Source organism: Pseudomonas sp. CFBP 13719 (assembly GCF_014842095.1).
GTDB lineage: Bacteria > Pseudomonadota > Gammaproteobacteria > Pseudomonadales > Pseudomonadaceae > Aquipseudomonas.
This window is the reverse complement of the sequence record NZ_JACYVB010000010.1, coordinates 57672-115342: the sequence shown is the minus strand read 5'-3', so window position 1 is coordinate 115342 and position 57671 is coordinate 57672. Positions and strand designations below refer to the sequence as shown.

Annotated in this window: 47 protein-coding genes (2 of these 47 cut by a window edge); 26 read left to right on the top strand and 21 right to left on the bottom strand. The window is 64.3% G+C overall.

All coding sequences use genetic code 11. The features are described 5' to 3' along the window. The 4 genes from ligA to IFT57_RS23825 form a co-directional block, all read right to left on the bottom strand. Positions 1-1786: the 5' portion of an NAD-dependent DNA ligase LigA gene (ligA, locus tag IFT57_RS23840; protein ID WP_192152881.1), read on the bottom strand. Its footprint begins 557 nt before the window's first position; the window shows 1786 of its 2343 coding nt (coding positions 1-1786); its start codon is at positions 1784-1786; its stop codon lies off the left edge, out of view. A gap of 127 nt (positions 1787-1913) precedes the next feature. After that, positions 1914-2837, bottom strand: a complete 924-nt coding sequence (gene zipA, locus IFT57_RS23835; protein WP_192152880.1) for a cell division protein ZipA — start codon at positions 2835-2837, stop codon at positions 1914-1916. 192 nt (positions 2838-3029) lie between these two features. After that, positions 3030-6518 carry a chromosome segregation protein SMC gene (gene smc / locus IFT57_RS23830; RefSeq protein ID WP_192152879.1) on the bottom strand — a complete coding sequence of 1163 codons (3489 nt, stop codon included), beginning with the start codon at positions 6516-6518 and terminating at the stop codon, positions 3030-3032. Between the two features lie 2 nt (positions 6519-6520). Further along, the gene (locus IFT57_RS23825) at positions 6521-7180 is read right to left on the bottom strand and encodes a GntR family transcriptional regulator (protein WP_122795688.1); all 660 of its coding nucleotides are present in this window, start codon (positions 7178-7180) and stop codon (positions 6521-6523) included. A 246-nt stretch (positions 7181-7426) separates the two neighbouring features. Here IFT57_RS23825 and xdhA point away from each other — a divergent pair, with 246 nt between their 5' ends. The 11 genes from xdhA (at position 7427) to IFT57_RS23770 (ending at position 21212) form a co-directional block, all read left to right on the top strand. Continuing rightward, entirely contained in the window at positions 7427-8881 is a 1455-nt protein-coding gene (gene xdhA / locus IFT57_RS23820) for a xanthine dehydrogenase small subunit (protein ID WP_192152878.1), read from the top strand. Beyond that, on the top strand, positions 8874-11249 hold the full coding sequence (xdhB, locus tag IFT57_RS23815; protein WP_192152877.1) for a xanthine dehydrogenase molybdopterin binding subunit: 2376 nt from the start codon (positions 8874-8876) through the stop codon (positions 11247-11249). The genes xdhA and xdhB overlap by 8 nt, the downstream gene beginning before the upstream one ends. After that, entirely contained in the window at positions 11242-12108 is an 867-nt protein-coding gene (gene xdhC / locus IFT57_RS23810) for a xanthine dehydrogenase accessory protein XdhC (protein ID WP_192152876.1), read from the top strand. The genes xdhB and xdhC overlap by 8 nt, the downstream gene beginning before the upstream one ends. Next, entirely contained in the window at positions 12105-13412 is a 1308-nt protein-coding gene (gene guaD, locus IFT57_RS23805; protein ID WP_192152875.1) for a guanine deaminase, read from the top strand. The genes xdhC and guaD overlap by 4 nt, the downstream gene beginning before the upstream one ends. An 88-nt stretch (positions 13413-13500) precedes the next feature. After that, complete coding sequence (locus IFT57_RS23800) at positions 13501-13782, top strand: peptidylprolyl isomerase (RefSeq protein WP_122795683.1); 282 nt, start codon at positions 13501-13503, stop codon at positions 13780-13782. A gap of 118 nt (positions 13783-13900) precedes the next feature. Then, positions 13901-15748: an extracellular solute-binding protein gene (locus tag IFT57_RS23795; RefSeq protein ID WP_192152874.1), complete on the top strand. Its 1848-nt coding sequence runs from the start codon at positions 13901-13903 to the stop codon at positions 15746-15748. Then, positions 15748-16809 carry a microcin C ABC transporter permease YejB gene (locus IFT57_RS23790; protein WP_122714193.1) on the top strand — a complete coding sequence of 354 codons (1062 nt, stop codon included), beginning with the start codon at positions 15748-15750 and terminating at the stop codon, positions 16807-16809. Before IFT57_RS23795 ends, IFT57_RS23790 begins: the two co-directional genes overlap by 1 nt. Then, positions 16806-17828 (top strand): ABC transporter permease, encoded by a 1023-nt coding sequence (locus tag IFT57_RS23785; RefSeq protein WP_122479667.1) that lies wholly within the window; start codon positions 16806-16808, stop codon positions 17826-17828. Before IFT57_RS23790 ends, IFT57_RS23785 begins: the two co-directional genes overlap by 4 nt. Positions 17829-17959: 131 nt before the next feature. Beyond that, positions 17960-19537, top strand: a complete 1578-nt coding sequence (locus tag IFT57_RS23780; protein WP_192152873.1) for an ABC transporter ATP-binding protein — start codon at positions 17960-17962, stop codon at positions 19535-19537. Between the two features lie 39 nt (positions 19538-19576). After that, positions 19577-20347: a 3-hydroxybutyrate dehydrogenase gene (gene hbdH, locus IFT57_RS23775; protein ID WP_192152920.1), complete on the top strand. Its 771-nt coding sequence runs from the start codon at positions 19577-19579 to the stop codon at positions 20345-20347. Between the two features lie 70 nt (positions 20348-20417). After that, positions 20418-21212: an endonuclease/exonuclease/phosphatase family protein gene (locus IFT57_RS23770; RefSeq protein ID WP_122714227.1), complete on the top strand. Its 795-nt coding sequence runs from the start codon at positions 20418-20420 to the stop codon at positions 21210-21212. Between the two features lie 115 nt (positions 21213-21327). Here IFT57_RS23770 and IFT57_RS23765 read toward each other — a convergent pair whose 3' ends face one another. Continuing rightward, on the bottom strand, positions 21328-22491 hold the full coding sequence (locus IFT57_RS23765; RefSeq protein WP_192152872.1) for a PilT/PilU family type 4a pilus ATPase: 1164 nt from the start codon (positions 22489-22491) through the stop codon (positions 21328-21330). 88 nt (positions 22492-22579) lie between these two features. Between IFT57_RS23765 and IFT57_RS23760 the strand changes: the two genes are divergently transcribed. Continuing rightward, positions 22580-24721: an ATP-binding protein gene (locus IFT57_RS23760; protein WP_192152871.1), complete on the top strand. Its 2142-nt coding sequence runs from the start codon at positions 22580-22582 to the stop codon at positions 24719-24721. Positions 24722-24763: 42 nt separating this feature from the next. Further along, positions 24764-25039: a peptidylprolyl isomerase gene (locus IFT57_RS23755; RefSeq protein WP_043189034.1), complete on the top strand. Its 276-nt coding sequence runs from the start codon at positions 24764-24766 to the stop codon at positions 25037-25039. Positions 25040-25160: 121 nt separating this feature from the next. Here IFT57_RS23755 and IFT57_RS23750 read toward each other — a convergent pair whose 3' ends face one another. After that, complete coding sequence (locus IFT57_RS23750) at positions 25161-25418, bottom strand: DUF1652 domain-containing protein (protein ID WP_122714198.1); 258 nt, start codon at positions 25416-25418, stop codon at positions 25161-25163. Positions 25419-25671: 253 nt separating this feature from the next. Here IFT57_RS23750 and ku point away from each other — a divergent pair, with 253 nt between their 5' ends. Then, positions 25672-26550: a non-homologous end joining protein Ku gene (ku, locus tag IFT57_RS23745; RefSeq protein ID WP_192152870.1), complete on the top strand. Its 879-nt coding sequence runs from the start codon at positions 25672-25674 to the stop codon at positions 26548-26550. Positions 26551-26763: 213 nt separating this feature from the next. Beyond that, entirely contained in the window at positions 26764-29547 is a 2784-nt protein-coding gene (locus IFT57_RS23740) for an autotransporter family protein (protein WP_192152869.1), read from the top strand. 2 nt (positions 29548-29549) lie between these two features. On the opposite strand, the gene IFT57_RS23735 is transcribed toward IFT57_RS23740, so the two are convergent. From IFT57_RS23735 to IFT57_RS23725, 3 genes are all read right to left on the bottom strand, one after another. Next, the gene (locus IFT57_RS23735) at positions 29550-29768 is read right to left on the bottom strand and encodes a hypothetical protein (protein WP_192152868.1); all 219 of its coding nucleotides are present in this window, start codon (positions 29766-29768) and stop codon (positions 29550-29552) included. Between the two features lie 91 nt (positions 29769-29859). Further along, a complete protein-coding gene (locus IFT57_RS23730; protein WP_244657417.1) occupies positions 29860-30213 on the bottom strand; it encodes a hypothetical protein in 354 nt (117 codons plus the stop codon). 60 nt (positions 30214-30273) lie between these two features. Further along, positions 30274-30624 carry a hypothetical protein gene (locus IFT57_RS23725; RefSeq protein WP_192152867.1) on the bottom strand — a complete coding sequence of 117 codons (351 nt, stop codon included), beginning with the start codon at positions 30622-30624 and terminating at the stop codon, positions 30274-30276. Here IFT57_RS23725 and IFT57_RS23720 point away from each other — a divergent pair. After that, positions 30623-30955: a DUF6388 family protein gene (locus tag IFT57_RS23720; protein WP_192152866.1), complete on the top strand. Its 333-nt coding sequence runs from the start codon at positions 30623-30625 to the stop codon at positions 30953-30955. The two genes, IFT57_RS23725 and IFT57_RS23720, sit on opposite strands and share 2 nt — an antisense overlap. 84 nt (positions 30956-31039) lie before the next feature. Here IFT57_RS23720 and IFT57_RS23715 read toward each other — a convergent pair whose 3' ends face one another. Then, complete coding sequence (locus tag IFT57_RS23715) at positions 31040-31258, bottom strand: hypothetical protein (RefSeq protein WP_122714205.1); 219 nt, start codon at positions 31256-31258, stop codon at positions 31040-31042. 177 nt (positions 31259-31435) lie between these two features. On the opposite strand from IFT57_RS23715, the gene potE reads away from it, so the two are divergent. From potE to IFT57_RS23700, 3 genes are all read left to right on the top strand, one after another. Further along, on the top strand, positions 31436-32860 hold the full coding sequence (potE, locus tag IFT57_RS23710; RefSeq protein ID WP_192152865.1) for a putrescine-ornithine antiporter: 1425 nt from the start codon (positions 31436-31438) through the stop codon (positions 32858-32860). After that, positions 32857-35142 (top strand): Orn/Lys/Arg family decarboxylase, encoded by a 2286-nt coding sequence (locus IFT57_RS23705; protein ID WP_192152864.1) that lies wholly within the window; start codon positions 32857-32859, stop codon positions 35140-35142. The genes potE and IFT57_RS23705 overlap by 4 nt, the downstream gene beginning before the upstream one ends. 157 nt (positions 35143-35299) lie before the next feature. After that, a complete protein-coding gene (locus tag IFT57_RS23700; protein ID WP_122714208.1) occupies positions 35300-36886 on the top strand; it encodes an ABC-F family ATPase in 1587 nt (528 codons plus the stop codon). A 329-nt stretch (positions 36887-37215) separates the two neighbouring features. On the opposite strand, the gene IFT57_RS23695 is transcribed toward IFT57_RS23700, so the two are convergent. Then, on the bottom strand, positions 37216-38409 hold the full coding sequence (locus tag IFT57_RS23695; protein WP_192152863.1) for a sensor domain-containing phosphodiesterase: 1194 nt from the start codon (positions 38407-38409) through the stop codon (positions 37216-37218). Between the two features lie 212 nt (positions 38410-38621). Here IFT57_RS23695 and IFT57_RS23690 point away from each other — a divergent pair, with 212 nt between their 5' ends. After that, positions 38622-39569 (top strand): AEC family transporter, encoded by a 948-nt coding sequence (locus tag IFT57_RS23690; RefSeq protein WP_192152862.1) that lies wholly within the window; start codon positions 38622-38624, stop codon positions 39567-39569. Here the strand turns inward: IFT57_RS23690 and IFT57_RS23685 are convergent. Further along, entirely contained in the window at positions 39566-40333 is a 768-nt protein-coding gene (locus tag IFT57_RS23685) for an SDR family NAD(P)-dependent oxidoreductase (RefSeq protein WP_192152861.1), read from the bottom strand. The two genes, IFT57_RS23690 and IFT57_RS23685, sit on opposite strands and share 4 nt — an antisense overlap. Before the next feature lie 45 nt (positions 40334-40378). Next, positions 40379-41446 carry a sigma-54-dependent Fis family transcriptional regulator gene (locus tag IFT57_RS23680; protein ID WP_122795609.1) on the bottom strand — a complete coding sequence of 356 codons (1068 nt, stop codon included), beginning with the start codon at positions 41444-41446 and terminating at the stop codon, positions 40379-40381. A 155-nt stretch (positions 41447-41601) separates the two neighbouring features. Between IFT57_RS23680 and IFT57_RS23675 the strand changes: the two genes are divergently transcribed. After that, a complete protein-coding gene (locus IFT57_RS23675; protein WP_122800587.1) occupies positions 41602-42504 on the top strand; it encodes a LysR family transcriptional regulator in 903 nt (300 codons plus the stop codon). Positions 42505-42887: 383 nt separating this feature from the next. Here IFT57_RS23675 and IFT57_RS23670 read toward each other — a convergent pair whose 3' ends face one another. The 3 genes from IFT57_RS23670 to IFT57_RS23660 are packed head-to-tail and all read right to left on the bottom strand — an operon-like array spanning position 42888 to position 46607. Then, positions 42888-43682 (bottom strand): SDR family NAD(P)-dependent oxidoreductase, encoded by a 795-nt coding sequence (locus IFT57_RS23670; protein WP_244657416.1) that lies wholly within the window; start codon positions 43680-43682, stop codon positions 42888-42890. A gap of 13 nt (positions 43683-43695) precedes the next feature. Continuing rightward, complete coding sequence (locus tag IFT57_RS23665; RefSeq protein ID WP_199869089.1) at positions 43696-45579, bottom strand: TRAP transporter large permease; 1884 nt, start codon at positions 45577-45579, stop codon at positions 43696-43698. Next, on the bottom strand, positions 45576-46607 hold the full coding sequence (locus IFT57_RS23660) for a TRAP transporter substrate-binding protein (protein ID WP_192152860.1): 1032 nt from the start codon (positions 46605-46607) through the stop codon (positions 45576-45578). Before IFT57_RS23660 ends, IFT57_RS23665 begins: the two co-directional genes overlap by 4 nt. Before the next feature lie 412 nt (positions 46608-47019). On the opposite strand from IFT57_RS23660, the gene IFT57_RS23655 reads away from it, so the two are divergent. Genes IFT57_RS23655 through IFT57_RS23640 form a run of 4 tightly spaced genes read left to right on the top strand, consistent with a single transcriptional unit; the run spans position 47020 to position 50721 of the window. Next, positions 47020-48189 (top strand): acetyl-CoA acetyltransferase, encoded by a 1170-nt coding sequence (locus IFT57_RS23655; RefSeq protein ID WP_122795607.1) that lies wholly within the window; start codon positions 47020-47022, stop codon positions 48187-48189. After that, complete coding sequence (locus tag IFT57_RS23650; RefSeq protein ID WP_199869088.1) at positions 48186-49763, top strand: acyl-CoA synthetase; 1578 nt, start codon at positions 48186-48188, stop codon at positions 49761-49763. The genes IFT57_RS23655 and IFT57_RS23650 overlap by 4 nt, the downstream gene beginning before the upstream one ends. Continuing rightward, positions 49763-50314, top strand: coding sequence for a hypothetical protein (locus IFT57_RS23645; RefSeq protein WP_122714217.1), 552 nt, complete (start codon positions 49763-49765; stop codon positions 50312-50314). Before IFT57_RS23650 ends, IFT57_RS23645 begins: the two co-directional genes overlap by 1 nt. Then, the gene (locus IFT57_RS23640) at positions 50311-50721 is read left to right on the top strand and encodes a PPC domain-containing DNA-binding protein (protein WP_122714218.1); all 411 of its coding nucleotides are present in this window, start codon (positions 50311-50313) and stop codon (positions 50719-50721) included. The genes IFT57_RS23645 and IFT57_RS23640 overlap by 4 nt, the downstream gene beginning before the upstream one ends. 477 nt (positions 50722-51198) lie before the next feature. Here the strand turns inward: IFT57_RS23640 and dld are convergent, their stop codons facing one another. The 5 genes from dld to IFT57_RS23615 form a co-directional block, all read right to left on the bottom strand. Next, positions 51199-52881 (bottom strand): D-lactate dehydrogenase, encoded by a 1683-nt coding sequence (gene dld, locus IFT57_RS23635; protein WP_192152859.1) that lies wholly within the window; start codon positions 52879-52881, stop codon positions 51199-51201. Further along, entirely contained in the window at positions 52878-53294 is a 417-nt protein-coding gene (locus tag IFT57_RS23630; RefSeq protein ID WP_192152858.1) for a RidA family protein, read from the bottom strand. The genes dld and IFT57_RS23630 overlap by 4 nt, the downstream gene beginning before the upstream one ends. A 65-nt stretch (positions 53295-53359) precedes the next feature. Next, positions 53360-54766, bottom strand: a complete 1407-nt coding sequence (locus tag IFT57_RS23625) for an efflux transporter outer membrane subunit (RefSeq protein ID WP_192152857.1) — start codon at positions 54764-54766, stop codon at positions 53360-53362. 1 nt (position 54767) lies between these two features. Further along, positions 54768-55796 carry an HlyD family secretion protein gene (locus IFT57_RS23620; protein ID WP_244657415.1) on the bottom strand — a complete coding sequence of 343 codons (1029 nt, stop codon included), beginning with the start codon at positions 55794-55796 and terminating at the stop codon, positions 54768-54770. A gap of 8 nt (positions 55797-55804) precedes the next feature. After that, positions 55805-57328 (bottom strand): MFS transporter, encoded by a 1524-nt coding sequence (locus IFT57_RS23615; protein ID WP_342030377.1) that lies wholly within the window; start codon positions 57326-57328, stop codon positions 55805-55807. 114 nt (positions 57329-57442) lie between these two features. Between IFT57_RS23615 and IFT57_RS23610 the strand changes: the two genes are divergently transcribed. Next, positions 57443-57671 carry the 5' end (the start) of an IclR family transcriptional regulator gene (locus IFT57_RS23610; RefSeq protein WP_192152856.1) on the top strand. 548 nt of this gene lie beyond the right edge of the window, so the window shows 229 of its 777 coding nt (coding positions 1-229); the start codon lies at positions 57443-57445; its stop codon lies off the right edge, out of view.

The window sequence follows — 57671 nt, the reverse complement described above, 5'->3', positions numbered from 1 at the left end:
CGAGCAATTGCTGGATGACGCTGCGGTTGTGCGGATCTTCGAAGAAGCTGTGGATCTCGAAGGCCACTTCCAGGCCGATGTCCGGCAGGTAGGTCAGTACCTGCGGCAGCGCTTCGCTGACGCGCTGTAGCGAGCCCAGTGAGCGCGCCAGCACCTTGGCCGTCTCCTCGCCCACGTCGGGGATGCCCAGGGCATAGATGAAGCGTGCCAGGCTCGGCTGCTTGCTGTCGGCGATGGCCTCGAGCAAGTTGTTGCTGGACACCTCGGCGAAGCCGTCCAGCTTGACCACGTCGTCGAACTGCAGTGTGTAGAGGTCGGCGGGCGAACTGACCAGGCCTTCGTCGACCAACTGCTCGACGCTCTTCTCACCGAGCCCGTCGATGTCCATCGCCCGCCGCGAGACGAAGTGAATGATCGCCTGCTTGAGTTGTGCGCCACAGGCCAGCCGCCCGACGCAGCGATAGACCGCGCCTTCGCTGACGGTCTGCTTGCCCTTGCTGCGTTTGACCAGTTGCGTGCGCTCGACATGGGAACCACACACCGGGCAGGTTTCCGGTACCTGAACCGCACGGGCGTTGTCCGGTCGGCGCTCGACCACCACCTGCATGACTTGGGGAATGACGTCACCGGCACGACGGATGACCACGGTGTCGCCGATCATCAGGCCCAGGCGCGCCACTTCGTCCATGTTGTGCAGGGTAGCGTTGGCCACTGTGACACCCGCCACCTTGACCGGCTTGAGCCGCGCCACGGGCGTGACGGCGCCGGTGCGCCCGACCTGAAATTCCACGTCGAGCAGTTCGGTGAGTTCTTCCATTGCCGGAAACTTGTGGGCAATAGCCCAGCGCGGCTCGCGTGCGCGAAAGCCCAGCTCGCGCTGGGAGGCCACGCTATTGACCTTGAACACCACACCGTCGATTTCATAGGGCAACTGGGTCCGGCGGCCGCCGATGTCGTGGTAGTACTCCAGGCACTGCTCGATGTTTTCCGCGACCTTGAGCTCGCGACTGATCGGCATGCCCCATTTCTTGAGCTGTTCGAGGTTGCCGGTGTGGGTGGTGGCGATGTCCTCGGTCACCTGGCCGATGCCGTAGCAGCAGAATTCCAGGGGACGGCTGGCGGTGATCTTCGAATCGAGCTGGCGCAGACTGCCGGCCGCGGCGTTGCGCGGGTTGGCGAAGGTCTTGCCACCGATCTCCAGTTGACTGGCATTGAGCCGTTCGAAGCCGGCCTTGGACATGTACACCTCGCCGCGCACTTCCAGCACCGCTGGCCAGCCACTGCCGTGCAGCTTGAGCGGGATGTTGCGGATGGTGCGCACGTTGACGCTGATGTCTTCACCGGTGGTGCCGTCACCGCGGGTGGCGCCGCGAACCAGGGCGCCGTCCTGGTACAGCAGGGAGACGGCTAGGCCGTCGAGCTTGGGTTCGCAACTGTAGTGGATGGCCGCGCCGCTGCCGAACAGGTCGCCGGTGGGCAGGTCGAGGCCTTCGGTGACGCGGCGGTCGAATTCACGCAGGTCGACTTCTTCGAAGGCGTTGCCCAGGCTGAGCATGGGGATTTCGTGGCGCACCTGGGAGAACGCGGTCAGTGCAGCGTTGCCGACGCGCTGCGTGGGCGAGTCAGGGGTGACCAATTCGGGATGGGCGGCTTCGAGCGCTTTCAGTTCATGGAACAGACGGTCGTATTCGGCGTCGGGAATGCTGGGTTCGTCGAGCACGTGGTAGCGGTAGTTGTGCTGGTCGAGTTCGGCACGCAGTTCGAGGATACGGGTGGCGTCGTTCATGATCGGTTCTCGCTTGAAGCAAAAGAGCAGCCTGGGCTGCTCTTGGGTTGGATCTGGGGGTTTGGCGGCGCTCCGTTCGCGGGCACTGCCCGCTCCCACAAGGGCACGGGCTGCGGCAGTATCGGACCTACCGCTTGTGAGTCATGGCGCGGCGTTCGAACTCGACGATGCGCTGGCGGTAGTGCTCGATGGTCTGCGCGGTCAGTACGCTGCGTTGATCGTCCTTCAATTCGCCGTCCAGTTCATGGGCCAGCTTGCGCGCTGCGGCCACCATGACATCGAAGGCTTGCTTGGGATGACGCGGGCCGGGCAGACCAAGAAAAAAGCTCACGGCACGGGTGCTGAAATGGTCGATATCGTCCAGATCGAAGATACCTGGCTTGACCGCATTGGCCATGGAGAACAGCACTTCGCCGTTGCCGGCCATGCTTTCGTGACGATGGAAAATGTCCATTTCACCGAAGCGCAGGCCGCTTTCCAGGATGTTCTGCAGCAACGCAGGGCCGCGGAAGCCGCTCTCGCTGCGCGAGATGACGCTGATCACCAGCACTTCTTCAACCGGTGGCAGGTCTTTCTCTACGGCCGGTGCACCCGTGCTGGAGAAACCCTTGCTGTCGCTGGTGAAATCGTCGTGGGCGTCACGCGCCGCTTTCATCGCAGGCTGCGCTTTGGCCGGCTTGGGCTCGCGTGCAGGCTTGGGCGGCCGGGCTTCGCGAGGCTCCTTGATCTCGTCTGGCTCAACGGCCAGGTTCAAATCGGCGTGATCGGCCGACGGCTCGCGCTTGGCGCGCTGACCGCCACCGTCGCGCTGGGCGCTCATGGACGGCAGGTCATGCTCATCCAGTTGCGGCTCCTTGTGAGCGTCGAGCACCCGAGGCGGTCCGAGCACTTCGGCGCCGGTGTCTTCCTCGGGTAGGTTGTTGATGTTGCGATCCAGGCGAAACTTGAGCTTGCCCTTGCCGCCACGCATCCGGCGCCAGCCGTCGAAAAGAATGCCGGCAATGACAATGATGCCGATGAGGATCAGCCACTCGCGCAGACCGATTTCCATGTAATCCCGTGCCTCTATAAAAATGATAAAAAATAAAGGGTGTGAACCCTCTTTAAGACGTGGCGCCAACTGTATGTTCTGACAGGCGTTTTCCCACGCGTAAACAAGACTTTGGTAAAACTAGCACGACCAGAAACAACTTTACACCGTCTGTCGCATTTGGCTCGATTTTAACGCCATGATAAGGGTTTTTCAGGCCTCGACCATGGCCAATGCCTCTTCCACGTCCACGGCCACCAGTCGCGAGCAACCGGGTTCGTGCATGGTCACCCCCATCAACTGATCGGCCATCTCCATGGCGATCTTGTTATGGGTGATATAGATGAACTGCACCGTCTGCGACATCTCTTTCACCAACCGCGCGTAACGACCGACGTTGGCGTCGTCCAACGGTGCATCGACTTCGTCGAGCATGCAGAACGGCGCCGGATTCAGTTTGAAGATAGCGAAAACCAGGGCCAGTGCGGTCAAGGCTTTCTCGCCACCGGAGAGCAAATGAATGGTGCTGTTCTTCTTGCCGGGCGGACGCGCCATGATCGTTACCCCTGTATCGAGTAAATCTTCGCCCGTCAGTTCCAGATAAGCACTGCCACCACCGAAAACTTTTGGAAAAAGTGTCTGCAAACCGGCGTTGATCTGGTCGAAGGTGTCCTTGAAGCGGCTGCGGGTTTCCTTGTCGATCTTGCGGATGACGTTTTCCAGGGTGTCCAGCGCTTCCGCCAGGTCGGCGTTTTGCGCGTCCAGATAGCGCTTGCGCTCGGATTGCTGCTGGTATTCGTCGATGGCCGCAAGGTTGATCGCGCCCAAGCGCTGAATGCGCCCGTCGATACGTTGCAGTTCTTCCTCGGCCTCCTGCTCGCTGGCCAGCACGTCGAGGGTGGCCAGTACGCCGTGCAAGTCGTAGCCGTCGGCGTGCAATTGCTCCTGCAGGGTCTTGCGCCGCACGCTGAGCCCCTGCCACTCCAGGCGGTGCTGTTCCAGCTGGCCGCGCAACAGTTGGCTCTGCTGCTCGGCCTGGGTGCGACGTTTTTCGACCTCGCGCAGTTCGCGATCGGCATCGTCCAGCGCCAGCCGCGCGTGGCGCATTTCTTCGTCGACGGCCATGCGTTGCTCGAGCAGGCCTTCGAGGTCCAGGCGCAGTTCTTCGAGCGGAGCTTCGCCCTCCTCCAGGCCAAGACTCAATTGTTCGCGTTTCTCGCCCAAACGCTCGGCCTGCAATTGTAGGCGTTCGAGCGCCTGGCCAGTGGAGTCGTGCTGGGCGCGCAGCGAACCCAGGCGAACCGCCAACTGGTGCGCGCGATCCTTGTGCTGGCGGGCGTCCTGGCGAATGCGCTCCAGGCCTTCGCGCAGGCTGTCGCGCTGGGCCATGAGCTGTTCGCGCTGTTCGGTGTCGGTGGCCATGGCGTCGAGCGCGTCCTGCAGCTGCAAGCGCGACTCACCGAGCTGCTCGTGTTCCAGGGCGCGCTGCTCGGCCAACTCATCCAGTTCTGCGTCCAGGCGACGACGACGCAGCGCCAACTGCTCGGCCTTGGCGCGGCTGGCCGAAAGCCTGGCCTTGAGTTCGCCCTGCTGGCGGTTTTCATCCTGGATGCGGCGGCGCAGTTGGTCGCGCAGCTGTTCCTGGGCATCCTGCTGTTCACGGCAGGCCAACAGCTGGTCCTGCAGTTGCGCCAGGGTCGCTTCACGAGACTCGACGTCCAGCTGCAGGGCCTGCAGCTCCTGCCCACGGGCCAGAACCCCGCGGCTGGCGTCGTTGCCACGGCTGACCCGCAGAAAGTGCCGACCCAGCCAATAGCCGTCCTGGCTGACCAGGCTTTCACCGGTGGCCAGTTGGCTGCGCAGGGCCAACGCGGTGTCGAGATCGGCGACCGTTCGCACCCCAGCGAGCCAGGGGCTCAGGTCGACCTGGCTGTAGACCTTGTGCAGCAGGCTGTCCGGCAACGCTACGGCGCCCGCAGCTTCGCTGATCAGGCGCAGTTCGCCTTGGTCGAAGCCGGCCAGGTCGAGGCCTTGCAGATCATCGACCAGCACCGCCTGGAGATCGGCGCCCAGCACGGTTTCCACCGCCAGCTCCCAGCCCGGCTCGACGCGCAGCCCTTCGGCCAGACGCGGATGGCGGGCCAGCCCTTGCTGCTCCAGCCACTGCGCGGTGCCCGTGCCCGGATCCAGCGCGGCCTGCTGCAAGGCCTCGAGGGAGGCCAGGCGGCCGTTGAGCCGCTGCAGCTCGCCCTGGGCCTGTTGCTGGGCCTGGGTCGCCTGTTGCAGTTGCTGCCGGGTCGCCTCCAGTTGTTCGACGTGTTGCTGTTCCTCGGCGGCCCACTCCTCGATGAGCATTTCGCTGCTGGCCAGCTGTTCGGCCAGTTCGAGGATGGCGGCGTCTTCCGGATCGGCCGCCAGCAGTTCGCGCTCTTCACTGTGCCGCCGCTGCCGCTCGGCCAGGCGCTGCATCGACAGTTCCAGCTGGGCGATGCGCGCCTGCTGGACTTCGGCCTGACGTCGCGGCTCGGCGGAGCGCGTATTGAACCGGTCCCACTGCTCCTGCCAACCCTGCATACCGGATTCCGCGTCTTCCAGGGCCGCGGCGGCTTCCTCGGCGGCGGCGCTGCTGATCGCCTGCTCGGGCTCGAGCATGTCCAGCTCTTCGCCCAGGGTCGCCAGCAGGGTCTGGTCGTGGCCCAGGTGCGATTCGGTTTCCAGGCGAGCGCGCTCGGCTTCCTTGAAATCGTCCTGCAGTTGGCGCAGGCGCTGCTGGCCATGCTGAATGTTCTGCTCGACCCGGGCGATGTCACCGCCCACGGAGTAGAAGCGCGCCTGCACGGTATTGAAACGCTCGGACAGCTCGTGATGGCCATCGCGCAGGCGCTCGATGCTGGCATCGGCGTTGCGCTGTTCCGCCACCAAGGCTTCGAAGGCTACTTCCTGATCGGCGATGACCGCCTCGCGCTGACCCACCTGCTCGTTCAAGGTCTGCCAGCGCAGGGCCGACAGCTGCGCCTTGAGCTGGCGTTCCTCGGCTTTGTACTGCTGGTATTTCTCGGCCGCCTGGGCCTGGCGGTGCAGGCGTTCGAGCTGGCGTTCCAGCTCTTCGCGCAGGTCGGTCAGGCGCGCCAGGTTCTCGTGGGTACGGCGAATGCGACTTTCGGTCTCGCGGCGGCGCTCCTTGTACTTGGAGATGCCGGCGGCTTCCTCGATGAAGTTGCGCAGGTCTTCGGGCTTGGCCTCGATCAGCTTGGAGATCATGCCCTGTTCGATGATCGAGTAGCTGCGCGGGCCCAGGCCGGTACCGAGGAAGATGTCGGTGATGTCGCGGCGCCGGCACTTGGTGCCGTTCAGGTAATAGGTGTTCTGGCTTTCACGGGTGACTTTGCGCCGGATCGAGATTTCCGCGTAGGCCGCGTACTCGCCCACCAGCGTGCTGTCGCTGTTGTCGAACACCAGCTCGATGCTGGCCTGGCTGACCGGCTTGCGGCTGGTGGAGCCGTTGAAGATGACGTCGGTCATCGACTCGCCGCGCAGGTTCTTCGCCGAGCTCTCGCCCATGACCCAGCGCACGGCGTCGATGATGTTGGACTTGCCGCAACCGTTGGGCCCGACCACGGCAGCCATGTTGCTGGGGAAGTTGACTGTGGTCGGGTCGACGAACGACTTGAACCCGGCCAGGCGAATGCACTTGAGGCGCATGCTCAGCGCGCCGCCAGGGCGCTGAGCACCAGTTCACAGCTGCGCTGGCAGTATTCGCCGAGGACCTTGCGGATGAGTTGCGGATCGCGCGCGGAAACCGCCTGCAGCAGCCGCCCGAACAACGCCAGGTATTCGCTCATCGAGGCTTTGCGCTGCTCCAGGGCCAGGTAGTAGGTGCGGTTCATGGCCGGCTGGAGGTTCTCGATGGTTTCTTGCAGGTACGGGTTGTTGGCGAACGGGTAGGCGGCGCGCATGACGTTGAAACTGTCCTCGACGAAGGCGTTGATGTCCTGGCGCTCGTAGCTGGTCTGCAAGCGTTGCTGGATGACCAGGAACGGTGCGAGATCGGCCTCGGTCTGCCAGCGCTGGGCCACGGCGTCACCGAGCATGATGTACATCTCGCCCATCAAGGCACACAGGCTGCGCACCTTGTGCTCGGTGAGTTCGCTGACCTGGGCGCCGCGCCTCGGCAGGATCTCGACCAGGTGGCGGCGTTCGAGAATCAACAGGGCTTCGCGCACCGAACCGCGGCTGACGTTCAGCGCTTGAGTGACCTTGAGTTCCTGAATGCGCTCGGCCGGCTTGAGCTCACCGCTGATGATGCGCTCGGCCAGATGATGGGCAATTTGCTCGGCGAGGCTGTCCGGCGCCTTGAACGTCATGGGTTTCCTTCGACAATCGGTAATCGGCAAGCTGTGATCAAAGCATGCGGCGCAGTGTACTCCAATTGAACGGCAAAGGCGGCAGTTGGCACGGATGTGGCTTGGCAAAAGCAGGACTGCCGGGGTGCAGGCAACGGGCTCGTGAAACTTCCTGACCCGCAGGTCAGCTAATCGTTGACCCCTTCCCGGCCGCCGCATAGATTCTGCTCAAGGCAGACCCAAGAATCAGGTGTCGTGAGGCCATCCGTGATCCAGTTTCTCTTGAATCAACAGCTGCATACCGAGCATGCCCTGGACCCGAACCTGACCGTGCTCGACTACCTGCGCACCGATCTGGCGCGGCCAGGCACCAAAGAGGGCTGCGCCAGCGGCGATTGCGGTGCGTGCACGGTAGTGATCGGCGAACTGGTGGAAGACGGTGCGCAGACGCATATCCGCTATCGCAGCAGCAACGCGTGCCTGACCTTTGTCGCCAGCCTGCACGGCAAGCAGCTGCTCAGTGTCGAGGACCTCAAGCATCAGGGCCGTCTGCACAGCGTGCAGCAGGCCATGGTCGATTGCCATGGCTCGCAGTGCGGGTTCTGCACCCCCGGTTTCGTCATGTCGCTGTTCGCCCTGCAGAAGAACCAACCCCAGGCCAGCCGCGAGCAGGCCTGCGAAGCACTGGCCGGCAACCTGTGTCGCTGCACCGGCTACCGGCCGATCCTCGACGCCGCGGCCCAGGCCTGCGGCGGACCCGCGCTGCCCGATCAGTTCGACAGCCAGCAGGCGCAGACCATCGCCAGGCTGAAAACCATTGCACCGGCGCACACCGACGAACTCCACGGCGGCAACAACCGTTGCCTGGTGCCCTTGACCGTGGCCGATCTGGCCGAGCTGTACAGCGAGCAGCCCGAAGCACGACTGCTGGCCGGCGGCACCGACTTGGCGCTGGAGGTCACCCAGGCGCACCGGGTGCTGCCGGTGATGATCTACGTGGGCCACGTAGCCGAGATGAAGCGCATCGAAACGTTCGAAGACCGCCTGGAGATCGGCGCGGCCACGCCGCTGACCGACTGCTATCAGGCACTGGCGAACGAGTACGCGGATTTTGGCCACCTGCTGCACCGCTTCGCCTCGTTGCAGATCCGCAACCAGGCCACCCTGGGCGGGAACATCGGTAATGCGTCGCCGATTGGTGACACCCCGCCGCTGCTGCTTGCCCTGGGCGCACAGGTGGTACTGCGCAAGGGCTCGCGCAGCCGCACCCTGCCCCTGCAGGACTATTTCATCGACTACCGTGTCACCGCTCGCGAAGACGGCGAGTTCATCGAGAAGGTCATCGTGCCGCGCGCCGACCCGCGCCGGGCTTTTCGCGCCTACAAGGTGTCGAAACGCCTGGACGATGACATTTCCGCAGTCTGTGCGGCGTTCGACCTGCTGATCGAAGACGGTGTGGTGCGCGATGTGCGCGCCGCCTTTGGCGGCATGGCGGCGATTCCCAAGCGCGCTGCGGCCTGTGAATCGGCGCTGCTCGGCAAGCCCTGGAACAAGACCAGCGTCGAGGGCGCCTGCGCCGCCCTGGCCGAGGACTTCACGCCGCTGTCGGATTTTCGCGCGAGCAAGCAGTACCGCCTGCTGACCGCGCAGAACCTGCTGCGCAAATGCTTCATCGAGTTGCAGTCGCCGCACATTCAAACGCGGGTGAGCGCCCATGTCTGAGCATCCAGCGCCCGACAGCCAGGCACGTATGGCTGAACTGTTCGCCCAGGGCCTGACCACCGGCGTTGGCCGGGGCGTCAAGCATGACAGCGCCGAAAAGCACGTCAGCGGTGAGGCGGTGTACATCGACGACCGCCTGGAATTTCCCAACCAGTTGCACGTGTACGCCCGGCTTTCCGACCGCGCCCACGCGCGCATCGTGCGCATCGATACGTCCGCCTGCTACACCATTCCCGGCGTGCGCCTGGCGATCACCCACGAGGACATTCCCGGCCTCAAGGACATCGGCCCGCTGCTGCCGGGCGACCCGCTGCTGGCGATCGACAAGGTCGAGTTCGTCGGCCAGCCGGTGCTGGCCGTGGCGGCGCGCGATCTGGACAGTGCCCGCCGCGGGGCGATGGCCGCCGTGATCGAGTACGAAGATCTGCCGCCGGTGCTGGATGTGGTGGAGGCGCTGCGGCAGAAGCATTTCGTGCTCGACAGCCACACCCACCAGCGCGGTGATTCGGCGACAGCCTTGGCCAGCGCCACCCATCGCCTGCAGGGCAGCCTGCACATCGGTGGCCAGGAGCATTTCTACCTGGAGACGCAGATCAGCTCGGTGATGCCCACCGAGGACGGCGGGATGATCGTCTACTGCTCGACGCAGAACCCCACCGAGGTGCAGAAGCTGGTGGCCGAAGTGCTGGGCGTGTCGATGAGCCAGGTGGTGGTGGACATGCGCCGCATGGGTGGCGGCTTCGGCGGCAAGGAAACCCAGGCGGCCAGCCCGGCCTGCCTGTGCGCGGTGGTGGCGCATCTGACCGGGCAGCCGACCAAGATGCGCCTGCCGCGGGTCGAGGACATGCTCATGACCGGCAAGCGCCACCCCTTCTACATCGAGTACGACGTCGGTTTCGACGACAGCGGGCGCCTGCACGGGATCAACCTGGAACTGGCCGGCAACTGCGGCTACTCACCCGACCTGTCGGCGTCGATCGTCGACCGGGCGATGTTCCATGCCGACAACGCCTATTACCTGGGCGACGCGACGATCAATGGCCACCGCTGCAAGACCCACACCGCGTCGAACACCGCCTACCGCGGCTTCGGCGGCCCCCAGGGCATGGTCGCCATCGAGGAAGTGATGGACCGCATTGCCCGCCATCTGGCCCTCGACCCGCTGACGGTGCGCAAGGCCAACTACTACGGCAAGACCGAACGCAACGTCACCCATTACTACCAGACGGTGGAGCACAACCTGCTCGAAGAGATCACCGCAGAACTCGAGGCCAGTTGCGATTATGGCCAGCGCCGCGAGGCGATTCGTGCGTTCAACGACGACAGCCCGGTATTGAAGAAAGGCCTGGCGCTGACCCCGGTGAAGTTCGGAATCTCGTTCACCGCCAGCTTCCTCAACCAGGCCGGCGCACTGATCCATATCTACACCGACGGCAGCATTCACCTGAACCACGGCGGCACCGAGATGGGCCAGGGCTTGAACGTCAAGGTCGCGCAGGTGGTGGCCGAGGTGTTCCAGGTCGACATCGCGCGCATCCAGATCACCGCGACCAATACCGACAAGGTGCCCAACACCTCGCCCACGGCGGCTTCCAGCGGTGCCGACCTCAACGGCAAGGCGGCGCAGAACGCGGCGCTGATCCTCAGGCAGCGGCTGGTCGAGTTCGCTGCCCGGCACTATCGGGTCAGCGAAGAAGACGTGGCGTTCAGCAACGGCCACGTGCGCGTACGCGACCAGTTGTTGACCTTCCAGAGCCTGGTGCAGCAGGCGTGGATGGGCCAGGTGTCGCTGTCCAGCACGGGTTACTACAAGACGCCGAAGATCCACTACGACCGCAGCCTGGCGCGTGGCCGACCGTTCTACTATTTCGCCTACGGCGCGGCGTGCTGCGAAGTGCTGATCGACACGCTGACCGGCGAGTACAAGCTGTTGCGCACCGATATTCTGCATGACGTCGGCGCGTCGTTGAACCCGGCCATCGACCTCGGCCAGGTGGAAGGCGGCTTCCTGCAGGGGGTGGGCTGGCTGACCTGCGAGGAACTGGTGTGGAGTGACCAGGGCAAGCTGCTGACCAGCGGACCGGCCTCGTACAAGATTCCGGCGGTGGCCGACATGCCGCAGGATCTGCGCGTACACCTGGTGGAGAACCGCAAGAACCCGGAAGACACGGTGTTCCATTCCAAGGCCGTGGGCGAGCCGCCGTTCATGTTGGGAATCGCCGCCTGGTGCGCGATCAAGGACGCCGTGGCGAGCCTGGCTGATTACCGCCTGCAACCGAACATCGACGCCCCTGCCACCCCGGAACGGGTGCTCTGGGGCTGCGAGCAGATGCGCCAGGCCACCGAGGGGAGCACGAACCATGACTGACTGGATCGGCGCGCTGGCCGAGCATCGAGCCCGCGGCGAAGCCTGCGTGCTGGTGACCATCATCGAAGAAAAGGGCTCCACGCCGCGCAACGCCGGGGCCAAGATGGTGGTCAGCGCCAGCGCCCTGTACGACACCATCGGCGGCGGCCATCTGGAGTACAAGTGCCTGCACATCGCTCGACAGATGCTCGCCGAGGGCACCCGCGCCACACGCCTGGAGCGCTTCAGCCTGGGCGCCAGCCTGGGGCAATGCTGCGGCGGGGCGACGGTGCTGCTGTTCGAGCCCATGCTGCAGGCGCAGGCGCAGGTGGTGGTGTTCGGCGCCGGCCACGTCGGTCGCGCGCTGGTGCCCTTGCTGGCGAGCCTGCCGTGCCGGGTGCGCTGGGTCGATTCGCGGGCCGATGAGTTTCCGCCGAGCCTGCCCGATGGGGTCTGCCAGGTGATCACCGACGAGCCGGTGGATGAAGTGGCGAGCCTGCCGGCGGGCAGCTACTGCATCGTCATGACCCATGACCACTCGCTCGATCTGGAGCTGACCCGGGCCATCCTCGAACGCAACGATTTCACCTGGTTCGGCCTGATCGGTTCGGCCACCAAGCGCGCCCGCTTCGAGCACCGCCTGCGCGACCGCGGCATCGCACCCAGTGTGGTGCAGCGCATGCGCTGCCCCATGGGCCTGGCGGCGGTGAAGGGCAAGCTGCCCATGGAAATCGCCGTTTCCATCGCCGCCGAGATCATCGCCACCTACAATGCGCATTTTGGCGCCTGCGCCGAGCCGGGGACAGCCAGCTCGCCGGGGGTCGCCCAACTGCTGCCGCGCTCGCGCCGCAGCCCCGTTCCTTTGAGAGATGCACCATGAGCCTTACCCGCAAAGCCTATCGCGCCGCGATCCTGCACAGCCTCGACGACCCTGCCCTGGTCGGTGTCCAGGCTTCCTACCAATACTTCGCCGATGGCGTGCTGGTAGTGGAGGACGGCCGCATCCTGGCGCTGGGCGCGGCCGACGAGGTGCTGCCGACCCTGGCGGACACCGTCGAGGTCACCCATTATCCGGATGCCTTGATCACCCCCGGCTTCATCGACACCCACATTCACTTTCCGCAGACCGGCATGGTCGGCTCCTACGGCGAGCAACTGCTGGACTGGCTGAACGAGTACACCTTCCCGTGCGAAGGCCAGTTCAGCGACAAGGCCCATGCCGACCAAGTGGCCGATATCTTCCTCAAGGAACTGCTGCGCAACGGCACCACCACCGCGCTGGTGTTCGGCAGCGTTCACCCCGAATCGGTCGACGCCCTGTTCGAGGCCGCTGAGGCCCTGGACCTGCGCTTGATCGCCGGCAAGGTGATGATGGACCGCAACGCCCCGGACTATCTGACCGACACTGCCGAGAGCAGCTATGCCCAGAGCAAGGCGCTGATCGAGCGCTGGCACGGCAAGGGCCGCCTGCACTACGCGGTGACGCCACGCTTCGCGCCGACCAGCAGCGAGGCGCAGTTGACCCTGGCCGGGCAGTTGCTGCGCGAATACCCGGACGTCTACCTGCAGACCCACATCAGCGAGAACCTCAAGGAAATCGAGTGGGTCAAGGCGCTGTTCCCCGAGCGGCGCAACTACCTGGACGTGTACGACCATTACCAGTTGCTCGGCGAGCGCTCGGTGCTGGCCCACGGCGTGCACCTGTGCGACGAGGAATGCCAGCGGCTGGCTGAAACCGGCTCGGCCATCGCCTTCTGCCCGACGTCGAACCTGTTCTTGGGCAGCGGCCTGTTCAACCTGCCCCAGGCCGAGCGTTTCAAGGTCAATGTCGGCCTGGGCACCGACGTCGGTGGTGGCACCAGCTTCTCGTTGTTGCAGACCCTGAACGAGGCGTACAAGGTCATGCAGTTGCAGGGCGAAAAGCTCAACCCGTTCAAGTCGCTGTACCTGGCGACCCTGGGCGGCGCTCGCGCATTGCGCCTGGAAGACCGCGTCGGCACGCTGCAACCAGGCACCGACGCCGACTTCGTGGTGCTCGACTACCATGCCACGCCGCTGCTGAGCTATCGCATCGGCCAGGCCAAGACCTTGGAGGAAGTGCTGTTCGTGCTGATGACCCTGGGCGACGACCGCGCGGTGCTGCAGACCTACGCCGCAGGGCGCCAGGTGCATTGCCGCGACTGAGCGTCCGTACACATTCGTATGGAACTTTTGCAGGAAAATGCCCCCTCAATCGGGTACCCTGCCCACTTTTTCAGAAAGGAGAATCACCATGGCTAAAGCCACTGCCCGCCACATCCTGGTCGCCGACGAAGCCAAGTGCAACGACCTCAAGTCCCAGATCGAAGGCGGCGCCGATTTCGCAGAGATCGCCAAGGCCAACTCCACCTGCCCATCGAGCCGCCAAGGTGGCGACCTGGGTTCGTTCGGCCCAGGCCAGATGGTCAAGGAATTCGACACCGTCGTGTTCAGCGCGCCGATCAACGTCGTGCAGGGCCCGGTGAAGACCCAGTTCGGTTACCACCTGCTGGAAGTCACCAGCCGTCAGGACTGATCGGTCCACGGTCTGCGTTACACCCGAACGGCCCGTCTATCGCGGGCCGTTCTGCATTTGCAATGCCACCGGGCCATGATGTTAGGCTGCACCCTTCGCTCTTAGAACCAGGCAGACAATGCGCGCAGTTTTCCTCTCTTTCGTTCTTTGTGCCCTGTTCACTCCGGTGGCCGATGCCCAGGCTGCGGCGCAGCATGCATTGACCGTCTACGGCGAAGCGCCACGTTACCCCGCCGACTTCCAGCATTTCGACTATGTGAATCCCGACGCGCCCAAGGGCGGCAGCCTGCGCCGCTCGGCGGTCGAGATCGGCCAGTACGACCACATTCTGCCGTACATCGACAAGGGCATCGGCGTCAGCCAGGTCGACGGCCTGCTCTACGCCCCTCTGGCGGTGCGCTCGCTGGACGAGCCATACACCGTGTACGGACTGGTGGCCGAGCGCATGGAGCGCGGTGAGGACGGCCTGTGGCTGCGCTTCTACCTCAACCCCAAGGCGGTGTTCGCCGACGGCCAACCGATCACCGCGCAGGACGTGCGCTATACCTTCGAACTGCTGATGCGCGAAGGCAGCCTGGGCTACCGCACGCAGTTCGCCAATGTCGCGGACGTGCAGGTCGAGGGCCCACGGCAGGTGCGCTTCAACTTCAAGAACGCCGAAAGCCGCACCCTGCCGCTGGATCTGGCGACGCTGCCGGTACTGCCCGAACACTGGTGGAAAACCCGCGACTTCGCCAACGGTGGCGGCTTCGAGGCGCCGCTGGGAAGCGGCCCGTACCGTGTCGACAAGATCGACAACGGCCGCAGCATCACCTTCCAGCGCAACCCCGACTGGTGGGGCAAAGACCTGCCCGAAGCGCGTGGCATGTACAATTTCGACCGCTTCAGCATCGAGTACTTCGGCGACACCGACGTGGCTCGCCAGGTACTGCGCGGCGGCGGCTATGACTACAACCGCGAGTTCTCCGCCACCGCCTATACCATCGGCTACAACGGCCCGGCGCTCGACGATGGTCGCCTGCAACGCGCGCACCTGGCCAAGCAGGGTCTGCAATCGGCCCAGGGCTTCATTTTCAATCTGCAGCGACCGGTGTTCCAGGACCGCCGTGTGCGCCAGGCGCTGGCCATGCTGTGGGATTTCGAATGGAGCAATCGGCAGATGATGCGCGGCATGTACATCCGTCAGCAGAGCTTCTTTTCCAACAGCCCGCTGGCCGCGCGTGAACTGCCCAGCGACGGCGAATTGCAGATTCTGGAAAAACTGCGCGGCCAGGTGCCGGATGAAGTGTTCAGCAAAGTCTTTCATGCGCCCGTCAGCGACGGCTCGGGCTTGATCCGCGACAAGCAGTTGCAAGCCTTGCGCCTGCTGCAGGTGGCCGGCTGGCACGCCGACGGTGACCGCCTGGTGAACGCCGAAGGCCAGCCGCTGAGCTTCACCTTTCTCAATACGCAGAACGGTCTGGAGCGCTTGCTGTTGCCGTGGAAGCGCAACCTGGCGCAGATCGGCATCACCATGGAGATTCGCCGCATCGATTCGTCGCAATACGTCAACCGCTTGATGGCGCGCGACTACGACATGATCATCAGCGGCTACCCGGTGACGCCGACGCCGGGCATCGAGCTGTACAACTTCTTCGGCTCGAGCGTGGCCACCGACCCCGGCTCGAACAACCTGATGGTGCTCAAGGACCCGGCCGTTGACCAGTTGATCAACGGCCTTGGCGCGGCCAGCACGCAACCGCAGATGCGCGACTACGCGCACGCCCTCGACCGGGTGCTGCAGTGGAACTACTACTGGGTGCCCAACTATTACCCGCCAGGCACTTCCACGGTGTGGTGGAACCGCTTCGGCATGCCCGCCTCGCCAGCGCCCAATGACCCGGCCATCGAAACCTGGTGGGAGGTCAGCCCGACGGCGCTCACCACCGAACAGATGCGCGACCGCCTGACAGGGAAGACTCACTGATGCTGGGTTACACGCTACGTCGCCTGCTGCTGATCGTGCCGACCTTGCTGGCGATCCTGCTGGTCAATTTCGCCATCGTCCAGGCTGCGCCGGGTGGTCCGGTGGAGCAAGCCATTGCGCGCCTGCAGGGCGTGGGCGGCGCCAGCGTGACCGGTGGCGGCGGCGACACCCTGCAGGGCGGCTCGCGGGCCAGCCGTGGCCTGGACCCGAAACTGATCAAGGACATCGAGCGCCAGTACGGTTTCGACAAACCGGCCCACGAGCGCCTGTGGCTGATGATCAAGAGCTACGCGGTGCTGGATTTCGGCAGCAGCTTCTTTCGCGGCGCCAAGGTCACCGACCTGATCCTGGACAAGATGCCGGTGACCCTCTCGCTGGGCTTCTGGGCTACCTTGATCACCTACCTGGTGTCGATCCCGCTGGGCATCCGCAAGGCGGTGCACCACGGCAGCCGCTTCGACATCTGGAGCAGCAGCCTGATCATCATCGGCTATGCCATGCCGGCGTTCCTGTTCGCCATGCTGCTGATCGTGGTGTTCGCCGGCGGCACTTCGTTGAACTGGTTTCCGGTGCGCGGGCTGGTCTCGGACAATTTCGCCGAGCTCAGCCTGCTGGGCAAGGTCGCCGACTACTTCTGGCACCTGGTGCTGCCGGTCACCTCGCTGGTGATCGGCGGTTTCGCCACCTTGACCATTCTCACCAAGAACTCCTTCCTCAACGAGGTCACCCGGCAGTACGTGGTGACGGCGCGGGCCAAGGGCCTGAGCGAGCGACGGGTGCTGTACGGCCATGTATTTCGCAACGCCATGCTGCTGGTGGTGGCCGGCCTGCCCCAGGCGTTCATCAGCGTGTTTTTCGCCGGTTCGTTGCTGATCGAGGTGATCTTCTCGCTCGACGGGCTCGGTCGCCTGAGCTATGAGGCCGCCGTGGCGCGGGATTATCCGGTGGTGTTCGGCTCGCTGTTCATTTTTACCCTGTTGGGGCTGCTGATCAAACTGATCGGCGACCTGTGCTACACCCTGGTCGATCCACGCATCGACTTCAGCGCGAGGAATGCCTGATGCGCCTGTCGCCCCTGGCCCGTCGTCGCCTGGACCGCTTCAAGCAGAACCGCCGCGGCTGGTGGTCGCTGTGGCTGTTCCTGGCCCTGTTCGCCCTGACGCTGGGCGGCGAACTGGTCGCCAATGACAAACCGCTGGTGCTCAAGTATGACGGCGAGCTGTACTTCCCGGTGTTCAAGCGCCATACCGAGCAGGAATTCGGCGGCCAGCTGCCGTTCCAGGCCGACTACCGCAGCGACTATGTGCGCCAGCTGATCGAGGGGCGCGGCGGCTGGATGCTGTTTCCGCCGATTCCGTTCAGCGCCGACACGCCCAACTACGACCTGACCCAACCGGCGCCCAGCCCGCCGTCGACCACCAACTGGCTGGGCACCGACGACCAGTCGCGCGATGTGCTGGCGCGGGTCATCTTCGGTGCGCGGGTGTCGATCCTGTTCGCCCTGGCGCTGACCTTGATCAGCTCGCTGATCGGCATCGGCGCCGGTGCTCTGCAGGGCTACTACGGCGGTTGGGTGGACCTGTTCGGCCAGCGCCTGCTGGAGGTCTGGTCGGGGCTGCCGGTGCTTTACCTGCTGATCATCCTGTCGGGCTTCGTCGAACCCAATTTCTGGTGGTTGCTGGGGATCATGGCGCTGTTCTCCTGGCTGGCGCTGGTGGACGTGGTGCGCGCCGAGTTCCTACGCGGGCGCAACCTGGAATACGTCAAGGCAGCGCGAGCGCTGGGGCTGTCGGACCGCAAGATCATCCTGCGGCACATTCTGCCCAACGCCATGAACGCGACCCTGAGCTTTTTGCCGTTCATTCTGACCGGGGCGATCTCGACCCTCACGGCGTTGGATTTCCTCGGCTTCGGCATGCCGGCCGGCAGCGCTTCGCTGGGGGAATTGATTGCCCAGGGCAAGCAGAACCTGCAGGCGCCCTGGCTGGGGTTTACCGCGTTTTTCACCCTGGCGCTGATCCTGTCGCTGCTGGTGTTCATTGGAGAGGGGCTACGCGATGCGTTCGATCCGCGTGCTTGACTGGGGATTTGTGGGGGTTCATTCGCGGCCGCTGACCGCTCCTACAGTGGATGCAGGCACTTCACCAATCCCTGTAGGAGCGGCCAGTGGCCGCGAACGCGGTATCCCAGTCCCCGCAGAAGGCCCTGCCCATGACCGCTGAAAATCTCATCGAAATCCGTCACCTCAGCGTGGCGTTCAACGGCCAGGCGGTGGTCAAGGACGTGAGCTTCGACATTCCCGCCGGCCAGTGCGTGGCTCTGGTCGGCGAATCGGGTTCGGGCAAGTCGGTGACTGCCCATTCCATCCTGCAACTGTTGCCCGGCACCGCTTGCACGAGCAGCGGCAGCGTGCGCTACAAGGGGCAGGAACTGATGGGCGCCGATGCAGCGACCCTGCGTCGCATGCGCGGTGACCGCATCGCCATGATTTTCCAGGAGCCCATGACTTCGCTCAATCCCTTGCACACCGTGCACAAGCAGATCGGGGAAACCCTGCTGGTGCACAAGGGCATGGGTGGCAAGCAGGCCGAGGCACGCATCCTGGAATTGCTCGAGATGGTCGGCATCCAGAACCCGCGCAAGCGCCTCAAGGCCTACCCGCACCAGTTGTCCGGTGGCCAGCGCCAGCGTGTGATGATCGCCATGGCATTGGCCTGCGAGCCACAGCTGTTGATCGCCGACGAACCCACCACCGCCCTCGACGTCACGGTGCAACGGCGCATCCTGCTGTTGCTGCAGTCACTGCAGAAGCGCCTGGGCATGTCGCTGCTGTTGATCAGCCACGACCTCAACCTGGTGCGCAGCATTGCCCAGCACGTTTGCGTGATGCGTGCCGGCGAAATCGTCGAGCAGGCCGCTTGCGAGCAACTGTTCAGCGCACCGCAGCACCCCTACAGCCAACTGTTGCTGGATGCCGAACCGGCCGGCGCGGTGCTGTCCGAGGAAACCCGGCCGGAACTGTTGCAGGTGGACGGCCTGAAGGTCTGGTACCCGTTGGACGGCGGCCTGTTTCGCAAGGCGCGCGAGTTCGTCAAGGCAGTGGACGGCATCAGCCTGAGCGTGCAGCAGGGCAAGACTCTGGGCATCGTTGGCGAGTCCGGCTCGGGCAAGTCGACGCTCGGCCAGGCGATCCTGCGCCTGCTCGACTCCCAGGGTGGCATTCGCTTTCAGGGCCAGGCACTCGATGGCCTGGATCAGAAGCAGATGCGACCGTGGCGCAAGCAGATGCAGGTGGTCTTCCAGGACCCCTTCGGCAGCCTCAGCCCGCGCATGTCGGTGGCGCAGATCATCAGCGAAGGTCTGGAAGTGCACAGCGGCGCCAACGCCCGGGCGTGCGACGAGCAGGTCATCCAGGTGCTGCGCGAAGTAGGCCTGGATCCGGCGGCGCGGCACCGTTACCCCCACGAATTTTCCGGCGGCCAGCGTCAGCGTATCGCCATCGCGCGGGCACTGGTGCTGCGCCCGGCGCTGATTCTGCTGGACGAGCCGACCTCGGCCCTCGACCGCACGGTGCAGAAGCAGGTGGTGCAGTTGCTGCGCCAGTTGCAGGAGCGCCACGGCCTGACCTACCTGTTCATCAGCCATGACCTGGCGGTGGTGCGGGCGCTGGCCCATGATGTGATCGTGGTCAAGGACGGTCAGGTGGTGGAGCACGGCCCCACCGACCGCCTGTTCACCGACCCTCGGCACCCCTACACCCAGGAATTGCTGCAGGCAGCGCTGGTGTAGCGTGGTATAGATTGCAGGACAACCCCTGAGGCAATGCATATGGCACTCGACGGCAAGACGGCTTTGGTTACCGGCTCCACCAGCGGCATCGGCCTGGGCATTGCCTCGGTGCTGGCCCGTCACGGCGCCAATGTGGTGCTCAACGGTTTCGGCGATCCGGCGGCGGCCCTGGCGGAAGTGCGCCGGCACGGCACCCAGGTCGCCCACCACGGTGCCGACGTGAGTGACCCGACGCAGCTGGCCGAGCTGTTCGAGTACGCGCAAGCGACGTTCGGCGGTGTCGACATTCTGGTCAACAATGCCGGCATCCAGCACGTGGCGGCGGTCGAGGCGTTTCCGGTGGAGCGCTGGGACGCGATCATCGCGATCAACCTGTCCTCGGTGTTCCACTCCACTCGCCTGGCGCTGCCGGGCATGCGGGAAAAAGGCTGGGGGCGGATCGTCAATATCGCTTCGGTGCACGGCCAGGTGGGATCGGTCGGCAAGGCCGCCTATGTCGCCGCCAAGCATGGCGTGATCGGCCTGACCAAGGTGGTTGGCCTGGAAACCGCGACCACGCAGATTACCTGCAACGCCATTTGCCCCGGCTTCGTGTTGACCCCGCTGGTGCAGAAGCAGATCGATGATCGTGCGGCCAAGGGCGGTGACCCGGCCGACGCCCAGCGCGAATTGCTCGCGGAAAAACAGCCCTCGCTGGCATTCGTCACGCCCGAGCATCTGGGCGAACTGGCGATGTTTCTGTGCAGCGAGGCCGGCAGCCAGGTGCGCGGTGCGGCGTGGAACATCGACGGTGGCTGGCTGGCGCAATGACGCGGGGAACCGCGCTGTGCCGGCAAAGTCGGAGTAAGGACATTACCATGTGCAAGGAGCTTCTGTGACCATCGCTCCCCCCAGCGAACCGCTCGGCCCGCAAGCGCCGGACCAGACCCGTGAAGTGCATCGCCTGCGGGTGCTGACGGTGAATACACACAAGGGTTTTACCGCATTCAACCGCCGTTTCATCCTGCCCGAATTGCGTGAGGCGGTGCGCAGCACCAGCGCCGACCTGGTGTTCCTGCAGGAAGTGCTGGGCGGCCACGACGGCCATGCGTCCAAGTTCTCCAACTGGCCGCAGATGTCACAGTACGAGTTTCTCGCCGACAGCATGTGGAGCGATTTCGCCTACGGGCGCAACGCGGTGTACCCGGACGGCCACCATGGCAACGCGGTGCTGTCCAAGTACCCGATCCTGCGCTACAGCAATCTCGACATCTCGATCACCGGCCCCGAGCGCCGCGGCTTGCTGCATTGCGTGTTGCAGGTACCGGGGCACGACGAGGTGCATGCGATCTGCGTGCACTTGTCGCTGCTGGAAAGCCACCGGCAACAGCAATTGGCGCTGTTGAGCCAGCTGCTCGATTCATTGCCCGAGGATGCGCCGGTGATCATTGCCGGCGATTTCAACGATTGGCAGTTGCGCGGCAATGCGACGCTGGCCAAGCGCAAGGATCTGCACGAGGCGTTCGAACGGCACAACGGGCAGTTGGCCAAGACTTACCCGGCGCGCTTTCCGCTGCTGCGCCTGGACCGGATCTATGTGCGCAACGCAACCAGCCATGGGCCGATCATTCTGGGCAACAAGCCTTGGACGCACCTGTCGGACCACTTGCCGTTGGCGGTTGAGATTCATCTGTAGCGCAGACCTTTGGAGCAGCGGCGCGAGCCGCGTCCGGGTGCGCTGCGGTCTATCTGTAAAACCGCGATGAGGCCGGACGCGGCTCGCGCCGCTGCTACAAGGATCATTGGCGGTGTCACTGCTGGCTTTCAGGGTCGTCGCTCACCAGGCCCCAATCCGCGCTTTTACGATCGGGCGCAGGCGTTGGCGGAACCGGCGCTGAGGTGTGCTGCACGCCTTCCTCGCCATGCAGCTTCAAGCGCAGGCGCAGGTTGTTCACCGAATCGGCATTCTTCAACGCCTCCTCCTCGCTGATCGCCCCTTCGATGGCCAGCTCGTACAAAGCATGGTCGAACGTCTGCATGCCCAGGTTCACGGACTTTTCCATGATGCCCTTGAGCTCGGAAAACTCGTTGCGGTGAATGAAGTCGCGAATCGTCGGCGTGCCCAGCATCACCTCGACCGCCGCGCGGCGCTTGCCGTCGGTGGTGCGTACCAGCCGCTGCGAGACGAACGCCTGCAGGTTGTTGCCCAGATCGTTGAGCAACTGCGGACGGCGGTCTTCGGGGAAGAAATTGATGATGCGGTCCAGCGCCTGGTTGGCGTTGTTGGCATGCAGGGTGGAAATCGCCAGGTGACCGGTGTCGGCGAATGCCAGTGCGTGTTCCATGGTTTCGCGATCACGGATCTCGCCGATCAGGATCACGTCCGGCGCCTGGCGCAGGGTGTTCTTCAGGGCCGCCTGGAAGCTGCGCGTGTCGACGCCCACTTCACGCTGGTTGATGATCGACTTCTTGTGCCGATGGATGAACTCCACCGGGTCCTCGATGGTGATGATGTGCCCGCTGCTGTTGCGGTTGCGGTAGTCGATCAATGCGGCCAGCGACGTCGACTTGCCGGAACCGGTAGCGCCGACGAACAGCACCAGGCCGCGTTTCTCCATGATCACGTCGAGCAGCTTGCGCGGCAGCTTGAGGTCTTCGAAGCTGGGAATGTCGAGCTTGATGTTGCGTGCGACAATCGACACTTCGTTGCGCTGCTTGAAGATATTGACGCGAAAGCGCCCTACCCCGTGGATCGACAACGCCAGATTCATTTCCAGCTCGCGCTCGAAGTCGATACGCTGCTCGGCGTCCATGATGCCGGCGGCGATCTCGGCAATGTCGCCAGGCTTCAGCGCTTCGGCGCTGAGCGGCTTGAGCACGCCGTTGAACTTGGCGCAGGGTGGCGCGCCAGTGGACAGGTAGAGGTCTGAGCCGTCCTGACTGGCCAGGAGCTTGAGCAATGCCTGGATTTCCATAGGCTTGGGGGTCCTGTAAAGGCGGTCGATAGAAAGTAAGCTATAGCTTGGCTGGATAAGCAGCCGCGGTAAATCAAAGGATAACGCAATGAATGCCTCACCTGTGGGCGGCAAGGTCGCGACACTGATCGCCAGCATGGACTGGACCGACAGCCCCCTGCCCGGCCCCGATGCCTGGCCACAGAGCCTGCGCACGGCCGTGGACATCGTCACCCACTCGCCCATGCCGATGCTGCTGCTGTGGGGCGCGCAGCTGTGCCAGCTGTACAACGACGCCTTTGCCTTGCTGGTGGGCAGCAATCACCCCCGCGCCCTGGGCCAGCCGGTGGACCGCATCTGGCCCGAGCTCAAGCCTTTTTCCGACCCTATCTACGCCGCGGTGATGCGCGGCGAAGTGCGTGCCTTCACCGAGAAGGGCTTCAATCTGCCGCGCGACGGTCATTCGGCGCGGGTCTGGCTGGACCTCACCTACAGCCCGATTCGCGACGAAAACGAGCGTGTCGCCGGCATCCTGGTCACGGCCATCGAAGCCAACGAGCGCCGTGAGGTGAGCGCGGTGGGTAAACGCACCGAGCAGGAGCTGCGCGACAGCGAGGCGCATTTCCGCATGGCCATCGAGTTGTCTCCGGCGGTGCACTGGACCGCCGATGCCAACGGTCGCACCGACGGCGAAAGCCAGACCGAGCGCTGGCGTCAGCTGACCGGCATGCGCAGCCTGCGACCGGACGACGACTGGGCGCAGCTGGTGCATCCGGATGACCACCTGCCGACCCTCGACGCCTGGCATCTGGCGGTGAGCACTGGCCGTCCCTACGATGCCGAGTACCGTTTGCGCATGGCCGACGGCAGCTACCACTGGATGCACGCTCGGGCGCTGCCCCAGCTGGATGCCGACGGCGTGATCCGGCAATGGTTCGGCATGACCGAGGACGTGCAGAATCGGCGTCAGGTCGAGCAGGCGCTGCGCGAGCTCAACGAACACCTGGAAACCCGGGTCAGCGAACGGACTCAGGCCCTGGCCGAGGTCAACCTGCGCCTGCAGAACGAAATGCACGAGCGCGAACGCGCCGAGGAGGCCTTGCGCCACGCGCAGAAGATGGAAGCGCTGGGCCAGTTGACCGGCGGCATCGCCCATGACTTCAACAACATGCTCACCGGCATCATCGGCAGCCTCGATCTGATGCAGCGCTACATCGACGCCGGGCGCAGCAGCGAAATCAAGCGCTTCAGCGAGGCGGCGGTCAGTTCGGCACATCGCGCTGCCGGCCTGACACACCGGCTGCTGGCGTTTTCGCGACGGCAGTCGCTGGACCGCAAGCGCCTGGCACCCAACGCGCTGGTGCATTCGCTCGAAGAGCTGTTCAGCCGCACGCTCGGCGAACATCTGCAGCTGCAGCTGCAACTGGCGCCCGACGTCTGGCCGGTGAATACCGATGCCAGCCAGTTGGAGAACGCCCTGCTCAATCTGGTGATCAATGCCCGTGACGCGATGCCCGACAGCGGCGTGCTGACCATCGAAACCGCCAACTGCGAGCTAGATGCCACCCCCGAAGGCGCTACGCTGGAACCGGTCAAGCCAGGTGCCTATGTGATGTTCCGGGTCAGCGACAACGGCAGCGGCATGAGTGCCCCGGTGCTGGCCAAGGCATTCGATCCCTTTTTCACCACCAAACCCATCGGCCAGGGCACCGGGCTGGGGTTGTCGATGATCTATGGCTTCGCCCAGCAGTCGGGCGGTCAGGTGACACTGCAGAGCCGACCCGGTGAGGGCACCTGTGTGCGTCTCTACCTGCCGCGGCACAGCGAAGCATCCGACGACCCTGCCGAGCCGCGCGCTCCGGCGGTGCCGCCGATGGCCCGCGAAGGAGAAAGCGTGCTGGTGGTGGAGGACGATCCGGCGGTGCGGATGCTGGTGCTCGACGTGCTCGACGAGCTGGGCTATGCCGCCCATTCCGCCGGCGAGGCCAGTGCGGCGCTGGCCTTGCTCGACGCAGGCCTGGACATCGACCTGCTGGTGACCGACGTGGGCCTGCCAGGGCTCAATGGCCGGCAGTTGGCGGAGATCGCGCGGCAGCAGCGGCCAGGCCTGAAGGTGCTGTTCATCACCGGCTATGCCGAGAAGGCCGCCGAGCGATATGGTTTTCTCGCCGAAGGAATGGACATGATCACCAAGCCGTTTTCCATCGAACGCTTGGGCAGCAAGATCCGCGACATGATCAACCTGGCGTGATTTGCGGCATAATCAGCGGCTTTTTCCAGCGAGCATCGGGCAATGAAGGCACAAGCAAGGCACATTCTGGTCAAGACCGCCGAAGAGGCGGAAGCACTGCGCTTGCGGATCGCCAAAGGTGAAGCGTTCGATGTGCTGGCCAAGAAGTATTCGACCTGCCCGTCAGGCAAGCGCGGCGGTGACCTGGGTGAAGTGCGACCGGGGCAGATGGTCGGCGCCATTGATCAGATCATTTTCAAGAAACCGCTTCGCACTGTGCACGGACCGGTGAAAAGCAAGTTCGGTTATCACCTGGTGCAGGTGTTCTATCGCGATTGACGAACATCCGTAGGAGCGGTCATCGGCCGCGAAGGCCCACCGCGTAACGGCGGATGCACCGCGGTGTCTGGTTCGCGGCCACAGACCGCTCCTACAGCGGAAAAAGGCCGCTGCTACAGGGTCAGAGGTATTCGCCAACCGCCTTGGGCCGTTGGTGCTGCAACTTGAGGTCGGTGCGCATGCCGGCAATCAGGTTCGAAATCGCTCGGCTGCTGGTCAACTGCTCGGTACGAATGCCGCTGAGCATGTAATCCACCTTGTGCGAAGTACGGTCGAACACGCGCACGGTCAGCGAACGGTCATGGGCTTGGGTACATTGGCAGCGTTGCGGCAGAAAACTGCTTTCAATGATGTTGCGCAGTTCAAGGGTGGACAACATGATGACACTCCATTCTTGGTCTTATCCCTGATGTCGGGCTTGCCCGAATACAGTGCACGTTCCATGCCCTGCGCTCCACAATACACTTGCTATGGAAATCAAACAGTTACCTCGTAAAGCACGCAAACCTATCGTGCATTGTGCAAGATACCGGTGCGGCGGCGTTGCAAATTGCACAGCATCGCGTCCATTGAAACTTAGCGCGCGGCGTCAAGGTCACCTGCTAACACACCGCGCAGGAGCACCCTTCACCATGGCACGAGCAATCTGGAAAGGCGCGATCAGCTTCGGGCTGGTTCATATTCCTGTAGCGTTGGTTTCGGCCACCGCCTCCCAGGGCGTCGACTTCGACTGGCTGGACAAACGCAGCATGGACCCGGTCGGCTACAAGCGCATCAACAAGAAGACCGGCAAGGAGATGGACAAGGAAAACATCGTCAAAGGTGTCCAATACGAAAAAGGTCGCTACGTAGTGTTGAGTGAAGACGAGATCCGCGCCGCGCACCCTGTCTCGACCCAGACCATCGATATTTTCTCCTTCGTCGACCGCAACCAGATCCCCCTGCCCAACATCGACACACCCTACTTCCTGGCACCTGACCGTCGTGGCGAGAAAGTCTACGCGCTGTTGCGTGAAACCCTGATCAGCACCAAGAAAGTTGCACTTGCACTGGTGGTATTGCACACCCGCCAGTACTTGGCGGCCCTCATGCCATTGGACGGCGCGCTGGTGATGGTCAAGTTGCGCTGGCCTTCGGAAGTTCGCGACCTGGACATTCTCGAGCTGGGCAAAGAGGTGAAGAAGCCCGAACTGACCAAGAAGGAACTGGACATGGCCAAACGCTTGGTCGAAGACATGAGCGGCGACTGGCAGCCTGAAGAATATGTCGACAAGTTCGAGCAGAAGATCATGGCGCTGGTGGAGAAAAAGGCCAACAAGGGCGAGATCGAAGACGTGGAAACCGAGGCCGGCCAGGAGTCGCGCAAGACTGCCGATGTCATCGACCTGACCGAGCTGCTCAAGCGCAGCCTCGCGGGCAAAGCGCCCGCCCCAGCGAAAGCCAAGCCTGCCAAGGAAAAATCCGCAACGAAAAAGGCGCCTGCACGGCGCAGCCCGCGCAAGGCATCCTGAACATAACTAACCAACTTTCATCCGCTCGCGATCAACGGTATTGATGAACAGGTTTTTTCATCAATACCGTTATTGAATAACTTGGTACAAAGTTGCTTTTCATACCAACTTTGCAACACCCTCGACTACACTCGTTGCATTGCATGTTTGCATTGACCACCTGATCGTTCATTGCGCCCGGCTTGTTCGCGCGCGTGGCTGTGGAAGTTGCCAATGAATACCAACGAGTTGTTGATACGCACCAGTCTATTGACCGCCCTTGCGCTACCGTGTGAATACGCCCGGGCTGATTGCACGTTCAGCCCAGGCCTGGGCAATGACGCCTACGTGTGCGACAGCGGAACGGCACCGGGGCTTTCCGACCTGCTGGGCAACAACAGCCTCACCCTGCCCGCCGACGGCACGGGCAGCATCACCGGCGCGGTCGAGTTCGGCCCTGGCCAGGACAGCGTGCTGATGCGCTCGGGTACTGTGGCCGGCGCGATGAGCACAGGCGCGGGCGCAGACACCGTGTTCATCAGCGCCGGGCGCCTGTTTTCCCTGACCCAGGGCGATGGTGCCGATACGCTCGAAGTCGTCGGCGGTACCGTCAGCGGTACAGTCAACCAGGGCAGCGGTATCGACAACTTCATCATGCGCGGCGGGCAGATCCAGGCACTGGGCCAGGGTGACGGGCTGGACACCTTTCTCATGACCGATGGCACCGTCGTCGGCGCCTTCGAGGACGGCGACATCGCGCGAATGAGCGGCGGCACCATCGGCCGGGTCGACATGAAGCTCGACAACAACCTGTTCGAACTGTCCGGCGGCCGCATCAACGGCAACCTGGTTGCCGGCTTCGGCAATGACACCATCGCCGTCTCCGCTGGCAGCATCGGCGGCAACATCAGCGTCAGCGGCGGCACCGACCAGGTGACCGTGAGCGGCGGCGATATCGGCGGCAACGTCTTGCTCAGCTTTGGCGACGACCGCTTCATCTGGCGCGACGCCGGCCTGATCCACGGCACCATCAGCATGGGCGCAGGCAACGACACGGCGCTGCTGAACAACCTCGACGAACCATATCTGGCCTCCCCCAGCCTGCTGTTCGGCGACGTCGGCATCGATACGCTGACGTTCGACAACAGCCGCAGCGCCGGCGGCGCGCGCTACAGCCACTGGGAAACCATCAACCTCAGCAATGGCTCGGTGCTCGACCTGCCCGATCGCTTGAGCCTGGCCGATGACTCGGCACCTGCCGACAGCGGCCTGCTCACCATCGACCGCAGCAGCACTCTGGGCGCCACGCAAGGTTCGGTGGGCGCACGCATCAGCGGGCAGGCCATCACAGTGAACAATGCCGGATCGATCGACCTGACCCGCAGCGGCGCCGACGCAAGCGATCGGCTGACCGTCATCGGCAACTACGTCGGGAATGACGCGCGCCTGAAACTGCAGAGCGTGCTGGCTGCCGACGACGCCCCTTCCGACCGGCTGATCGTCGCCCGGGGCACGCTGAGCGGGAACACGGCGATCACCGTCGACAACCTCGATGGCCAGGGCGCGCTGACGGCAGCCAACGGCATTGCGCTGGTCGAAGCCACGCAGGGCGCGATCAGCACCGATGGCGCTTTCACCCTGGCCAACAACCTGTCGGTCGGGGCCTATCAGTATTACCTGTTCAAGGGCGGGGTGACGGCGGGCAGCGAGAACAGCTGGTTCCTGCGCTCTTCGGTGGTGGCAGCGCCGCCCGTGGTCGAACCTCCGATCATCGAGCCTCCTGTGGTTGAACCGCCGATAGTGCAACCACCGATAGTCGAACCACCGCCAGTCGAGCCCCCGGTCACCCAACCCCCGATCGACGAACCGCCACCGGTAACGCCTCCGGACGCCGGGCTGCCCGAAGAAACCCCGGTCGAGCCTTTCGTGCCGCCCCCGCCAGTGCAACCGGAAACACCGGTTGCCGAACCGGCGCTGCCAGAGCCCGCTCCCGCCGCCCAGGCACCCATCGCGGCGATCGGCACGCCGCCCCTGCCTCAGGCCAGCCCCGGCCAAGCCATAGTGCTGTACCGGATCGAGGTACCGGCCTATAGCGTTGCACCTCCGGCTGCCGCCTTGCTGGCGCTCGACAGCCTGGGCAGCTTCCACGAGCGTCAGGGCGACCAAAGCCTGCTCGGTGAGCGCGGCGCCCTGGCGGCTGGCTGGGCACGCACATTCGGCAGCCACGGGCGGCAGAAATGGGCCGGGGCCGCGGCGCCAAGCCTCAAAGGCAACACCCGCGGCTATCAGGTCGGTCACGACGTGTTCGCCACCCTTGGCGACGGCGGCTATCGCCAGCATGCCGGACTGTTCGCCGGCCACTCGCGGCTGGACGGCAACGTGCGCGGTTTCGCCCTGGGGTTCGATGACACCCCTTCGGGCGACATTCGCCTCCGCGCCGACAATCTAGGTGCCTATTGGACCCTTCTGGGCCCAACCGGCGGCTACGTGGACGTGGTAGCCATGGGCACCCGATTCGCCGGACGCAGCCGCTCCGAACGCGGCTATACCCTCGATCTCGATGGGGACGGCATCACCCTCTCCGTGGAAGGCGGCTATCCGTTTGCTCTCTCAGGGGACTGGACACTGGAGCCGCAGGTGCAACTGATCGGCCAGAGGGTCACGCTGGACACGGCGCGCGATCCGGTCTCCAAGGTGGACTTCGACAACGAGGACTATTGGCGCGCCAGACTGGGCGCGCGGATGAAAGGCGAGTATCGCCTCAGCGGCACAACGGTGGAGCCCTACGTACGGGCCAACCTCTGGCATACCTTGAAGGGCGAAGACGCGGTGACGTTCGACGACAGCGATACCTTGCGCACCCAGCATCGCGCCACGCAGGCTCAACTGGGGTTGGGCATGGCCGCCCGGCTCAGCAACGATGTCAGCCTCTACCTCAACGCCGACTACGCGCGCAGCCTGGACTCGCAACCCCAGGAAAGCCTGCAAGGCAGCCTGGGATTGCGCATCAGCTGGTAGCCTCAGGCGGAATCGTCAGGGCTCATGTCCGCATCACCGGTCTGGGTGCGGACCTGACGGGGATCCACCTCCGGATCGCGGTCCATCGGTACGGGCGAAAGATCTTCGTCGCCGGGACGTGGGTCTTCCGCAGGCTTGCCCTCGGCAAACGGCTCGGGTTCGATCGGATCGTTGGGACGATCCAAAGGGTCGGGAATCTGCGTCGAACTGCTGGGTGCCATATCATCCTCGCTGAAAGCACATGGGGTTCAGCGAATATGACGCCGTCGCAGCGCCGAGGTGCAAATTACTTTGCAGCGCAATGCCTTGCGCTCAGAGACAGGTGGCGAGGGAGGCCAGGCGACGCGTAGCGACCTCGCCCTGCTCGCGGGCATAGAAACTGACCACGCTGCCAGCACCCCGCGGGCGGATGTCGGCGAAGTAAGTCGCCGCAGGCGTGAACACCGTATAGCCGCCGTCGCTGGCTTCGGAAGAGGCATCGGTCATGACGCCGAACATGGCTTCGTCCTGCCAACTGAACTGAACGCACTGAGCGATTTTCTGCGCGGTTTTTTCTGAGTTCATGGTTTGCACTGGCGCTGTGCTGCGCGCCTGTTTCATGTTCAGGCCTGTGCAACCGGTCAGTACGCACAAGCCCACTGCTGCAGCGATGATCCGCATCGTCATTTCCATTCCAGGTAAAGCGCGAATGTATCACTGCCGCCGTTAGCCGGCATCATAGACACTTCACTGGCACAGGTGCATGGCGGTGAGAAACAGGATGAACGCGCCGACCACTTCAAAATGGCTCAGCAGCCAGGCGCCTACCCGTGAGCGCCGGGGTGAGCTGTACGCACCGTACAATTGCGGCCACATGGCGGCCGAAGTAGCCAAAACGGCGCCTGCCAACAGCAACAACACATAGGCCATCGCAAGGTCTCGGGGTGATGAACGAAGATAGGCCTTAGTGCCCGGCCTGCGGTGCTCGTTCCAAAGTGATGCGTGCGCTTCGTCACAAAAGCGCGCATCAGCGGCATTGCCTGCATTCGTCCGCGCCTGCACAATCTCGATTCCCTCATTACCGATCGAAGGCCCCATGGCAGAACCCGATTCGCGTCACCAGGCCGCGCTGGACCGTTTTCTAGAAGCGCGTCCCGAGCTGCAAGCCGAACTGGACAGTCTCAACCCGCTGGCCGCACGCGCGGCCGGTCTCAGCGTCCAGGAATTTCGTGCGGAACGTCTGCACGAGGCGTTCGAGGAATTCGCCGATGCGCAAGGCATGTTTGCCTGGGAATTGACATTGCAGCTCACGGCTGAGACACCGCAAGAGTTCGAAACCCAGCGTCTTGAAGTGCACAAGGAAGTGGCTGAAATGGCTGGCATGCCGTGGGATGAATACATGCAGCTCAACGGCTTGCGCGAGAACTGATCACATCAGGCTTAGGCGCGACCCGCAATGAAAGCACCCCGCGCTGGGCAGGGTGCAGGTTTACCGAGTGCTCAAGCGTGCTGCTTACAGGCTGTTGCCAGGGGACGGTTCTTCATCTTCATCGACGGGCGCGTGAGTGTTCGGTTCGTCCAACGCCTTGTTGCCCGGCGAGCCTTCATGGTCATCGTCGTGCTCGTCGTGCTTCTCGTCCTTCTCGTGAATATCAGGGTAACCCTCTTCCCCGCTGCCGGGCTCGGCCGGCCCTGGATAGGGATTCTGCGGGTGGTTGTTGTCTTGGACCATGATATGTCTCCTTTCTTGGCGCGGTTCATCCGTGCCTGATAGTGGGAGGTCGCTGCCGGTCTGGAAGTGCCGTCGGCTTGACGAGTGGCATCCCGACGGCGACAAACCCCACACCGCCTTGTCTTCTGTCGATTCTTTGCTATAGCTAAAGGCCTCGCTGATCATCAAGGCAATGGAGTGGCCGTCATGAAAAAGATGAGTGTGAGTCAGCTGACCATGCTGACAGCCGTCAACATGCTGGGGTCCGGCATCGTTCTGTTACCCACCAAACTCGCCGAAGTGGGCGGTATCTCGATTCTTTCCTGGCTGATCACGGCCACCGGCTCGCTGGCGCTGGCCTATGCCTTCGCCCGCTGTGGCATGCTCAGCCGTAAAACCGGGGGCATGGGCGGCTATGCGGAATATACCTTCGGCAAGTCCGGCAACTACATCACCAACTATACCTACGGGCTGTCGCTGCTGATCGCCAACGTGGCGATCAGTATCACGGCTGTTGGTTATATCCAGACGTTGTTCGGTATCACACTCGATTCGCTGCAAGTAGGCCTGGCGACCATAGCGCTGCTGTGGATCACCACCTTCGCCAATTTCGGCGGAGCCAACATCACCGGCAAGATCGGTGCGATCACGGTGTGGGGCGTCATTGCCCCGGTCGTACTGGTGTCGACGGTCGGCTGGTTCTGGTTCGACAGCAGCACCTATGCGGCGGGCTGGAACCCCCACGACATGCCCTGGTATGAAGCGGCGGGGGCTTCGGTGGCGATCACGCTGTGGGCGTTCCTGGGCCTGGAGTCGGCGTGTGCCAACGGCGATGCCGTGGAAAACCCGGAGAAGAACGTGCCCATCGCCGTGCTCGGCGGGACGCTGGGGGCAGCCGTGATCTACATCGTCTCCACCAACGTCATCGCGGGCATCGTCGGCAATGCCGAGCTGGTGTCCTCAACCGCCCCCTTCGGCCTGGTGTTCGCCACCATGTTCACGCCGATGATCGGCAACCTGGTCATGGGCCTGATGGTATTGGCCTGCATCGGTTCGCTGCTGGGCTGGCAGTTCACCGTGGCCCAGGTGTTCAAGAGCTCGGCCGACACCGGTTACTTCCTGCCGATCTTCGCCAAGGTCAACCAGCACGGTGTGCCGATCATCAGCATGCTGATCCTGCTGGCGATCCAGACGGCGCTGGCCCTGCTGACCATCAGCCCCGACCTGGCCAAGCAGTTCGATACCCTGGTGAACCTGGCGGTGGTCACCAACCTGGTGCCCTACATCCTGTCGATGGCCACCTTGATGACCTTGCAGAAGGTGTCGAACGTGCCGGCCAACAAAGCCCTGGTGACCAACATCGTCGCCTGGATCGCGGCGGCCTACAGCTACCTGGCGCTCTATAGCTCGGGCGCCCAGGCGCTGATGCTTGGCGGTGTGGCGACCATCGTCGGCTATACGCTGTTCGGCTTCGTCAACAACCGCCTGATCCGCCTGGAAGCGGTCAACAACAGCGCCCCGACCCAAACCGTCGCGGCGCAGCACATCGTCGGCGAGCCGATTCCGGTGAACGGTCTGCCCAACTCGACATTGAACACCCCTGCACTGGAGGCACGACCATGACGGAACATAGAAACCTGCTGGGGATGCTGGCGCTGCTGGTCAGCAACCAGCCCGACAAACGCACGGTATTCGGCAGGGCGCTGATCCAGCTCATCGCCGATGTGGAGGAGCGGTCGATCAGCGTGATCACTTCGGAGAGCCTGGCCGATGCCCGATCGATCCTGAGTACCGACCCGGCGATCCAGTGCGTGCTGCTCAGTTGGGAAATGGACGAGAGCGATGACCACCAGCAGTGCATCGACCTGCTGATCGCCCTGCGCGAACGCAATACCCGAGTTCCGGTATTCCTGATCAGCGATCGCAGCACTGCCGCCAACGTGCCGCTGATCGTCATGCAGCACGCCGACGATTTCATCTGGCTGCCCGAAGACACCAGCCGCTTCCTCAGCGGGCGGATCATGGCCGCCATCGAGCGCTATCGGCAGGCGGTGCTGCCGCCGATGTTCGGCGCGCTGCTCAAGTTTGCCCGCAGCTATGAATATTCCTGGCACACCCCGGGGCATGCCGGCGGCACCGCGTTTCTGAAGAGCACGGCGGGCCGGGCGTTCTACGAGTTCTTCGGGGAAAACCTGTTGCGCTCTGACCTGTCCATTTCGGTGGGCGAACTGGGCTCCCTGCTCGATCACAGCGGGCCCATCGGCCAGGGCGAGCGCTACGCGGCCAAGGTGTTCGGCGCGCACCGGACCTACTACGTCACCAATGGCTCGTCGATGTCCAACCGGGTGATCCTCATGGCCAGCGTCACCCGCGACCAGATCGCCCTGTGCGACCGCAACTGCCACAAGTCCGCCGAGCATGCGATGACGCTGTCCGGGGCGATTCCGACCTACCTGATACCGACGCGCAATCGCTTCGGCATCATCGGTCCGATCCTGCCGCAGACCCTGAGCGCCGAGGGCGTGCGAGCGGCGATTGCCAGCAACCCGCTGGTTAAAAGCCACATCGACCCTACGCCCGTGCACGCCATCGTCACCAACTCCACCTACGACGGCCTGACCTATAACGTGACGCGGGTGGAAGAATTGCTCGGGCAAAGCGTCGACCGCCTGCATTTCGACGAGGCCTGGTATGGCTACGCGCGGTTCAATCCGTTGTACAAGGACCGCTTCGCGATGCACGGCAGCCCCGACGATCACGACGCGTCCAAGCCCACGGTGTTCGCCACGCAATCGACCCACAAGTTGCTTGCAGCACTGTCCCAGGCATCGATGATCCATGTGCGCAACGGGCGCAATCCGATCCCCCATGGACGCTTCAACGAGTCGTACATGATGCACGCCTCGACCTCGCCCAATTACGCCATCATGGCGTCCTGCGACGTCAGCTCGGCCATGATGGAGGCGCCGAGCGGGCAGATCCTGACCAACGAATCCATCGAGGAAGCCATCTCCTTTCGCCAGGTGATCTCGCGAATGCACGCCGATATGCTCGCCAACGACGATTGGTTCGTGTCCTGCTGGCAGCCGCCGTCGGTAGCGATCAGCGGTGCAGCCATAGCGTTCCATGAAGTCGACCCGATCAAACTCAAATCCGACCCCGACTGCTGGGTGCTGCATCCCAACGAGGTGTGGCACGGGTTCGGCGATATCGAAGACGGCTACTGCATGCTCGACCCGATCAAGGTGTCGATCCTGAGCCCGGGCATGGGCGACGACGGCGAGCTTCTGGACTTCGGCATACCGGCGTGCGTGATCAGCGCGTATCTGGGCCGACAGGGAATCGTGGTCGAGAAGACCACCGACTTCACCCTGCTCTTCCTCTTTTCCATCGGTATCACCAAAGGCAAGTGGGGCACCTTGGTGAATGCGCTGCTGGACTTCAAGCGAGACTACGATGCCAACCTGGAGCTCGAGCTGTGCCTGCCCGACCTGCTCGCCGCCACGCAGCAGCGCTACAGCGGCATGGGCCTGCGCGACCTGGCCAGGGAGATCTTCGCCGCGATGAAGGAAACCCGCACCACTGCGGCCATGGCCGCGGCGTTCGGCACGCTGCCCAAGGCGGAATTCAGCCCGGTGGAAGCCTACGAAAAACTGGTCAGGAACGAGGTGGAGCAGGTCACTCTGGAAAACGCAGCCGGACGCATCGCGGCCACAGGCATCGTGCCCTACCCGCCCGGCATCCCGTTGCTGATGCCTGGAGAAAACGCCGGCGCTGCCGACGGTCCGCTACTGGCCTACCTGCGAGCCCTGGAGAGCTTCGACCGATCATTCCCGGGGTTTACCCATGACACCCATGGGATTGAAAGCGATGGGGGGGTGTATCGGTTGTTGGTGCTTAAGTGAGGATGTAGTTGCTGGGGGAATTCGCTGTCGGGCGCCGTACAACTGCTGCCATACCTATGCGACAATACGCGCAATGTCCGGTTTGAATTCCCCGCGTATCGCCCAGCAGTTCGGCCACCGAAACCATCGCTCCCCCAGTTATTGATAGGTAAGCTCCTTGATCTCCACCGCTAACATCACCATGCAGTTTGGCGCCAAGCCGCTGTTCGAGAACGTTTCCGTGAAATTCGGCAACGGCAACCGCTACGGCCTGATCGGCGCCAACGGCTGTGGCAAGTCGACGTTCATGAAGATCCTGGGCGGCGATCTGGAGCCTTCGGGTGGGCAGGTCATGCTCGAGCCGAACGTGCGCCTGGGCAAGCTGCGCCAGGATCAGTTCGCCTACGAGCATTTCTCGGTGATCGACACGGTCATCATGGGCCACGAGGAGCTGTGGAAGGTCAAGGCCGAGCGTGATCGCATCTACTCGCTGCCCGAAATGAGCGAGGAAGACGGCATGGCCGTCGCCGAGCTGGAAACCGAGTTCGCCGAAATGGACGGCTACACCGCCGAGTCCCGTGCCGGCGAGCTGTTGCTGGGCCTGGGCATTCCACTGGAACAGCATTTCGGCCCGATGACCGAAGTGGCGCCGGGCTGGAAGCTGCGGGTGCTGCTGGCGCAGGCGTTGTTTTCGGATCCGGAAGTGCTGCTGCTCGACGAGCCGACCAACCACCTGGACATCAACACCATTCGCTGGCTGGAAAACATTCTCACGGCGCGTAACAGCACCATGATCATCATTTCCCACGACCGGCACTTCCTCAACAGTGTCTGTACCCACATGGCCGACCTGGACTACGGCGAGTTGCGCCTGTTCCCCGGCAACTACGACGAATACATGACCGCTGCGACCCAGTCGCGCGAGCAGTTGCTGTCGGACAACGCCAAGAAGAAAGCCCAGATCGCCGAGCTGCAGACCTTCGTTTCGCGCTTCTCGGCGAACGCCTCCAAGGCCAAGCAGGCGACCTCGCGCGCCAAGCAGATCGACAAGATCCAGCTGGCCGAGGTCAAGCCCTCGAGCCGCGTCAGCCCGTTCATTCGTTTCGAGCAGAACAAGAAGCTGCACCGCCAGGCGGTCACCGTCGAGCGGATGTCCAAGGGCTTCGACGGCAAGCCGCTGTTCGAGAATTTCAGCTTCGTGGTCGAAGCGGGCGAGCGTGTGGCGATCATCGGCCCGAACGGGATCGGCAAGACCACCCTGTTGCGCACCCTGGTCGGCGAGCTGAGCCCGGACGCGGGCGCGGTGAAGTGGACCGAGAGCGCGGAACTGGGCTACTACGCCCAGGACCACGCACACGACTTCGAAGACGACATGAACCTGTTCGACTGGATGGGCCAGTGGACCCAGGGCGAGCAGATGGTACGGGGCACTCTGGGCCGGATGCTGTTCTCCAACGACGAGATTCTCAAGTCGGTGAAGGTGATTTCCGGTGGTGAACAGGGCCGCATGCTGTTCGGCAAGCTGACGTTGCAGAAGCCCAACGTGCTGCTCATGGACGAACCGACCAACCACTTGGACATGGAGTCGATCGAGGCACTGAACCTGGCGCTGGAGAACTATCCGGGCACCTTGGTTTTCGTCAGCCACGACCGCGAGTTCGTGTCTTCGCTGGCCACCCGCATCATCGAGCTGAGCGCCGATGGCGTGATCGATTTCAGCGGCACCTACGATGATTACCTGCGCAGCCAGGGTGTGGTGTTCTAAGGGTTCAACGCATTTCGCCCCACATACCCCCGGACGCGGATCACGCGATCTCTGTAGCAGCGGCGCGAGCCGCGTCAGGGGGCATCGCGTTTATCCTGACCCACCGCATGTGCCGCCGACGCGGCTTGCGCCGCTGCTACAGGGGTTGCGCGATCTCTGTAGCAGCGGCGCGAGCCGCGTCAGGGGGCATCGCGTTTATCTTGACCCATCGCATGTGCCGCTGACGCGGCTTGCGCCGCTGCTACAGGGTTTCCGCGATCTCTGTAGTCAGGGGGCATCGCGTATATTCTGGCCCACCGCATGTGCCGCCGACGCGGCTTGCGCCGCTGCTACAGAGGTTCCGGCCGCCCGAGGAGGAAGCCTTGGGCGTTGGCGGCGCCCAGGCGCTTGAGTTGTGCCAACTCGGCTTCGGTTTCCACGCCTTCAGCGATGATCACACTCCCCGTCTCGCGGGCGAACGCGATCAACGCCGACGCCATCGCGCGTCGCTGGAAATCCTGGTCGATGCCACGGGTCAGGCTCATGTCGAGCTTGATGATGTCCGGACGCACCTGCAGGATGTGCCGCATGCTGGCATAGCCGGCGCCGGCATCGTCGATGGCCACGCGCACACCCCGCAGGCGCAGTGGCTGCAGGGCCACTTGCAACGACGCATAGTCCTGCACCACCGCATGCTCGGTGATCTCCAGCACCAGGCGCTCGGCCGGGTAATTCTCGAACAGACCCAGCAATCGTCCGCTGAGCACCAGCTCGGGTGAGCAGTTGATGCTCAGGTAGGTGCCCGGCGCCAGCTGGGCCAGACCGGCCAGGGCCACATCGATGGCCAGGCATTCCAGTTCCTTGCCCAAGCCGACTTCGGCGGCCTCCTTGAACCAGACGTCCGGGGTGCGGGCCGGTTGGCCGTTGAAGCGCGACAGGCATTCCCAGCCTGCCACGTGCATGGTGTGCAGGTCGTAGATCGGTTGATAGACCACGCGTGGCTGATGCGACTCGATAGCGTCCAACACCCGCAGTGCCTTGTCGTCGTGATCGCGCACCATTTGCAGGTCGGACTCGAGGCGCTCGGCAATCAGCTCGGCGAATACCTTCATCATCTTCAGGTCGCGTTCGGTCAAACCCGGATCAGGTGCGTGACTGAAGCAGCAGAACGTTCCGTACAAGCGCCCGTCGCTCAAATGAATGGGCACGCTCATGTGCGCGCCGATCGGCAGGCCCGGTGTCTGCGGTATGGCCATCGCGGCCGGCAATCGACCGGTATCGCGGATGAGTCCGGGCAGTTCGCCGCTGACCACGCCGCGACAGTAGCCAGCGCTCATCTCCAGCACGTCGCCGGGGCTCAGGGGTATCAGTGCCGCCGCGTCGACGTGGGTGAACACGCGGTCGGTCTGGCGAAAATGGGAAACGAACGCTACATCCATGCCCAAGTGCGTGCGCATGGCGCGCAACACGCGATCCACGCAGCCCGCCTCGTTGGCAGACAGCGGCTTCAGCGCAACCAGGTCCATCAGGTTATTGGCTGTCATGACACACTATCGCCTCCTAATGTGATAGTGCCATCAGTGTAGATGCAGCTCCCCCCCTGTATTCAAGAAAAAAACGACGAGTTGCCCAACGGTAGGTCCGAGTCGATGGCTGACGCGATGGCCGATCTTGCCGACCCATGGCAACTGGCCGTGCCACGGGTGGCGACGCTGCTACACTTGGGCTTCCAACAGTCCACAGGACACAGCACCCGATGCTCGCAATCTTCAACGTCGCCTTTCCAGTGTTCGGGTTGATTCTGGTAGGTTTCGTCTGCCGTCGGCGCAACGTCCTGGGGCCCAATGCCTCGATCGAACTCAACCGATTCGTGATCTACCTGGGGCTGCCTGCCCTGTTGTTCGAAGCCATGGCGCGGCTGGGTACACTGCACGGGCTGGACATGGGCTTCGTAGTGGCTTTCGGCCTGGCCATGGGCATCGTTTTTCTGGTGACACTATGGCTGCGGGTGCGGGCCCGTGCGCACTTTCTCGATGCCACCATCGATGCCCTCGGGGCGGGTTATCCGAACTCCGGTTTTCTCGGCATCCCGCTGTGCCTGCTGACGTTCGGCGACCCCGGCATCGCCCCTGCGGTGATTGGCGCGGTGATGACCGCCTGCCTGCTGTTCGCTGTCGCCATCATCATGATCGAGACCTTCCAGCAAACCGAGAAACGCCTGGGGCGTACCCTGCTCAAGGTCGGCAAATCGCTGCTGCGCAATCCGATCATGGTCGCCCCCGTGCTGGGTTCGCTGGTCGCCTACAGCGGGCTGGTGCTGCCGGTGGGCGTGCGCCAGCTGTTCCAGTTTCTCGGCGCGGCCGCCGGACCCTGTGCGCTGGTGTCGATCGGTCTGTTCCTGGCGGCGGAAAAATCGCACAAGGCCGATGGCAAGACCTTGGCCATGCTGGTGGCGATGAAGCTGCTGGTGCAGCCGGCGCTGACTGCCTGGCTGGCATTCTGGGTGTTCGACATACCGGCGATGTGGGCCTGGGCGGCACTGCTGGTGAGCGCCCTGCCCATCGGCAATGGGCCGTTCATGCTGGCTGCGCTTTATGGCCGCGAGGCCGACACCATGTCGCGGGCGATCCTGGTCTCGACCCTGTTGTCGCTGGTTACGGTGTCGCTGATCCTGGCCTTGATACCGGCTGCGGTGCAGCGCTAGTCGCGCATGTAGCCGCCGTCGACGTCCATGATCTCGCCAGTGACGAAGCTGGCCGCGCCACTGGCCAGGAAGCACACCGCTGCAGCGATGTCGCGTGGCGAGCCGGCACGGCCCAGCGGCATGTCGGCGAGCACCTTGGCGCGTGCCTCGGGGCTCAGGGCGCGGGTCATGTCAGTGTCGGTCAGCGCCGGCGTGATGGCATTCGCGGTGATGTTGAACGGCCCGGCTTCGCGGGCCAGGCCCTTGGTCAAGGCGATCACCCCGCCCTTGGCCGCGGCATAGCAGCTGTTGCCCAGCAGACCGCCACCGCGCTTGCCGGCCACCGACGCGATATTGATGATGCGGCCGGCGCGCCGGGCCATCATGCCCGGCAACACGGCCTTGGCGCAGAAGAACACGCTGGTGAGATCGATGGCCATGACCCGGTTCCATTCGGCGGCGCTGACTTCGAGAAGCGGCCCGGTGGAAACGATCCCGGCATTGTTGACCAGAATGTCGACGCCGCCCAGCGCCTGCTCGACGCTGTCGACCATTGCTTGCACCTGGGCTTCGTCGGACACATCCACCGCCACACCGATAGCGTCGATTCCAAGTTCGCCCAACTGCCTGGCAGCGGAGCGCGCGGCTGCGCCGTCGAGGTCGGCAATCGCCACCCGGGCACCGCATTGACCCAGCGCCTGGGCGATGGCAAGGCCGATACCGCGCGCGGCACCGGTCACCACCGCTACCTGGCCGGTTATGGCAAGACTGATAGGGGCATTCATTATTGTTGTTCCCTTGGTTGAAGATCAGGCAATACAGATGTGCCGTCAGGCTGGCAGGTAGGCGCCCTGGGCGAGTTGGTCCTTGAGCGGCGGGATACCGAGGCGGCGCAGGACGCGGTACAGCGACGGCCGACAGATGCCCAGGGCACGCGCCGCCGCCGACATGTTCCAGCGGCAGGCGTTGAGTACATCGAGCACGTCGGCGCGCTCGTCCACCGGTGCGGCCAGAACGACCGGACGACGGATCGGCGTCACGTTGGCGGGCGACACGGTGGGCGCACTGCCCTGGGCGATGAAGTCCACCGGCAGGTCGGCGCGCTGGATGCGGGTACCTTCCATCACGGCACAGGCGTAGCGAATCACCGCACGCATCTGCCGCAGGTTGCCTGGCCAGGGGTGATTGAGCAGCAGTGGCCAGACATCCGAGGCGATGAGTTGCCGAGGGTCGCAGCCAGGCAATTCGCTGGCCACCATGCGGCAGACCAGTTCGGCGCGGTCGGTGCGCTCGCGCAGCGGCGGCAATTGCACCACACCGGTGGCGATGCGATAGAACAGGTCTTCGCGAAACGTGCCCTGTTGGACCAAGCCAGTGAGATTCTGGTGGGTCGCGCAGATCAGAGCGAAGTCGACCTTGACGCTGCGTTCGGCGCCCAGGGGGGTGACTTCGCGTTCGGCGATCACCCGCAACAGGCGCGTCTGCTGCTCGAACGGCATGTCGCCGATTTCATCGAGGAACAAGGTGCCGCCGTCGGCCTGCTGGACCTTGCCTTTCTTGCCGCAGGGCAACGCGCCGGAGAAGGCGCCGCGCGAGTAGCCGAACAGTTCGCTTTCGATCAGGCTCTGCGGAATGGAAGCGCAATTGAGCGCCACGCACTGCGCCTGATGGCGTTGGCTGTGGGCGTGCAGGGCGCGGGCCAGCACTTCCTTGCCAGTGCCGGTTTCGCCCTGGATGAGCACGGCAATGCCACGCTCCATCAGGCGCAGTGCGCGACGAAACGCCTGGCGAACCTGCGGATCGCTGTCGTTGGCAATATCGGAATCGCACGCGGCGGGTGAAGAAAGTGCGGGCGAAGAGGTCGAAGCACGTGCGGTGTGTTCGCATACAGAAGACATCGGCGTCACCTTTTATTGTTCTATAGCTTGTGACTATCTCGAGGTCTGGCGCTCGTGACGCAAGCCTCGACGCTTTGGCCATTTCACAATACGGCAGGCGGAGTTATGTTTTCCAATCCATAATCAGGCACCCACTGATACCTTTGCGAGCATCAATGATCGAGCTCAGGCATTTACAGTATTTTCGTGCACTGGCCGAAACCCTGCACTTCGGCCGCGCGGCTGAACGGCTGCACATCTCCCAGCCGCCGTTGTCTCGGCAGATCGCCTTGCTGGAAGACGAGTTGGGCGTGAAGCTGTTCGACCGCTCGCGGCGGCATGTGGAGCTGACCGATGCCGGCCAGCGCTTCTACCTGGACACCGGAACGGTGTTTGCCGCGTTCGAGCAGGCCAAGCGCAATGCGCTGGCGGCGGCTCGCGGGGCAGCTGGGGAATTGTCGGTGGGTTTTATGATGTCGACGGCCTACAGCGTGACGCCCGCGATCACCCGGCGTTACGCGGCGCAGTATCCGCAGGTGAATCTGAAACTGACGGAAACCCTGCCCATGGACCTGGCCCAGGACATCAGCAGCGGCCACAAGGATGTGGCGATCATGTACCGCCCGCAGGATTGCAGTGGGTTGGAAACGGTGACGATCTACCGCGAGGAAATGACGGTGGTACTGCCACCGGGGCATCGGTTGCTGGAGCAGCCGTTGATCGATCCGCGCGATCTGGCCGCAGAGACTTTCATCATCGTGCCGCGACGCATCGCCCCTGCCCTGCATGACATGATCGTCAATTACTGCCTGCAGCACGGCGTGACGCCGAATGTGGGGCTGGAAATCAACATGCAGCAGACCATCGTCAATCTGGTAGGTGAAGGGCTGGGCATCGCCATCGTTCCGCGCTCGATGCGCAACATGCGCCTGACCACCACCACCTTTAGGCCGCTGGTGGCACCGCCGGTGATCGAGGTGGTCGCGGTGTGGAAGGCCGACAACCACAACCCCTGCATCGCCACGTTCGTGGAAAGCGCCATGCGCGCCGGGGAAGAGGCGACGCTGCAGGATCAGTGAACCCCTGAGGTATCGCGGCGCCCCTTTCGCGGGCAGAGCCCGCTCCCACAGTGGGGCCTTGCGATTACGCAGATCCTTTGTAGGAGCGGTCAGCGGCCGCGAAGGGTTGATGCGGTATGCCTGACACACCGCAGTGTCCCTTTCGCGGCCGATGGCGGCTCCTACAGGGGGAGCTTGCGATTGTGCGGATCCTTTGTAGGAGCGGTCGGTGGCCGCGAAGGGTTGATGCGGTATACCTGACACACCGCGGCGCTCTTTTCGCGGCCGATGACCGCTCCTACAGGGGGGGCTTGCGATTGCGCAGATCCACTGTAGGAGCGGTCCGTGGCCGCGAAGGGTTGATGCGGTATACCTGACACACTGCGGAGCCCTTTTCGCGAGGGTCAGATTTCGAGAATGCCGGAGGCCATGTAGCCGCCGTCCACCGGGATCACGTGGCCGCTGATGTAGGAGGCATCGTCGGATGCCAGGAAGGCCACGGCGCCGGCCATTTCCGCCGGGGTGCCGTAGCGGCGCATGGGCACCGCGCGGGCGTAGGACTCGCGGGTGGCACTCGAGTGCAGGCGTTGGGTCAGCGGCGTGTCCACCGGACCCGGCGCGATGCCGTTGACGGTAATCCCGTACTCGGCCAGCTCGATCGCCATTTGCCGGGTGAGGCCAATGACCGCTGCCTTCGACGTGCCGTACGCGGTGCGCCCCGCGCTCGCGCGCATGCCGCTGATGGAGGCGACGTTGATGATCCGCCCCCAGCCCTGCGCCTTCATCAAGCGTGCCGCGTGCTGACCGCACAACAGTGCGCCGGTCACATTGATGTTGAGTACCCGCTGCCAATCGGCCAGGTCGCAGTCCAGAAAGGCTTGCGTCCTGGCGATGCCGGCGTTGTTCACCAGCACGTCGCAGCGCGGCAGGCTTGCGAACACCTCGGCGATCGACTCGGCATCACCGATGTCGATCATCGCCGCCTCGGCTTCGATGCCCTGCGCGCGCAGGCCGGCGACCATTTCCTCGGCGGCGCCGCGGTTGATGTCGGCGACCACCACGCGGTGGCCGTCTTCGCCCAGGCGCTGGGCGATTGCCGCGCCAATGCCCATGGCCGCGCCGGTGATGAAGGCTACCCGACCTGCGCCCATGCTCTTCACGCCGATGGTGCTTGAAAGCTGTCTGACTGCTTGGCTCATGACCAGGACTCTCTTAAAGGAAACCGATGGAAATCCACGGGAAACAGGCAACGATGACCAAGGCCACCACCAGTGCCGCCAAGTACCCCCAGACACGCCGGATGACGTGGTCGGACGGCGTCTTGCTGATGGCACAGGCAGCGTAGAAACCCACCCCCAACGGCGGCGCGAACAGGCCGATGCCCATGGCCAGGATCACCACCATGGCGTAGTGCACCGGGTGGATGCCGAGCATTTCGGCCAACGGGAACATCAAGGGGCCAAACAGCACGATGGCCGGAATGCCTTCGAGCACGCTGCCCAGGATCAGGAAAGTCACGATGGTGACGAACATGAAGCCGATCGCCCCGCCCGGTATCTCGCTGATCAGGTCGACCAGGTTGGCCGAGAAGCCCGACTGGGTCAGTGCCCAGGCCATCGCCGAAGCCATGCCGATGATCAACAGGATTGCCCCGGACAGCGCCGCAGCTTCGATCATCATCGGGTAGACCTTGCGGAACTCGATGTGGCGCATGAACAGGTGCATCACCAGCCCCACCAGCACCACATAGGCCACGCCGATGGTCGACACCTCGGTGGCAGTCGCCGCACCCTCGAGCACGGCCACGCGGATCAGCAGCGGCAACGCTAGGGCCGGCAAGGCGATCATGAACGTTTTGGCGACCACCGACATCGGTGCACGCTTGACGGTGGGCATGACTTCTTTGCGCGAGCGCCACCAGCAGACGATGGCGATGACCACGGTGGCCACCACCGCCGGCATCAGCCCGCCGATGAACAACGCGGTGATCGAGACACTGCACACCGCACCGATGGTGATCAGCACCAGGCTGGGGGGAATGGTCTCGGTCATGGCACCGGTGGCAGCCAGCAAGGCGGCCAGTTCTTCCGGCTCGGAGCCGCGCTTCTTCATTTCCGGGAACAGCGCCGGCGCTACCGCGGCCATGTCGGCCACCTTGGAGCCGGAGATTCCCGATACCAGGAACATCGCGCCGAGCAGCACGTATTGCAGGCCACCGCGAACGTGCCCCAGCAGCGAGGCCATGAAATCGATCAAGGTGCGGGCCATGCCCGACAGTTGCAACACTACCCCCAGCAGGACGAACAGCGGCACGGCGAGTAGGACCATGTGCGACATGCCCTCGTCCATGCGCCCGACCACGATGGACAACGGTGCATGGGTGGCCAGCGCCAGATACGCCATGGTCGCGGTGCCGAAGGCGAACGCGATCGGGATGCCACCGAACACGCAGGCGCCCAGCAGCACCAGGAAGAACACCACCAGGTTGTAGTTGCCGATCTCCGCCAGCAGCGGCTGGGACAGCCACAGCGTGCCGCCGACTACCGCGACCACGGCGACGCCGGCAACGAACTGGCGCAGCGTGGAGTAGCGCGCCATGCGGGACACCGCTGCCAGCAGCATGAGCATGGCGCCGACCGGCAACGCTGCCGCGCGCACCCCGTCGGGGATGCCCAGCGCTGGGGTAGTGATCGCCATCTGCTCGTGGGAGTGGACCATCGCCGGGGTGATGATCATGGCCACGAACAGCACCACGATCAGCGCCGACAGGGTTTCGCTGAAACCCCGCCAGGCCGGTGGCAGCTTGTTCACCAGCGCCGACATGCGCATGTGCTCGCCGCGGTCCAGGGCCAGCACCGCGCCGAACATGGCCAGCCAGATGAACAGCGACGAGGCCAGCTCATCGGTCCACACCAGTGGGTTGTGAAACACGTAGCGCGAGACCACGCCGGCCAGCAGTACACAGGTCTCGACCAGCATCAAGGCTACGGCAAGCACCTCGACCACGCGCATGGCGCCGCGGTTGAGGCAGGTGAGCGCCCGGGCCGGCAGGGGCATGGCAGCGTTTTCGACCGGCATCGCCTCGGCGCTCATCATGCCAGCTTCCCGGAGTATTTTTCGAGGATGGACCACGCCGCTTCGCCGAACTTCTCATGCCAGTCGGCGTAGTAGTTGGCGCTGCGCAGCTTCTCGCGGAACGCCTGCGGCTCGGTGTCGGCCAGCTCCAGGCCCTTTTCCTTGAGGGTGTCGCGGATACTCCCCTGCAAGGCCGCCAGGTCGGCGCGCTGGTTCATCACCGCGGCATCGACGTGCTTGCGCACCACCGCCTGCATGTCCGCCGGCAAGCGGGCGAACGACTTGCTGTTGCCGAGCATCCAGAAGCCGTCCCACACGTGATTGGTCAGCGAGCAATACTTCTGCACTTCATAGAGCTTGGCCGACGACACCAGCGTCAGCGGGTTTTCCTGACCTTCGACGATGCGGGTCTGCAGGGCCGAATACACCTCGGCGAAGTTGATGCTGGTGGGCGCCGCATCGAACGCCTTGAAGATCGACATGATGATCGGGCTGGGCGGCACGCGCAGCTTCATGCCGACCAGGTCTTCGGGCTTGAGCACCGGACGGGTACTGGTGGTGGTGACGCGAAAGCCGTTGTCCCAGATCTTGTCGAAGGCGAACAGGGTCTCGGTCTTGGCGATCTCGCCGCGGACATGGGCGCCCAGCTCGCCGTCCATCGCACTCCAGACCTGGTCGTAGTCCTTGAAGGCGAAGCCCACGGCGCTGATCTGTACCGAGGGCACCAGGGTGCCGAGGATCACTGGCGACAGGGCAAACATGTCCACTGCGCCGGAGCGCACCTGGGCCAGGGTGTCGGTATCGCTGCCCAACTGGCTGCTGGGGAACACCTGGATCTGCACCGCGCCGTCGGTCTCTTCCTTGATCGCCTTGGCCATTTCCCGCGCCCGGACGTTCATCGGGTGAATCATGGGCAGGTTGTTGGCGAACTTGAGCTTGAAGTCTGCCGCCTGGCTTTTCGAGCTGTACAAGCCCAGGCCAGTGGCTGCGACCGCCGCCGATGCGAGGGTGGCGGTCTTGATGAAACTGCGGCGCGAGAAATCACTCATGTAGCTCTCCTGACCTTCTTGTTTTTATTGACCGGTTTTACGACCGGGCTGCCGTGGCTGGCGCTGGGGATGCAGGGTGAGAAAGCAAATCGGGTGCCACCCCTGCCCGCCCTGTTGAAAAACCGCATCTTCAAGCGACCGGCAGTGCACAAGCTGCTGTTTTGCCTGGACAAATCTGTACCGACTCGAATGTATCCGCACGTTTCACGCCTCAAGCGCAGTCCAGCCTGATGTAACAGGTGTCTCCCGCAGGTGTCGCCTGCCGCAAGCGAAGCGACACCTGTGGCGACACGACACCTCGCCACGGTAACAGCCAGCCCGCCACGGGCCGGCGTTTCAGGCCCTTGGCACCGCTCTTGCTATCGACCTTGGCAAACAACATCAATCCAGATTTCATTCGAGGAAAGACCTCATGGGTTCGCCAGTCATCAGCGGTTGGTACCACTCCCCCTTCGGCAAATTCGACCAGCTCGACCCCGAGCAGATGATGGCCGATGCGGCCGTGGCAGCGCTCGAGCATGCCGGGCTGGACGCCGAACAGATCGATTCGGTCCACGTCGGCCATTTCAACGCCGGCTTTCTCTACCAGGATTTCCCCTCCGCCCTGCTCGCCAACCACATTCCGGCCCTGCGCTTCACCCCTTCGGTGCGCGTGGAGAACGCTTGCTCCACCGGCTCGGCGGCGATCCATTCGGCGTTGCAGGCAGTGCTCTCCGGCCAGGCGCGCCACGCGCTGGTGGTGGGCTTCGAGAAGATGAACACGCTGCCCACGGACGAAGTCGGCAAGATCCTGCTCAAGTGCTGCTACGCCAAGGAGGAAGCACAGATCGAGGGCGGCTTCGCCGGGGTGTTCGGCACCATTGCCCAGACCTATTTCGACCGCTACGGCGACCAGTCGGACGCGCTGGCGATGATCGCCGCGAAGAACCACGCCAACGGCGCGTTGAACCCCTATGCACACATGCGTCGCGACCTGGGCTATGAATTCTGCCGCGAGCCGTCGGCAAAGAATCCGTTCGTGGCCGGGCCACTCAAGCGCACCGATTGCTCGCTGATCACCGACGGCGCGGCCGCCCTGGTCATCAGTCGCGACGACCATGCGCCCGGCCGTGGCCAGGCGGTGAGTTTCCGCGCCGCGGTGCAGGTCAACGACTACCTGCCGTTGTCGCGCCGCGACCCGACCTTCTTCGAAGGCGCAGCGCGTGCCTGGCAGCAGGCGCTGGGCACCGCTGGCCTGAGCCTGGCCGACCTGTCGCTGGTGGAGACCCACGACTGCTTCACCATTGCCGAACTGCTCGAATACGAAGCCATGGGCCTGGCCGAACGCGGCCAGGGCGCGCGGGTGATCGCCGAGGGCATCAGCCGCAAGGACGGCCGGCTGCCGATCAATCCTTCCGGCGGGCTCAAGTCCAAGGGCCACCCGATCGGCGCCACCGGCGTGTCGATGCACGTGATGGCGGCCATGCAGCTCAGCGGCCAGGCCGGCGACATGCAATTGGCCAAGGCCGACCGCGCCGGCGTGTTCAACATGGGCGGCGCCGCGGTGACCAACTACGTGAGCATTCTGGAGCGCGTGCAATGACCGGCATCGACAATGTGATGAACCTGGGCGAACTGCTCAACCAGATTGCCCGCCGCTACCCGGATGCACCGGGGTTCATCCGCGGTGACCAGGTGCACACCTGGCGCAGCATTTCGCAGCGGGTCGACAGCGTCGCCGCCGCACTGCGCGCACGCGGGCTGGGCAAGGGCGACAAGTTGCTGGTGCATTCGCGCAACAACCTGCCGCTGTTCGAGAGCGCCTGGGTGGCATTCCGGCTGGGCGCGGTATGGGTGCCGACCAATGTGCGCATCACCCCGCCCGAGGCGGCGTATCTGGGCAGTTCCAGCGGTGCGGTGGCCATGCTCTACGACGAAGGGCTGGCCCATTACGTGGATGCGGTACGCGCCCAGTCGCCGGCGCTGGTGCAGGTGATCGCCCTTGGTGAACCCCGCGAAGGCGAACTCAGCTACGGTCAGTTGCTGGACGAAGGCGCGCCGCACGCCAGCGGTTTCCGCCCCGCCGACGTGAATTACCATGACCCGCTGTGGTTTTTCTACACCTCTGGCACCACCGGCCACCCCAAGGCCGGGGTACTCACTCACGGGCAGATGGCCTTCGTCATCAACAACCACATCGCCGACCTGATGCCCAGCCTTACCCAGCATTCGCGTTCACTGGTGCTGGCGCCGTTGTCCCATGGCGCCGGCATCCATGCGCTGGTCAACGTCGCACGCGGCGCGGCCTGCGTGCTGCCGGCCGGCGATCGACTGGATTGCGACGAAGCCTGGCGCCTGGTGCAGGAACACCAGGTGGACAACCTGTTCGCTGTGCCGACCATCGTCAAGATGCTCACCGAAGACCCGGCCGTCGACCGCTACGACCACAGCAGCCTGCGCCAGGTGATCTATGCCGGCGCGCCGATGTACCGCGCCGATCAATGCCACGCCCTGCGCAAGCTGGGTAAGGTGCTGGTGCAGTATTACGGCCTGGGCGAAGTCACCGGCAATATCACCGTGCTGCCTGCCGATTGCCACGATGCCGAGGATTCGCCGGCAGCCAAGGTCGGCAGCTGCGGCTATCCACGCACCGGCATGCAGGTGGCGATTCTCGACGAGTCGGGCAAGGAACTGGCGACCGGCGAGGATGGCGAGATCTGCGTGCGCGGCCCGGCGGTGTTCAGCGGCTACTACAACAACCCGGAGGCCAACGCCAGCTGCTTCAAGCACGGCTGGTTCCACACCGGCGACCTGGGCCACGTCGACGAGCACGGCTACCTGTTCATCACCGGCCGGGCCTCGGACATGTACATTTCCGGCGGTTCCAACGTCTACCCGCGCGAGGTCGAGGAAGCCCTGCTGACCCACCCTGCGGTCAACGAGGTGGCCGTGCTGGGCATGCCGGACGCGAAATGGGGTGAATGCGGCTGCGCGGTGATCGTCACCACCGGCCCGGTCAGTGACGAGCAGTTGCTGGCCCATCTGGAGCCGCGCCTGGCTCGCTACAAATGGCCCAAGCAATTCGTGCGCTGGGACGACATGCCCAAGTCCGGCTACGGCAAGATCGTCAAGAAGCAGATTCGCGCACTGCTGCAGGAACGCGAGGAGGTGGCCTGATGAACCCCCATTTCGAACAGCGCGACGGCGTACGGGTGTTCGTCCACGGCGGGCCAGCCCAGCAGCCACGGCGGCTTGACCGCAGCGTGGCGCAGGGTGAAGAGTTGCGCATCGTGTTGCCATTGGCGTGCAACGTTGCCGAAGGTTTGCTCGCGGCCCTGCACGGGCGTCGCTACGGCAGTGCGGTGGGGCGGATCCTCTGTGGCGGCGCGGCGCACCTGAGCTATCACCGCATGGTGGTCACCGACAAGGCCGAGCGCCCCTACGACTACGGGGCGCCGGTGGTACTGGACGGCTACATCACGTTCATAAGCGGCGCCATCACCGTGGGCCGCGATGCGCAGAACATGCCGTTGCTGCATTGCCACGCCGGATTCCTGGATCGCGACGGGCAGCAGCACGGTGGCCATCTGGTGCTCGACAAACTGGTGGTCGGCAGCGAAAACCTGGTGATCCGCCTGTGCCTGTTCGATCAGGTCGCCTACCAGGCACAGCCCGACGCCGAAACCCACTTCAATCTGTTGCACCCGATCGACCAGGAGGCCTCATGAACGCCAGTGCCGTACTCGAACCCGACCTGTCTGCTTCCAGCATCCAGACCGGCCGCCTGGGCCGACTCGTGGTCGCCCGGCTCAAACCCAACGAAGACATCGTTGAAAGCGCCGAGGCGCTGTGCGCCAGTCACGGGATCGCCCTGGCCGTGATTCGCGGCGGGCTGGGCAGCCTGATCGATGCACAGCTGGGCTATCTGGGCCGGCACGGCATGAAGACCCTGAACGTGCCTGGGCCGGGGGTGGAAATTCTGAGCATCAGCGGCGAGATCGTCATCGGCGAAAGCCGCCTGCAGGCTGTGGTAGCGGACGCCGACGGCAACATCTTCGCCGGACGGCTGGAGCGCGGTCGCAACCTGTCGTTCATCACCGTCGAGCTGACCCTGCAGGAGTGGCTGCCGGACTGACGTCCCCCCGTGGCCCTCACGTAGGAGCGGTCTTCGGCCGCGAAAAGGCCACTGCGGTGTGCCAGGCGTACCGCGTCAGCCTTTCGCGGCCACGGACCGCTCCTACAGGGTCCTGCGCGGTTTTCGGTTCCCCGTAGGAGCGGTCATCGGCCGCGAAAAGGCCATCGCGGTGGGTCAGGCCGACCACGTCAACCCTTCGCGGCCACGGACCGCTCCTACAGGGTCCTGCGCGGTCTCCGGTTCCCCGTAGGAGCGGTCATCGGCCGCGAAAAGGCCAATGCGGTGTGCCAGGCATACCGCGTCAACCTTTCGCGGCCACGGACCGCTCCTACAGGGTTCTGCGCACGCTCGGGTCACTGTAGGAGCGGTCATCGGCCGCGAAAAGGCCATCGCGGTGGGTCAGGCCGACCGCGTCAACCCTTCGCGGCCACGGGCCGCTCCTACAGGGTTCTGCGCACTCTCGGGTTTGCCGTGCTGTCACTCCTGCCAGTGGCGACACTTGGACGTCTGGCCGACGCCCGGATTGAAGGCGTTGCACGGATCCAGCTGCTGGTAGAAGGCCTTGAGCGCCGGCTTGGCCGGGTACAGATGGCCGACGTTGTGCTCTGCCGGGTACTCGGCGCCGCGTTCGTCGAGCAGTGCCCACATGCGATGTTCCACCGCCAGGCAGTCGCTGCCCTTGCGCAGGATGTAGTCCTGGTGGAACACGTGGCAGAAGAAATGCCCGTAGTACAGCTTGACGATCATCTGCTGCTCGATGTCGTCGGGCAGCGTCTCGAACCACTGCCGATCGTTGCGTGCCAGGGCGATGTCCAGGGCCACGATGTCCTCTACTTCACGGTCATGCACCGCGCGATAGCGAACCGCCGCGCCGGCAGCGGCGAATCGATGCAGGAAGGCCTTGCTGCCCTCCTCTGCAGTACAACGGAAGAAATCCCCCTCGCGCCCGGCAAACAGTTCATCCAGCATCTTCTGGGTAGGCGCCACCGAGCCGGCTGACACCTTGAGCATCAGGTAATGCTCGTAACGCTGCCGAAAATCGCGGATGCGCGGTGGCAGGTGATCGGGGAAGCAGCGCGCGGCGACCTGCAGCACCCGGTCGGCCAGGTTCGCGCGCAGCCAGGGAAAGCGTTTGAGAAAGGTGTCGGCACGGCTCTTGAGGGCGAACATCCTGGGCAGGCGCTGCGTGCCCAGGTGATGGATCATCAGGAAGGTGTCCTTGCCATACTCGGCAGCCACGTCGTAGGCGTCGCGGTGCATGTACTCGCCGGCGATCGGCAGTTCGTCGAACTGCTCGAGCATGTGCCGGCGAATCTGCGTGAGGTCGGCGGTGTCGTTGCTGCCGATGTAGAACACGGCGGTGTCGCGCTCGGCGGCGAAGGTGTCCAGGCGCACGGCGAACACCGCCAGCTTGCCGGCACTGCCGCTGGCCTCGTGCAGGCGCTGGTGGTCGGCGTTGAAGCGCGCCGGGGTGGGCGCGTCGACCTCGCGCACATAGGCGGCATAGCCATGGTCGGAACCGAGCCCGGCATCGGCCTTGATGTCGGCGGCGGTGTAGCGCTGGGCGTCGAGGTTGTCGAGGATCTGCTCGGGCGTATCGCCCAGCTCCACGCCCAGGTGGTTGACCAGCTGCAAGGTGCCGTCCGCGCCGAGCTGGGCATACACGGCCATCTGCGTATAGGCCGGGCCGCGACGTACCAGCGAGCCGCCGGAATTGTTGCAGACTCCGCCGAACACCGAGGCCCCGATGCACGAAGAACCGATCACCGAATGGGGCTCGCGGCCCAGCGGCTTGAGGACCTTTTCCAGCTGATCGAGGGTGGAACCGGGAAAACAGATGACCTGGCGGCCTTCTTCGATCACGTGCACCGTGCGCATGCGCAGGGTACTGATGATCACCACTTCGCGGTCGTAGCCGCCATCGGGGGTGGAGCCCCCGGTCAGGCCGGTGTTTGCCGCCTGCATGATGACGATCACGTCCGCCGCCACGCAGGCCTTGACCACCTGCCACTGCTCCAGCAGTGAGCCGGGGCGGACCACGGCCAGCGCGTTGCCGCTGCCGAAGCGAAAGCCCTGGCGGAAGCGTTCGGTCTCGGCCGACTCGGTCAGCACGTGGGTGGCGCCGACGATGCCGCGCAGTGCGCTGATCAACTCGCTCATTGCGGCACCACCGCGACCGCATCGACTTCGATGAGCATGCCGTCCAGGGCCAGGCGCGGCACCGGGATCAACGTGCAGGCGGGGGTCATCTCGCCGCCCCACGCCTCGCGCAGGGTGTCGCTCCAGATGGCCAGGCGCTCGTGGTCGTGGTCGACCACCAGCACGGTCAGCTTGGCGACGTGGCAATAATCGGCACCGACCGAAGCCAGCGCGGTGCGCAGGTTGGCCAGGGCCTGCCCGACCTGCAGCTCGAAGTCCGGGGAAATGCTGCTGTCCAGGCTTTCACCGCCCTGGCCTGCGATGAACAGCAACTTGCTGCCAGCGGCGACCTGGGCCACATGGGAGTAACCATAGGGCGCCGGATCGAAAAGGCCGGGCGGGTTGCTGAGCGTGAGCGGGGCGAGGTCGGGCATGGGCAGGCTCCTGTTGGCTGACAGACCTTACCCTAGCACGGCTGGCCGGGCACATCGCGGCTTCTTCAGGCGTCTTTCGGCCAGCCCCCACCGAGAGCCCGATACAGACGCACACGGTCGATCGCCGCCGCGGTGGCACTGTCGACCAACTGGGTTTGCGTGGCCAGCAGCGCGCGCTGTACACCCAGCACGTTGATGAAGTCGGTGGCGCCCTGATTGTAGCGGTCGCGGGCAGTGCCCAGGGCCACGGTGTTCTGCCGCACTGCCTCGCCCAGCGCCGCGTGGTGCTGCTGTTCGGCGGCATAGTCGCTCATGGCATCGTCGACCTCGTGCCAGGCCGCCAGCACCACCCGTTGGTAGTCCAGCGCCGCTTGCTGCTGCTGGTGCTCGCGCAGCTCGAGGGTGCCGGTCAGTCGCCCACCCTGGAAGATCGGCAGGTACAGGCTGGGGCCGAGCGACCAGCTGCGTGAATCCCAGCCGCCCAGGTCCGAGCCGGCCAGCGCCTGAAAACCGAAGCTGGCGCCCAGGCTGACCCGCGGATAGAAATCCGCCTTGGCCACGCCGATGGCCGCCGTGGCCCGGTGCAGCGCGGCTTCGCTGCGCTGGATGTCGGGCCGCCGCCGCGCCAGCTCCGAGGGCACCCCCATGGGCACGTCCGGGGCGGGGTTGGGAATGGCTTGCGGGGTGCGCAGTTCGTCGGCCAAAGCCCGGGGCGGTTCCGCCAGCAGGTAGCTCAGGGCGTTGATCAAGCGGTCCTGTTGCGCCTGCAGCATCGGCAGCGAGGCTTCGATGGTTGCCACCAGTGCGGCAGCGTTGGCAGTGTCCAGGTTGGTGGTGACGCCGTTGTCGTACCGGGTCTGCGTCAGACGCTGGCTTTGCCGGGCTATTTCCAGGTTCTGCCGCGCCACCGCCAGGCGTGCCTGCACGCCGCGCAGGCGGATGTAATCGGTGGCGGTGCGCGCCGCAATACTCAAGCCGACCGCATCGCGCTCGGCCTGGCTGAACTGGACGTCGGCCTCGGCCATCTCCACGCTGCGCTGGACATGGCCCCAGAGGTCCACTTCCCAACTGGCGTCGAGCGCCCCGCTCCACAGTTCGAAAGGGGCCCGGCCGTTCTGGCCGGACGGATCGTTCAACCCCTCGCCACTGTTGCGCTCGCGCTGGTAGCCACCGCGCGCACTGAGCCCGGGCAATTGCTGGCTGCCGCTGACCTGGCGCAGGGCCTGGCTCTGCTGCACGCGGTTGCCTGCCGAGCGGATGTCCAGGTTGGCCTTGGCCGCGCGGGTGACCAGCGCGGTCAGTTGCGGGTCACCCAGCTGCTGCCACCAGGCGGCGTCCAGCGCTGCATCGGCGCGCGTCCCGGCGCTGTCCTGCCAGTGGGTTGGCAGCGCTGCCCGAGGACGATGGAAGTCCGGGCCGACGCTGCAGGCGCCCAGGCTGCTCAGGGCGAAAACCAGCAATGCACGTTTCATTTCACGGCTCCTGGGTGGTATCTACCGACGCGACCACCGACAGGCCGACCCGCAGACGCTCAAGGTGCGGTTGGTCGGCCTCGAACACCACCTTGACCGGGATGCGCTGCACCACCTTGGTGAAATTGCCGGTAGCGTTGTCCGGGCTGATCGGCGCGAACGACAGGCCGGTGGCCGGTGCCACGCTGTCGATGTGGCCGCGGAAAACCTGGTCGGGGATGCTGTCGACACGAATCTCCACGCGCTGCCTGGCGTGCATGTGCGCCAACTGGGTTTCGCGGAAGTTGGCGACCACGAACGCTTGGTGCAGGGGCACCAGGGCCAGCAGGGGTCGGCCGGGCGCGACGTAGGCGCCCACACGCACCGAGCGCTGGCCGATCATGCCATCGGCGGGTGCCAGAATCTGCGTGTACGACAGGTTCAGCTCGGCCTGCTGCAATGCCGAGCGATCCTTGTCCACTGCTGCCTCGGCCACTTCCAGTTCGGCCTTGAGCACGTCCAGGGTGCGCTGGGCCGCGACCCGCGAGGCCGCATCGCGATCACGCGAGGCCTCCCAGCCCTGCAGCTCGGCCTCGGCCTTTTGCCGCTCTTCCTGGGTGCCGGCGCCGGCCTGGGACAGGTTGCGGTAACGCTGGGCGTTGGCCTGGGCAAACTTCAGCGAAGCGGCGGTGGCACGGGTCGCGGCGCTGGCCTGGTCGATCACGGCCGCCTGACGCTCGATGCTGGCGCGCAGATTCTTCACCTGCGCCCGTGCGGCACTGACATTGGCGTGGGCGGCTGCGACCGAGGCCGCGTAGTCCCGCTCGTCCAGCCGCGCGAGCAACTGCCCGGCCTGGACCGATTGGTTGTCCTGCACCAGCACCTCGGTGACCACTCCGGCCACCCGTGGCGCCACCAGCACCGAGTCGGCGCGGATGTAGGCATCGTCGGTGCGCTGCACACCATCGCTGTGCAGCACGTGATAAAGGCCATAGGCCGCGCAGACGAGGATGGCGGCGCCAATAAGGGATACAGCGGTTCGGTTGTTCATAACGGGTTTCATGACGGTACCGGGGGTTGCGGTGGATAGGCGCGCTTGGGCAGGGTCACCAACACCACCAGCAGCACGGCGATGAAGGCCAGCAGCGCCAGGAACGCGTCGCTGTAGCTGAGCACGAATGCCTGCGCGCGCACCCGACCGGCCATCTCGGCGGCTGGTTCGCCATAGAGGGGCAACAGGCTCTGGTAGCTGTTGCCGACCTGGTCGAGCAAGGTGTTGGAGTGCAAGTGCTCGCGGGCGGTGACGAAATTTTCCAGCACCACGCCGGCCACCACTGAAGACAGCCCGCGTAAGGTGTTGACCATGGACGAGGCGAACGGACCCTCCAGCGGATGAATCACGCCGGTGGCGATCATCAGCAACGGCACCACCACCATCGGCTGGCCGAACGTGTGCAGGGCCTGCAACAGATAGAAGTCGTCGCGGATCCATTCACCGGTGATCTGCGAGCCACCCAGCAGGGCCAGGGTCAGCAGGCCGAAACCGGCCGCCATCACATAGCGCGAATCCACCCAGTTGCGGTTGATGACAAACGCTACCAGTGGCGCGACAAGCAGTTGCGGCAAGGCGATGCACAGTGCGGTGGGCATGGTCTGCAGCGGCCGGTAGCCCTGGATGTGGGTCAGGTAGCCTGCCGGAATCGCGCTGCCGGCCATGCCGACGAACAGAAACAGGCACAGCGTGGTGATGCCGAAAGCGAAGTTGCGCCGCGCCAGCAACTGCAGTTTGAACAGTGGCAGCGGGTGAAACCACTCGTTGAGCAGAAACAGCGGCAGGCAGACGCCGGCGCCGATCAGCAGCAAAGCGATCAAGGGCGACTCGAGCCAGTCCAGCCGTTCGCCCTGGGTCAGGCCGATGATCAGCATGCTGATGCCCGCGGTGCCCAGCAAGGCACCGCGCCAGTCGGCCTGCCTGAAGCGCTCCAGGCGCAGAGGATCCTGAGGCAGGCCATAGGCAATGCAAGCGGCGCCGATGAGGCAGGCCGGGATGATCTGCCAGAACACCATGCGCCAGTCACCGCCCTCGGTCCACATTGCGGCGAGCGGCATCGCCAGGTTCGGCCCGAAGGTGGCGGTAAGCGCATAGGCCGACAGCCCGTATAACTTGATGTGCCAAGGCAGAAAACGCAGCGCGGCGGTCATCAGCAGCGGCGGCAGCGCCCCTCCGGCAAGGCCCTGAAGCACGCGCAGCAGCAGCAGGCTTTCCAGGTTGGGCGCAAACGGGCACAGTGCGCCGAAGCCGGCGAAGGCCACAGTGACCACGATGGCGAAGCGGCGCAGCGAAAACGTCACCGCCAGCCAGGGCGCCAGCAGCATCGCCGACACCTCGGCTGCCGCGTAGGCGGAACTGATCCAGCTGCCTTCATCGTGGCCAAAGCCGTAGATGCCCAGCAGGTCGGCCAAGGTGATGTCGGTGACACGGTCATTGATGCCGGACGTCAGCGCGGCGATCAATACGCCGATCAGACCGAGCGCCAGACGCCCGCCGAAAGGGGCCGGGGCCGGAGGTGAAGATGGGGACACAAAGAGATCCTGCTGGCGGCAACCAACGACAGGCTGACTGTTGGCTCGGTAACCTGTTGGCTCGGTGACTAATGCGATACACTGTACCGATCAGCGATACAAAAGGCAAATTGCATGAGCAGCGACAATGATCGCAACGGCATTCAAGTCATTTCCCGGGCAGCGGCTATCCTGCGCTGCCTCGAAAGCGAACCGGACGGTCTGAGCCTGGGGGCGATCGCCAGGCGCATCGACTTGCCCCGCTCCACGGTGCAGCGGCTGGTCGACGCCCTGGCCCACGAAGAGCTGCTCAAGGTGCATGGCGCCGGTGGCGTATGCCTGGGCCCGGCCTTGATGCGCCTGG

Excerpts from the sequence above, each read along its gene's own strand:
- hbdH (WP_192152920.1), top strand. The coding sequence starts at position 19,577 with ATGGCACTCGACGGCAAGACGGCTTTGGTTACCGGCTCCACCAGCGGC.
- IFT57_RS23800 (WP_122795683.1), top strand. The coding sequence starts at position 13,501 with ATGGCTAAAGCCACTGCCCGCCACATCCTGGTCGCCGACGAAGCCAAG.
- IFT57_RS23720 (WP_192152866.1), top strand. The coding sequence starts at position 30,623 with ATGGCAGAACCCGATTCGCGTCACCAGGCCGCGCTGGACCGTTTTCTA.
- IFT57_RS23640 (WP_122714218.1), top strand. The coding sequence starts at position 50,311 with ATGAACGCCAGTGCCGTACTCGAACCCGACCTGTCTGCTTCCAGCATC.
- IFT57_RS23695 (WP_192152863.1), bottom strand. The coding sequence starts at position 38,409 with ATGACAGCCAATAACCTGATGGACCTGGTTGCGCTGAAGCCGCTGTCT.
- IFT57_RS23670 (WP_244657416.1), bottom strand. The coding sequence starts at position 43,682 with ATGAGCCAAGCAGTCAGACAGCTTTCAAGCACCATCGGCGTGAAGAGC.
- IFT57_RS23645 (WP_122714217.1), top strand. The coding sequence starts at position 49,763 with ATGAACCCCCATTTCGAACAGCGCGACGGCGTACGGGTGTTCGTCCAC.
- ku (WP_192152870.1), top strand. The coding sequence starts at position 25,672 with ATGGCACGAGCAATCTGGAAAGGCGCGATCAGCTTCGGGCTGGTTCAT.
- IFT57_RS23790 (WP_122714193.1), top strand. The coding sequence starts at position 15,748 with ATGCTGGGTTACACGCTACGTCGCCTGCTGCTGATCGTGCCGACCTTG.
- zipA (WP_192152880.1), bottom strand. The coding sequence starts at position 2,837 with ATGGAAATCGGTCTGCGCGAGTGGCTGATCCTCATCGGCATCATTGTC.
- IFT57_RS23655 (WP_122795607.1), top strand. The coding sequence starts at position 47,020 with ATGGGTTCGCCAGTCATCAGCGGTTGGTACCACTCCCCCTTCGGCAAA.
- IFT57_RS23715 (WP_122714205.1), bottom strand. The coding sequence starts at position 31,258 with ATGGTCCAAGACAACAACCACCCGCAGAATCCCTATCCAGGGCCGGCC.
- IFT57_RS23755 (WP_043189034.1), top strand. The coding sequence starts at position 24,764 with ATGAAGGCACAAGCAAGGCACATTCTGGTCAAGACCGCCGAAGAGGCG.
- smc (WP_192152879.1), bottom strand. The coding sequence starts at position 6,518 with ATGCGCCTCAAGTGCATTCGCCTGGCCGGGTTCAAGTCGTTCGTCGAC.
- IFT57_RS23750 (WP_122714198.1), bottom strand. The coding sequence starts at position 25,418 with ATGTTGTCCACCCTTGAACTGCGCAACATCATTGAAAGCAGTTTTCTG.
- IFT57_RS23795 (WP_192152874.1), top strand. The coding sequence starts at position 13,901 with ATGCGCGCAGTTTTCCTCTCTTTCGTTCTTTGTGCCCTGTTCACTCCG.
- IFT57_RS23730 (WP_244657417.1), bottom strand. The coding sequence starts at position 30,213 with ATGACGATGCGGATCATCGCTGCAGCAGTGGGCTTGTGCGTACTGACC.
- xdhC (WP_192152876.1), top strand. The coding sequence starts at position 11,242 with ATGACTGACTGGATCGGCGCGCTGGCCGAGCATCGAGCCCGCGGCGAA.
- guaD (WP_192152875.1), top strand. The coding sequence starts at position 12,105 with ATGAGCCTTACCCGCAAAGCCTATCGCGCCGCGATCCTGCACAGCCTC.
- IFT57_RS23625 (WP_192152857.1), bottom strand. The coding sequence starts at position 54,766 with ATGAAACGTGCATTGCTGGTTTTCGCCCTGAGCAGCCTGGGCGCCTGC.
- IFT57_RS23650 (WP_199869088.1), top strand. The coding sequence starts at position 48,186 with ATGACCGGCATCGACAATGTGATGAACCTGGGCGAACTGCTCAACCAG.
- IFT57_RS23735 (WP_192152868.1), bottom strand. The coding sequence starts at position 29,768 with ATGGCACCCAGCAGTTCGACGCAGATTCCCGACCCTTTGGATCGTCCC.
- IFT57_RS23825 (WP_122795688.1), bottom strand. The coding sequence starts at position 7,180 with ATGACGTTCAAGGCGCCGGACAGCCTCGCCGAGCAAATTGCCCATCAT.
- IFT57_RS23680 (WP_122795609.1), bottom strand. The coding sequence starts at position 41,446 with ATGTCTTCTGTATGCGAACACACCGCACGTGCTTCGACCTCTTCGCCC.
- IFT57_RS23675 (WP_122800587.1), top strand. The coding sequence starts at position 41,602 with ATGATCGAGCTCAGGCATTTACAGTATTTTCGTGCACTGGCCGAAACC.
- xdhB (WP_192152877.1), top strand. The coding sequence starts at position 8,874 with ATGTCTGAGCATCCAGCGCCCGACAGCCAGGCACGTATGGCTGAACTG.
- IFT57_RS23630 (WP_192152858.1), bottom strand. The coding sequence starts at position 53,294 with ATGCCCGACCTCGCCCCGCTCACGCTCAGCAACCCGCCCGGCCTTTTC.
- IFT57_RS23620 (WP_244657415.1), bottom strand. The coding sequence starts at position 55,796 with ATGAACAACCGAACCGCTGTATCCCTTATTGGCGCCGCCATCCTCGTC.
- IFT57_RS23660 (WP_192152860.1), bottom strand. The coding sequence starts at position 46,607 with ATGAGTGATTTCTCGCGCCGCAGTTTCATCAAGACCGCCACCCTCGCA.
- dld (WP_192152859.1), bottom strand. The coding sequence starts at position 52,881 with ATGAGCGAGTTGATCAGCGCACTGCGCGGCATCGTCGGCGCCACCCAC.
- IFT57_RS23685 (WP_192152861.1), bottom strand. The coding sequence starts at position 40,333 with ATGAATGCCCCTATCAGTCTTGCCATAACCGGCCAGGTAGCGGTGGTG.
- IFT57_RS23725 (WP_192152867.1), bottom strand. The coding sequence starts at position 30,624 with ATGGGGCCTTCGATCGGTAATGAGGGAATCGAGATTGTGCAGGCGCGG.
- IFT57_RS23760 (WP_192152871.1), top strand. The coding sequence starts at position 22,580 with ATGAATGCCTCACCTGTGGGCGGCAAGGTCGCGACACTGATCGCCAGC.
- IFT57_RS23780 (WP_192152873.1), top strand. The coding sequence starts at position 17,960 with ATGACCGCTGAAAATCTCATCGAAATCCGTCACCTCAGCGTGGCGTTC.
- IFT57_RS23665 (WP_199869089.1), bottom strand. The coding sequence starts at position 45,579 with ATGATGAGCGCCGAGGCGATGCCGGTCGAAAACGCTGCCATGCCCCTG.
- IFT57_RS23765 (WP_192152872.1), bottom strand. The coding sequence starts at position 22,491 with ATGGAAATCCAGGCATTGCTCAAGCTCCTGGCCAGTCAGGACGGCTCA.
- IFT57_RS23740 (WP_192152869.1), top strand. The coding sequence starts at position 26,764 with ATGAATACCAACGAGTTGTTGATACGCACCAGTCTATTGACCGCCCTT.
- IFT57_RS23705 (WP_192152864.1), top strand. The coding sequence starts at position 32,857 with ATGACGGAACATAGAAACCTGCTGGGGATGCTGGCGCTGCTGGTCAGC.
- IFT57_RS23690 (WP_192152862.1), top strand. The coding sequence starts at position 38,622 with ATGCTCGCAATCTTCAACGTCGCCTTTCCAGTGTTCGGGTTGATTCTG.